The sequence below is a fragment of the Kribbella kalugense genome, from assembly GCF_004365875.1.
In the GTDB taxonomy this organism is placed as follows: domain Bacteria; phylum Actinomycetota; class Actinomycetes; order Propionibacteriales; family Kribbellaceae; genus Kribbella; species Kribbella kalugense.
Window position 1 is genome coordinate 140120 of the sequence record NZ_SODF01000003.1, and the last position, 56397, is coordinate 196516.

The 56397-nt window shown below is 67.8% G+C and carries 56 protein-coding genes (2 of these 56 only partly in view); 19 read left to right on the plus strand and 37 right to left on the minus strand.

Translation table 11 applies throughout. From position 1 onward, the window contains the following. Positions 1-381 carry the beginning of a helix-turn-helix transcriptional regulator gene (locus tag EV650_RS31965; RefSeq protein WP_134122897.1) on the minus strand. 471 nt of this gene lie to the left of the window's left edge, so 381 of the gene's 852 nt are visible here — the first part of the coding sequence; it begins with the start codon at positions 379-381; its stop codon lies beyond the left edge, outside the window. Between the two features lie 101 nt (positions 382-482). Here EV650_RS31965 and EV650_RS31970 point away from each other — a divergent pair, with 101 nt between their 5' ends. Continuing rightward, positions 483-1928 carry an MFS transporter gene (locus EV650_RS31970; protein WP_134122898.1) on the plus strand — a complete coding sequence of 482 codons (1446 nt, stop codon included), beginning with the start codon at positions 483-485 and terminating at the stop codon, positions 1926-1928. Here EV650_RS31970 and EV650_RS31975 read toward each other — a convergent pair. The 3 genes from EV650_RS31975 to EV650_RS31985 are packed head-to-tail and all read right to left on the minus strand — an operon-like array spanning position 1891 to position 4385. Continuing rightward, complete coding sequence (locus tag EV650_RS31975) at positions 1891-2652, minus strand: pentapeptide repeat-containing protein (RefSeq protein WP_134122899.1); 762 nt, start codon at positions 2650-2652, stop codon at positions 1891-1893. The two genes, EV650_RS31970 and EV650_RS31975, sit on opposite strands and share 38 nt — an antisense overlap. After that, positions 2636-3757: a peptide chain release factor 2 gene (prfB, locus tag EV650_RS31980; RefSeq protein ID WP_134122900.1), complete on the minus strand. Its 1122-nt coding sequence runs from the start codon at positions 3755-3757 to the stop codon at positions 2636-2638. The genes EV650_RS31975 and prfB overlap by 17 nt, the downstream gene beginning before the upstream one ends. A gap of 16 nt (positions 3758-3773) precedes the next feature. Further along, entirely contained in the window at positions 3774-4385 is a 612-nt protein-coding gene (locus EV650_RS31985; RefSeq protein ID WP_134122901.1) for a TetR family transcriptional regulator, read from the minus strand. Positions 4386-4455: 70 nt separating this feature from the next. Here EV650_RS31985 and EV650_RS31990 point away from each other — a divergent pair, with 70 nt between their 5' ends. Then, positions 4456-5256, plus strand: coding sequence for an SDR family oxidoreductase (locus EV650_RS31990; RefSeq protein ID WP_134122902.1), 801 nt, complete (start codon positions 4456-4458; stop codon positions 5254-5256). Here EV650_RS31990 and EV650_RS31995 read toward each other — a convergent pair. The 7 genes from EV650_RS31995 to EV650_RS32025 are packed head-to-tail and all read right to left on the minus strand — an operon-like array spanning position 5249 to position 9793. Next, on the minus strand, positions 5249-5680 hold the full coding sequence (locus EV650_RS31995; protein WP_238174613.1) for a Tad domain-containing protein: 432 nt from the start codon (positions 5678-5680) through the stop codon (positions 5249-5251). The two genes, EV650_RS31990 and EV650_RS31995, sit on opposite strands and share 8 nt — an antisense overlap. Then, positions 5677-6126 (minus strand): hypothetical protein, encoded by a 450-nt coding sequence (locus EV650_RS32000; protein WP_134122903.1) that lies wholly within the window; start codon positions 6124-6126, stop codon positions 5677-5679. Before EV650_RS32000 ends, EV650_RS31995 begins: the two co-directional genes overlap by 4 nt. Further along, positions 6123-6509 carry a TadE family protein gene (locus tag EV650_RS32005; protein ID WP_134122904.1) on the minus strand — a complete coding sequence of 129 codons (387 nt, stop codon included), beginning with the start codon at positions 6507-6509 and terminating at the stop codon, positions 6123-6125. The genes EV650_RS32000 and EV650_RS32005 overlap by 4 nt, the downstream gene beginning before the upstream one ends. Further along, entirely contained in the window at positions 6509-6706 is a 198-nt protein-coding gene (locus tag EV650_RS32010) for a hypothetical protein (RefSeq protein WP_134122905.1), read from the minus strand. Before EV650_RS32010 ends, EV650_RS32005 begins: the two co-directional genes overlap by 1 nt. Positions 6707-6720: 14 nt before the next feature. Next, positions 6721-7659 carry a type II secretion system F family protein gene (locus EV650_RS32015; RefSeq protein WP_134122906.1) on the minus strand — a complete coding sequence of 313 codons (939 nt, stop codon included), beginning with the start codon at positions 7657-7659 and terminating at the stop codon, positions 6721-6723. After that, entirely contained in the window at positions 7656-8516 is an 861-nt protein-coding gene (locus EV650_RS32020) for a type II secretion system F family protein (RefSeq protein ID WP_134122907.1), read from the minus strand. Before EV650_RS32020 ends, EV650_RS32015 begins: the two co-directional genes overlap by 4 nt. Beyond that, positions 8516-9793, minus strand: coding sequence for a TadA family conjugal transfer-associated ATPase (locus EV650_RS32025; RefSeq protein ID WP_134122908.1), 1278 nt, complete (start codon positions 9791-9793; stop codon positions 8516-8518). Before EV650_RS32025 ends, EV650_RS32020 begins: the two co-directional genes overlap by 1 nt. A 243-nt stretch (positions 9794-10036) precedes the next feature. Between EV650_RS32025 and EV650_RS32030 the strand changes: the two genes are divergently transcribed. Further along, on the plus strand, positions 10037-10543 hold the full coding sequence (locus EV650_RS32030; RefSeq protein ID WP_369409971.1) for a SigE family RNA polymerase sigma factor: 507 nt from the start codon (positions 10037-10039) through the stop codon (positions 10541-10543). Between the two features lie 16 nt (positions 10544-10559). Continuing rightward, on the plus strand, positions 10560-11297 hold the full coding sequence (locus tag EV650_RS32035; RefSeq protein WP_134122909.1) for a hypothetical protein: 738 nt from the start codon (positions 10560-10562) through the stop codon (positions 11295-11297). On the opposite strand, the gene EV650_RS32040 is transcribed toward EV650_RS32035, so the two are convergent. Continuing rightward, a complete protein-coding gene (locus EV650_RS32040; RefSeq protein WP_134122910.1) occupies positions 11294-12037 on the minus strand; it encodes a GntR family transcriptional regulator in 744 nt (247 codons plus the stop codon). The two genes, EV650_RS32035 and EV650_RS32040, sit on opposite strands and share 4 nt — an antisense overlap. Positions 12038-12090: 53 nt before the next feature. Continuing rightward, complete coding sequence (locus tag EV650_RS32045; RefSeq protein ID WP_134122911.1) at positions 12091-12810, minus strand: helix-turn-helix domain-containing protein; 720 nt, start codon at positions 12808-12810, stop codon at positions 12091-12093. 56 nt (positions 12811-12866) lie between these two features. Here EV650_RS32045 and EV650_RS32050 point away from each other — a divergent pair, with 56 nt between their 5' ends. The 3 genes from EV650_RS32050 (at position 12867) to EV650_RS32060 (ending at position 16925) form a co-directional block, all read left to right on the plus strand. Next, positions 12867-14369, plus strand: coding sequence for an FAD-dependent oxidoreductase (locus EV650_RS32050; RefSeq protein ID WP_134122912.1), 1503 nt, complete (start codon positions 12867-12869; stop codon positions 14367-14369). A gap of 246 nt (positions 14370-14615) precedes the next feature. Then, entirely contained in the window at positions 14616-15752 is a 1137-nt protein-coding gene (locus EV650_RS32055; protein WP_134122913.1) for a phytanoyl-CoA dioxygenase family protein, read from the plus strand. Positions 15753-15923: 171 nt separating this feature from the next. Then, entirely contained in the window at positions 15924-16925 is a 1002-nt protein-coding gene (locus EV650_RS32060; RefSeq protein ID WP_134122914.1) for a Gfo/Idh/MocA family protein, read from the plus strand. A gap of 3 nt (positions 16926-16928) precedes the next feature. On the opposite strand, the gene EV650_RS32065 is transcribed toward EV650_RS32060, so the two are convergent. The 13 genes from EV650_RS32065 to EV650_RS32125 all read right to left on the minus strand — a co-directional run bounded on the left by EV650_RS32065 (position 16929) and on the right by EV650_RS32125 (position 32672). Next, the gene (locus tag EV650_RS32065) at positions 16929-18074 is read right to left on the minus strand and encodes a phosphotransferase (protein WP_134122915.1); all 1146 of its coding nucleotides are present in this window, start codon (positions 18072-18074) and stop codon (positions 16929-16931) included. Between the two features lie 455 nt (positions 18075-18529). After that, entirely contained in the window at positions 18530-20032 is a 1503-nt protein-coding gene (locus EV650_RS32070; RefSeq protein WP_134122916.1) for a CoA-acylating methylmalonate-semialdehyde dehydrogenase, read from the minus strand. A gap of 31 nt (positions 20033-20063) precedes the next feature. Further along, positions 20064-21089: a Gfo/Idh/MocA family protein gene (locus EV650_RS32075; protein ID WP_134122917.1), complete on the minus strand. Its 1026-nt coding sequence runs from the start codon at positions 21087-21089 to the stop codon at positions 20064-20066. Then, positions 21086-21943 (minus strand): ATP-binding cassette domain-containing protein, encoded by an 858-nt coding sequence (locus EV650_RS32080; RefSeq protein WP_134122918.1) that lies wholly within the window; start codon positions 21941-21943, stop codon positions 21086-21088. The genes EV650_RS32075 and EV650_RS32080 overlap by 4 nt, the downstream gene beginning before the upstream one ends. Next, the gene (locus EV650_RS32085) at positions 21940-22986 is read right to left on the minus strand and encodes an ABC transporter permease (protein WP_134122919.1); all 1047 of its coding nucleotides are present in this window, start codon (positions 22984-22986) and stop codon (positions 21940-21942) included. The genes EV650_RS32080 and EV650_RS32085 overlap by 4 nt, the downstream gene beginning before the upstream one ends. 9 nt (positions 22987-22995) lie before the next feature. Next, positions 22996-23991, minus strand: a complete 996-nt coding sequence (locus tag EV650_RS32090; RefSeq protein ID WP_134122920.1) for a sugar ABC transporter substrate-binding protein — start codon at positions 23989-23991, stop codon at positions 22996-22998. Positions 23992-24073: 82 nt separating this feature from the next. Beyond that, the gene (locus EV650_RS32095) at positions 24074-24967 is read right to left on the minus strand and encodes a TIM barrel protein (protein WP_134122921.1); all 894 of its coding nucleotides are present in this window, start codon (positions 24965-24967) and stop codon (positions 24074-24076) included. Further along, on the minus strand, positions 24967-26880 hold the full coding sequence (iolD, locus tag EV650_RS32100; RefSeq protein WP_134122922.1) for a 3D-(3,5/4)-trihydroxycyclohexane-1,2-dione acylhydrolase (decyclizing): 1914 nt from the start codon (positions 26878-26880) through the stop codon (positions 24967-24969). Before iolD ends, EV650_RS32095 begins: the two co-directional genes overlap by 1 nt. Further along, positions 26877-27791, minus strand: coding sequence for a 5-deoxy-glucuronate isomerase (gene iolB / locus EV650_RS32105; protein WP_134122923.1), 915 nt, complete (start codon positions 27789-27791; stop codon positions 26877-26879). The genes iolD and iolB overlap by 4 nt, the downstream gene beginning before the upstream one ends. 66 nt (positions 27792-27857) lie before the next feature. Then, on the minus strand, positions 27858-28736 hold the full coding sequence (locus tag EV650_RS32110; protein ID WP_134122924.1) for a Cgl0159 family (beta/alpha)8-fold protein: 879 nt from the start codon (positions 28734-28736) through the stop codon (positions 27858-27860). Between the two features lie 1079 nt (positions 28737-29815). After that, entirely contained in the window at positions 29816-30757 is a 942-nt protein-coding gene (gene iolC / locus EV650_RS32115) for a 5-dehydro-2-deoxygluconokinase (RefSeq protein WP_134122925.1), read from the minus strand. 34 nt (positions 30758-30791) lie between these two features. Further along, positions 30792-31676, minus strand: coding sequence for a sugar phosphate isomerase/epimerase family protein (locus EV650_RS32120; RefSeq protein ID WP_134122926.1), 885 nt, complete (start codon positions 31674-31676; stop codon positions 30792-30794). Between the two features lie 9 nt (positions 31677-31685). Continuing rightward, positions 31686-32672 (minus strand): Gfo/Idh/MocA family protein, encoded by a 987-nt coding sequence (locus EV650_RS32125; protein WP_134122927.1) that lies wholly within the window; start codon positions 32670-32672, stop codon positions 31686-31688. Positions 32673-32947: 275 nt separating this feature from the next. On the opposite strand from EV650_RS32125, the gene EV650_RS32130 reads away from it, so the two are divergent. Beyond that, positions 32948-33682 (plus strand): GntR family transcriptional regulator, encoded by a 735-nt coding sequence (locus EV650_RS32130; protein ID WP_134122928.1) that lies wholly within the window; start codon positions 32948-32950, stop codon positions 33680-33682. Here the strand turns inward: EV650_RS32130 and EV650_RS32135 are convergent. From EV650_RS32135 to EV650_RS32155, 5 genes are all read right to left on the minus strand, one after another. Beyond that, entirely contained in the window at positions 33679-38541 is a 4863-nt protein-coding gene (locus EV650_RS32135) for an NAD-glutamate dehydrogenase (RefSeq protein WP_134122929.1), read from the minus strand. The two genes, EV650_RS32130 and EV650_RS32135, sit on opposite strands and share 4 nt — an antisense overlap. 115 nt (positions 38542-38656) lie before the next feature. Next, positions 38657-38854, minus strand: coding sequence for a ferredoxin (locus tag EV650_RS32140; RefSeq protein ID WP_134122930.1), 198 nt, complete (start codon positions 38852-38854; stop codon positions 38657-38659). Continuing rightward, positions 38851-40050 carry an NADH-ubiquinone oxidoreductase-F iron-sulfur binding region domain-containing protein gene (locus EV650_RS32145; protein ID WP_134122931.1) on the minus strand — a complete coding sequence of 400 codons (1200 nt, stop codon included), beginning with the start codon at positions 40048-40050 and terminating at the stop codon, positions 38851-38853. Before EV650_RS32145 ends, EV650_RS32140 begins: the two co-directional genes overlap by 4 nt. Then, the gene (locus EV650_RS32150; RefSeq protein ID WP_134122932.1) at positions 40047-40598 is read right to left on the minus strand and encodes a hypothetical protein; all 552 of its coding nucleotides are present in this window, start codon (positions 40596-40598) and stop codon (positions 40047-40049) included. Before EV650_RS32150 ends, EV650_RS32145 begins: the two co-directional genes overlap by 4 nt. Continuing rightward, positions 40598-41506 carry an FAD:protein FMN transferase gene (locus tag EV650_RS32155; RefSeq protein ID WP_134122933.1) on the minus strand — a complete coding sequence of 303 codons (909 nt, stop codon included), beginning with the start codon at positions 41504-41506 and terminating at the stop codon, positions 40598-40600. Before EV650_RS32155 ends, EV650_RS32150 begins: the two co-directional genes overlap by 1 nt. 24 nt (positions 41507-41530) lie before the next feature. Between EV650_RS32155 and EV650_RS32160 the strand changes: the two genes are divergently transcribed. After that, complete coding sequence (locus EV650_RS32160) at positions 41531-41860, plus strand: hypothetical protein (protein WP_134122934.1); 330 nt, start codon at positions 41531-41533, stop codon at positions 41858-41860. A 9-nt stretch (positions 41861-41869) separates the two neighbouring features. On the opposite strand, the gene EV650_RS32165 is transcribed toward EV650_RS32160, so the two are convergent. After that, positions 41870-42361, minus strand: coding sequence for a MarR family winged helix-turn-helix transcriptional regulator (locus tag EV650_RS32165; protein WP_238174614.1), 492 nt, complete (start codon positions 42359-42361; stop codon positions 41870-41872). A 96-nt stretch (positions 42362-42457) separates the two neighbouring features. Between EV650_RS32165 and EV650_RS32170 the strand changes: the two genes are divergently transcribed. Then, positions 42458-43435: an NmrA/HSCARG family protein gene (locus EV650_RS32170; RefSeq protein WP_134122936.1), complete on the plus strand. Its 978-nt coding sequence runs from the start codon at positions 42458-42460 to the stop codon at positions 43433-43435. Here EV650_RS32170 and EV650_RS32175 read toward each other — a convergent pair. Continuing rightward, positions 43416-44375: a phosphotransferase enzyme family protein gene (locus tag EV650_RS32175; protein WP_134122937.1), complete on the minus strand. Its 960-nt coding sequence runs from the start codon at positions 44373-44375 to the stop codon at positions 43416-43418. The genes EV650_RS32170 and EV650_RS32175 overlap by 20 nt on opposite strands. Positions 44376-44437: 62 nt before the next feature. On the opposite strand from EV650_RS32175, the gene EV650_RS32180 reads away from it, so the two are divergent. Further along, positions 44438-45232: a COG4705 family protein gene (locus EV650_RS32180; protein ID WP_134122938.1), complete on the plus strand. Its 795-nt coding sequence runs from the start codon at positions 44438-44440 to the stop codon at positions 45230-45232. Here EV650_RS32180 and EV650_RS32185 read toward each other — a convergent pair. Then, a complete protein-coding gene (locus EV650_RS32185; protein ID WP_134122939.1) occupies positions 45221-45625 on the minus strand; it encodes a VOC family protein in 405 nt (134 codons plus the stop codon). The genes EV650_RS32180 and EV650_RS32185 overlap by 12 nt on opposite strands. 85 nt (positions 45626-45710) lie before the next feature. Between EV650_RS32185 and EV650_RS32190 the strand changes: the two genes are divergently transcribed. The 4 genes from EV650_RS32190 to EV650_RS32205 all read left to right on the plus strand — a co-directional run bounded on the left by EV650_RS32190 (position 45711) and on the right by EV650_RS32205 (position 48483). Then, entirely contained in the window at positions 45711-46694 is a 984-nt protein-coding gene (locus EV650_RS32190; RefSeq protein WP_134122940.1) for a helix-turn-helix transcriptional regulator, read from the plus strand. Between the two features lie 129 nt (positions 46695-46823). Then, complete coding sequence (locus EV650_RS32195; protein ID WP_202875135.1) at positions 46824-47585, plus strand: GAF and ANTAR domain-containing protein; 762 nt, start codon at positions 46824-46826, stop codon at positions 47583-47585. 50 nt (positions 47586-47635) lie between these two features. Then, entirely contained in the window at positions 47636-47962 is a 327-nt protein-coding gene (locus EV650_RS32200; RefSeq protein WP_134122942.1) for an ArsR/SmtB family transcription factor, read from the plus strand. Then, positions 47959-48483 carry an SRPBCC family protein gene (locus tag EV650_RS32205; protein WP_134122943.1) on the plus strand — a complete coding sequence of 175 codons (525 nt, stop codon included), beginning with the start codon at positions 47959-47961 and terminating at the stop codon, positions 48481-48483. The genes EV650_RS32200 and EV650_RS32205 overlap by 4 nt, the downstream gene beginning before the upstream one ends. On the opposite strand, the gene EV650_RS32210 is transcribed toward EV650_RS32205, so the two are convergent. Both EV650_RS32210 and EV650_RS32215 read right to left on the minus strand, forming a co-directional pair. After that, positions 48462-49871: a glycoside hydrolase family protein gene (locus EV650_RS32210; RefSeq protein ID WP_134122944.1), complete on the minus strand. Its 1410-nt coding sequence runs from the start codon at positions 49869-49871 to the stop codon at positions 48462-48464. The two genes, EV650_RS32205 and EV650_RS32210, sit on opposite strands and share 22 nt — an antisense overlap. Next, on the minus strand, positions 49868-50908 hold the full coding sequence (locus EV650_RS32215) for a LacI family DNA-binding transcriptional regulator (protein ID WP_134122945.1): 1041 nt from the start codon (positions 50906-50908) through the stop codon (positions 49868-49870). The genes EV650_RS32210 and EV650_RS32215 overlap by 4 nt, the downstream gene beginning before the upstream one ends. Positions 50909-51067: 159 nt before the next feature. On the opposite strand from EV650_RS32215, the gene EV650_RS32220 reads away from it, so the two are divergent. The 4 genes from EV650_RS32220 to EV650_RS32235 are packed head-to-tail and all read left to right on the plus strand — an operon-like array spanning position 51068 to position 55564. Then, complete coding sequence (locus EV650_RS32220; protein WP_134122946.1) at positions 51068-52477, plus strand: ABC transporter substrate-binding protein; 1410 nt, start codon at positions 51068-51070, stop codon at positions 52475-52477. Further along, the gene (locus tag EV650_RS32225) at positions 52477-53409 is read left to right on the plus strand and encodes a carbohydrate ABC transporter permease (protein WP_238174615.1); all 933 of its coding nucleotides are present in this window, start codon (positions 52477-52479) and stop codon (positions 53407-53409) included. The genes EV650_RS32220 and EV650_RS32225 overlap by 1 nt, the downstream gene beginning before the upstream one ends. Beyond that, on the plus strand, positions 53406-54245 hold the full coding sequence (locus EV650_RS32230) for a carbohydrate ABC transporter permease (RefSeq protein WP_134122947.1): 840 nt from the start codon (positions 53406-53408) through the stop codon (positions 54243-54245). The genes EV650_RS32225 and EV650_RS32230 overlap by 4 nt, the downstream gene beginning before the upstream one ends. Then, a complete protein-coding gene (locus EV650_RS32235) occupies positions 54242-55564 on the plus strand; it encodes a glycoside hydrolase family 32 protein (protein ID WP_134122948.1) in 1323 nt (440 codons plus the stop codon). The genes EV650_RS32230 and EV650_RS32235 overlap by 4 nt, the downstream gene beginning before the upstream one ends. A gap of 54 nt (positions 55565-55618) precedes the next feature. Here the strand turns inward: EV650_RS32235 and EV650_RS32240 are convergent, their stop codons facing one another. Next, positions 55619-56397, minus strand: partial view of a hypothetical protein gene (locus tag EV650_RS32240; protein ID WP_134122949.1) — the 3' portion only. Its footprint extends 187 nt past the window's final position; 779 of the gene's 966 nt are visible here — the last part of the coding sequence; the start codon falls outside the window, past its right edge — the gene reads right to left on this strand; the stop codon is at positions 55619-55621.

Consider the following 56397-nt stretch of genomic DNA (forward strand, 5'->3'; position numbering starts at 1 on the left):
CTGGACCACGTCGAGCGTCTTCTGCACCGACGGAGGCAGCGCCGAGCAGACACCCTGCGTCGGCCCGAGCCGGAGCCCCGCCAGGCTGTACAGGTGGCTGCGCTCCTGCCGGTCGAACCGCAACGCCGTCGCGATCGCATCCAGGACCTGGGCGGACACGTTGATCTCACGACCCTGCTCGAGCCAGGTGTACCAGGTGACGCCGACTCCGGCGAGCAGTGCGACCTCCTCGCGCCGCAGACCCGGCGTACGCCGTCGGCCGCCCGGAGCGAACCCGACCTCGTCCGGCCGGATCCGCTCTCGCCGGCTACGCAGGAACAGCCCGAGCTCCCGCCGCGGCGACGTCGCGGTTCTGTCGGTGGCTGCTGGGACAGTGGTCATGAGACCATCATGGGCGTTGGTGGAGCCGGGTGCCAGGTGCTGCGAGTAATAGGATAACCAGGCTCTCACCACCAGGATCCAGATGCATCCATCCTGGATGCATGACAGACCAGCTCCACGTCGCCACCCCCGGCGTCACCGCCCGGCCGCAGGTCGCCGTGCCGCTGAATCCGGTGGCCCTCACGACTCTGATCTTCGGCGCCTTCCTGCCGATGCTTTCCTTCTTCGTCATCAACGTGGCCCTGCCCGCGATCGGGTCGGACCTCCACGCCACCTCGGGCGAGCTCCAGCTCGTGGTCGGCAGCTACGGCATCGCCGTGGCCACTCTGCTCGTGGTCGGCGGTCGCCTCGGCGACACGTACGGCCGTAAACGCCTGTTCCTGATCGGACTGGTCGGCTTCACGGTGATGTCGCTGATCTGCGCCATCGCCCCGAGCATCGGCGTACTGCTCGTCGCCCGGGTCGTCCAGGGCGCAGCCGGCGCTGCCGTCACGCCGCAGGTGCTGGCAACGATCACCAGCCTGCTCAAAGGCGAGCACCGCGCCCGCGCGATGGCCATATACGGCGTGGCGGGCGGGGCCGCGGCCGCGTTCGGTCAGATCCTCGGCGGCGTATTGGTCGAGGCCAACGTGTTCGGCCTCGGCTGGCGGGCCGTGTTCCTCGTCAACGTGCCGGTCGGCATCCTGGGTGTACTAGCCGCGACCCGGCTGATCCCGGAGACCAAGGCAGACAAGGCGCAGCGCGTTGACCTCGTCGGCGCCGCACTGCTCGCGCTGACTCTGGTGCTGCTGCTCCTGCCACTCACGGAGGGCCGTCCGCTCGGTTGGCCGCTCTGGACGTGGCTCTGCCTCGCAGCAACGATTCCGGCGGTAGCGGTGCTCGGCGTACACCAGCATCGGTCCGAGCGGTCGGGTGCGGCTCCACTGATCCCACCGACCGTGCTGCGACTGAAGGCGATGCGGATCGGGCTCCTGCTCGCAGTGGCGTTCTTCACCACGTTCGGCGGCTTCATGTTCGTGTTCGCGCTAGCCACTCAGGGCGAGGCGCACATGTCCCCGCTGGAAGGCGGTCTGAGTCTGCTGCCGATGGCGGTCGGCTTCCTGATCACGTCGATCTACGGTCCGCGCCTGCAGGTCCGGTACGGCGCCGGCCTGATCGTTCGGGGCTGGATCATCCAGGCAGTCGGGTACGCCGTACTCGCGGTCGTCGCCCTGACCGTCTGGCCCGACGTAAACCCGTGGAAGCTCGCCGTACCGATGCTGATCGCAGGCTTCGGGTCCGGCCTGGTCATGGTGCCGCTGATGGGAGTCGTGCTCGGTCAGGTCCCACCGGCGCAAGCCGGCCTGGGTAGTGGCATCCTGCTCACCAGCCAGCAGACCTGTCTCGCGCTAGGCGCAGCAATCGTCGGTACGGCGTTCCTGTCGCTGGCCGGGACCTCATGGGGCCAGGGCGGCGCACTGGCCGCGGTAGCCCTGGCAATCACAGCGATCTCGCTGCTGATGACCCCGGTCACGCACCAGCTGCGGTCCAGTGGGAAGGGCGTGTAACTGCCGTCGGCAGTTTGGTTGCCTGGTCGCCTCGCGCGGCGTTGACCTGGGACTGGGTGAGGAAGAGCGCACCCGTCAGGTCGGCGCCGCGCAGGTCTGCGTCCCGCAGGTCCGCACCGATCAGGTCCGCCTGCCGCAGGTCGGCACCACGCAGATCCGCACCGATCAGGTAAGCGCCGCGCAGGTTGGCCTTCGCCAAGTCGGCGCCACGGAGGCGAGCTCCGATCAGGTCCGCGCCACGGCGTTCTTTCTTCTTGCTCTGCTTGCCGCGGAGGCGTTGGCTGGTCTTGAGGAGCAGTTCGTTGACCGCTGCCCGCTCGGCGTTCACGTCGACCGTGGTGAGGTCCGGCGTACGACTCACGTCTTCGATGCGGGCGATCGCCGGCCGCGCTGCCTCGTCGTACTCGAGGACCTCGGTGAGGTACCAGAGCAGCTCGTGCAGCTGGCGGAGTACTGGCAGCGCCGCGAACATCTCAGCGGACGACTGCCCTCTCCTGGTGATCTCCTGCCCGGCACCGAAGCAGTCGTAGACCGTGCATCCCTGAAAACCCTTGCTGCGCAGGTCTTTGTGGATGCTGCAGCGGAAGTCGTCGCTGAGATTCGGGCACGGCTCGCCCGCGGGCTTGTCCAGCGCGAAGTCCGCCGACTTGTTGAAGGTCAGCGCAATGCAGCAGAGGCCGACGCAACTAGTGCAGTCGGCCCGAAGCTCAGTTTTGTTCGGCAACCGTGTGGCCGGTCCGGCGCCAGCGGATGCCGGCCTCGATGAACTCGTCGATCTCGCCGTCGAAGACACCCGAGGTGTTGCCGGACTCGAACTGCGTCCGCAGGTCCTTCACCATCTGGTACGGGTGCAGGACATACGACCGCATCTGGTCGCCCCACGAGCCCTGCACGTCGCCGCGCAGCGCGTCGATCTGGGCCCGCTCCTCGGCCTTCTTCAAGGCGAGCAGCTTGGCCTTCAGGATGACCATCGCGGAGGCCTTGTTCTGCAGCTGCGACTTCTCGTTCTGGCAGGAGACCACGGTGCGGGTCGGGATGTGCGTGATCCGGACCGCGGAGTCGGTGGTGTTGACGCTCTGACCACCCGGACCGGACGAGCGGTACACGTCGATCCGCAGTTCCTCTTCCGGCACGTCGATCTCGTCGGTCTGCTCGAGCACCGGGACCACCTCGACCGCGGCGAACGAGGTCTGCCGGCGACCCTGGTTGTCGAACGGCGAGATCCGCACCAGCCGGTGCGTGCCGGACTCCACACTCAGCGTCCCGTACGCGTACGGCGCCTTGACTCCGAACGTCGTCGACTTCAGCCCGGCCTCCTCGGCGTACGACGTGTCGTAGACCTCGGTCGGATAGCCGTGCCGCTCCGCCCAGCGCAGGTACATCCGCTGCAGCATCTCGGCGAAGTCCGCGGCATCCACACCGCCCGCACCGGACCGGATCGTCACCAGCGCTTCGCGTTCGTCGTACTCGCCGGACAGCAGCGTGCGGACCTCGAGGGACTGGATCGCCTTGGTCAGCGGGCCGAGATCCTTCTCCGCCTCGGCCATGCTGTCGGCGTCGTTCTCCTCGCGGCCCAGCTCGATCAATGTGCCGAGGTCCTCGAGCCGGCTGCGCAGCGCGGTCACCCGGTCCACGTCGGACTGCAGGCTGGACAGCCGCGACGTCACCTTCTGCGCGTTCGCCTGGTCGTCCCACAGGTCGGGCGCGGCAACCACCTCGCCGAGCTCATCGATCTCCTTGCGCAGGGCAGGGAGATCCAGCACCTTCTCGATCGAGGTCAACGTCACGTCGAGCTGCTTCAGCTCCGCGTCAAAATCCAGTCCAGCCACAACCAAGCAGCGTACCTCAGGCGAGACCACGACGAAGAACGGCGAAAACCTCAGCGACCGCCTTCTCCAGCTCGACCTGCGCCTGTGCGACCTCCTGCGGCGACGCCTGGTCGGACAGGATGCCCATCAACTGTTCCTCCAGCACGTTCTGCGCGGCCGCATACAGAGCCGCGATCAGCCTGTTTCGCAGGTGATCCGGCGATCGTTCATCGAGAGCCTCGGTGAGCAAGATCTCCAGCTCGGAGGCGGCCAACCGACGACGAGCTAGCAGAGCCGGACTGTCCTCGATCGTCCGGACGAACTGCTTCCAGGTGGCCAGGTGCCCGACGTCGAACCGGCCCCGAGTCCCCGCGAGGTACTGCGCCTCCAGCACGTCGATCGGATCCGCATCCGCCGGCGCCTCCCCGATCGCCTGCGCCGGACCTCGCCACCACCCCGACTCGTCGAAGAACAGATCCTCCTTGGCCGGGAAGTGATTGAACACCGTCTGTACGGCGACATCGGCCGCGGCGGCCACCTCCGCGACGGTCACCGCGTCGAACCCGCGCTCGAAGAACAGCGTGGTGGCCACGTCCGAGATGGCCTGCCGCGTCTGCTGCTTCTTGCGTTCCCGCCGCCCGAGCTCCATTGCACCGAGGGTAGTGCATCTGCTTTACTGATTCCAATCATGTAGTCACTACAACTTTGGAGCTTCTCACATGACGATTCTCGTCACCGGCGGTCGCGGCGCGATCGCCCGCGCCGTCACCGCCGGCCTGATCGCGGCCGGCCAGGACGTCCGCGTCGCCAGCCGCGAACCCTCTGACCTCCCGTCCGCGGTCAGCTACGACGCGGCCGACCCTGCCCCCGCCCTCCGCGACATCAGCCAGGTCTTCTTGTACTCCGACCCGCACTCGGCGCCTGCCTTCGCGGCCGCTGCCCAGGCCGCCGGGGTAAAGCAGGTCGTCCTGCTGTCCTCGCTGTCATCCCTCGACGGTTCCGAGGATCCGCACGCGAAGACCGAGCAGGTGATCGCCAACGGTTCGTACGCGACCACGCGGCTGCAGCCCGGCGCGTTCATGAGCAACGCGCGGTACTGGGCGCACCAGGTCCGCGCGACCGGCCAGATCCGGCTGCCGTACCTCGACGCCGAGGAAGCGCCGATCCACTCGTTGGACATCGCCGACGCCGCCCTCCGCATCCTCCTCGACGGCCCGGGCAGCGGCCACGACGGACGTGGCTACCCGCTCACCGGACCGGAGTCGATGACGCGGCGGCACCAGATCGCGCTCATCACCGAGGTGACCGGCGTACCAGTCGAGGCCGTCGAGCTCACGCCCGACGAGGCCCGCGGCGAGATGCGCATGCGCGACGAAGGCCAGCGCGAAACCCTGCTCGCCTACTGGGCCTCACGAGTCGGCATCCCGCACCCGATCGAGCCCGGCGTAGAACTCCTCACCAACCACACCGCCCGCACCTGGACCACCTGGCTCACCGACAACCCAGGCCTCTTCACCTGATCGGAACGATGGCGGCGGACTCGGAGGATACGTCGGCTGAGCCGGGGAAGCCTGGGGGTTGGAAGGGGAGGTCCGCGGTGGAGGTGAGGCGGACGGTGACCGTCGTACCCTCGACGTCCACGGACCAGTCGAGTCCGTCGAATCTGTTGCTTGCAGCAACTTCATTGAGGTAGTCGGCGGTCAGCCGGGCGGCCTGGTCCGGGTCGATCGCCGCGTTGCCGCCGGCACCGGGCTGGGCGTAGACGGCGGCTAGTCCGTTGGCCGCGGCAAGGACCGCACCGTCCGCGGTCGCGTCCAGGTCCCGCCGGACCAGGAAGACCTTCGAGATGTCGGTCACCACCACGATCATCAACAGGATAATCACGGTGAAGCCGATGATGAGGACGGTCATCTGGCCGTCCTCGCCGCGTCTGCGCCGGCTCATCCCGAGCCCTTGGCCTGGCGGTAGTCGCCGAACGCCTCGGTGTGCGAGGCGCTGATGTGGATCGCCGGCGGTTCGCCGCCGAGCGCGTCCGGGATGAGCGGGAGCCGGACCTCGGTGTCGAGCGTGACGGTGACCGTCGACCCCGGCTGCAGACAGGCCGGGTCGCAACTGATCTTGAGGTCGTCGGAGCCGAGGTCGATGCCCTGGTCCTTCATCGCCAGCTTCGCGGCGTCGAACGCGCGGGCTCGCGCCTCGTCCTCGGACACCCCGTCCGGCACGATGATGAACGCGCGGCCGGCAGCCCGGGTCGCCGCGGTCGCGCCGTACGACGCCCGCTGTACGTCGAAGACGCCGAGCATCATGTAGACCAGCGGGACCATCAGCAGGATCGCCAGCCAGGAGAACTCGACGACCGCACTCCCGCGCTCGTCCCGCCGGCGGCTCACTCGCCCGTCTCCTTCACTGCGTGCCCTTGGACGCTGAACGAGATGCCTGGACCCCACAGCCCGAGCGGCGGCATGTGTCCCTGGACGGTGACCTCGACGCCGGGCTGTCCGTCGATGTCGGTCTCGTCCGCCGACACCGAGTCGATCAGCTGGTCCCGCACCACGCCGCTGATCAACTCCCGGGTGCGCGCCTCACCGTCGGCCGGCTCCCGGTTGAGCACGGCCGCGTAGTGCGCACCCTCGGAGGCCGCGGCGGTCACGGTGTTGCGCACGTACAGGAACAGGCCGACCTGGAGGATGCCGAGGAACAGCGGGACCAGGATCGTCGAGACCAGGACGAAGTCGACGACCGCCGATCCCCGCTCGCCGCGGGCTTTCCGCATTACTTGTTGGCGACCGACGACAAGGCATTCCTGAGCATGGTGGCGAGTTGGTCACCGGCGAGTGTCCAGATCGCGACGACCAGACCGGCCGTCATCACCGTGATCAGCACCCAGCCGGGTACGTCGCCGCGCTCCTTCCGCGCCGGGCGTGGCCTCAGCAGCAACGCCACGAACAGTCTCGTCAGGTGTAGGGACATGACCTCTCCTCGATTCATCCGGCGATCAGCCGGATTCCGACAGCGCCTGGGTAGAAGGCGAAGGCGATGGTCACCGGGAGGACCAGAAAGATCACCGGCACCATCATGGCTACTTCGCGGCGCGCACCGGACTCGATCAGCTCGCGGCGCCCCGCTTCCCGGATGTCGCCGGCCTGCGCCCGCAGTACGTCGGCCAGCGGGGTGCCGCGCTCCAGCGCCACCGCCAACCCGTCCGCGAACCGCGACAGCGCCAGCAACCCGGTGCGGTCCGCGAGCGCGTCGAGCGCGCGGACCAGTGTCTCCCCCGCCCTGGTCTCTGCCAGGACCCGTTTCAGTTCGTCGGCCAGGTCGCCCCGGCACGATCGCGTCACCCGGTCGAGGGCGGCCGCCGGACCCTCTCCGGCCGCGACCGACAGCGCCAGCAACTCGGCCACGGTCGGCAGCTCGGCGAGCAGTCGCCGCTCACGCCGCCGTACCTGTGTGGTCAGGAAGGTGTCGCGACCGAGGACTCCGACGACCCCGAGGACCAGGCAGAAGACCAACATCGCCACCGGGTTGCCGACGCCGAACGCGACGGCGACGATCGAGATCACCAGACCACCGCCGAAGGCCAGCGTCCCCCAAAGCAGCTGCTCGATCCGGAACTCCTCCACGGTCCGCTCGATCCCGGCCCGCTGCATCCGTCGCCGGATCGTGCCCGCCCCGCCGAGGATCCGCTCCAGCCGTCGCGCCGCCGAACGCAGCGACGGGCCGAACAGCCGCAGGATCGCGTAGAACGGCGACCGCGAGTCCACTACCCCGACGAAGACGTCCGGCGCCCCGAGATCCTGCAGGTACGGCGAGATCCGCTCGTCCACCGAGGGTTTGCGCAGGAACGGCAGCCGCAGTACGGCGAGCAGCAGGCCGGCGCCGAGCAGCGCGCCGAGGGAACCACCGATCAGCATCGGGCTCATCGCAGCACCCGCTCCGGCTCGGGCAACCGGCCGATCCGCAGCATCACCCGGTACGCGATCACGCAGATGACCGCACCCAGGCCGATGATCACCGCGCCGACCGGAGTGTTGTACCGCTGGATCACGTCGCCCTGGAAGGACAGCAACGCCAGCACCAGCCACGGCGCTGCGACCGCGACCCGGGCCCCGTTGACCGACCACGACTGCCGCGACTCGAGCTCGGACCGGGTCCGCGCATCGTCGCGCAAAAACGTCGACAGCGACCGAAGCAGCCGGCCAAGGTCGCCACCACCCACCTCACGCGCGATCCGCAGCGCCTCGACCACCCTGTCGCCGACCGGATCCGCCAGCCGTGCCTTCAACCGGTCCAGCGATTCGGCGAACCGGCCCGTCGACGCGTAGTCCGCACCGAACCGCCGGAACGGCTCCCGCAGCTGCACCGGCCCGCGCTCACCCACCTGAGCCAATGCCTCGGACAACGACAGGCCGGCGCGGACCGCCGACGCGACGTTGTCCACCACGTCCGGCCACAACTCGCGGAACTCGCCCAGCCGCCGACGAGCCCTGGACCGCACCAACGCGATCGGCATCCAGCCCGCCATCAACCCGAACACCGCGCCGACCGGCAATGCGCGGGAAACCAGGAACATCAGCAGGAACCCGGCCACGCCGGTGATCAAACAGGCACCGATGAACGCACCCGGCGTCAGGCCCTCGATGCCCGCACTCGCGAGCAACTCGCGGCTCTTCGCCCGCAGCCACCCCTCCTTGTCGGGACCGGCCTCGGCCGGCGCAACGAACGCCGCGATGATCAGCAGCAGCCCGACACCGAAGAACAGCCCGATCAGAAGTCCCATCAGCCCGCGACCCCCGGCAACTCGGTCAGCAGCCCGGCCAGGTTGTACCCCGCCTGCTGGAACCGCTCCGGGTGCGGCAACTGGCCCTCGGCCCGGCGCAGATACCCGTCGTACGTCGCGAAGATCGTCTCGGTCTCGATCGTCTGCTCCTCGAGCCGCCCGGTCACCGCCACGATCTCCCGCACCCGCCGTCGCCCGTCGGCCGCGATCCCGAGGTGTACGACGACGTCGACGCAGCCGGCCACCGTCGGCAGCACGAACCTTGAGCCGATGTTCTCGCCGGCCAGCAGCGGCAGCGTGCACATCTTGGTCAACGCCTCGCGGGCCGAGTTCGCATGGATCGTGCACATGCCGGGGAGGCCGCTGTTCAGCGCGAGCAGGAGGTCGAGGCACTCCTCGCCGCGGACCTCGCCGACGATCAGCCGGGACGGCCGCATCCGCAGCGACTCCTTGACCAGGTCCCGCAGCCGCACCTCGCCCGTACCCTCGAGACCGGCCTGCCGGGTCTGCATCGACACCCAGTCGGGGATCGGCAGCTTGATCTCGAAGACCTCCTCGCAGCTGATCACCCGCTCGCTGCCGGGGATCGAACCGGCCAGCGCGTTCAGCATCGTGGTCTTGCCGGCCTGCGTGCCGCCGGAGACCAGGACATTGAGGCCGACGGCGACGGATGCCTCGAGCACCGCGGCCGCGTGCGGTGTCAGCGAACCCAGCTGGACCAGGTCGCTGATCCGGGTCGCCCGGACGGTGAACTTGCGGATGTTGATCGCGGCGTACCGCTGGGTGATGCCGCCGAGGACGATGTGCACCCGGCTCCCGTCCGGCAGCCGGGCGTCGGTGAACGGCTGCGACACGTCGATCCGGCGGCCGGTGGTCTTGAGCATCCGCTCGACCAGGTCGCTGACCTCTTCCTCGGTCAGCACGGTCGTGGTCAGCTCGTGCCGGCCCTCGCGGGCGATGAACACCCGGCTCGGCTCGTTGATCCAGATCTCCTCGACGGACGGGTCGTCCAGGTAGCGCTGCAGCGGCCCGAAGCCCGCGACCCGGTCGTGCACCTCCCGGCTGACCGCCTCGAGGTCGCCGATCGGCGGGACCACGCCGGACAGGCTGCGCTCGTCGTACTCACGGACGACGAGCGCGACGATCGCGTTCACCGCGCCGGGGTCGCGCAGCGGGTCGATGCCTTCGCGGCGCACCACGTCGCGCACCTGGGCGTCGATCAGCTCGATGGCACCGTCCCAGCCGGATCGGTGCGCGTCGAGCCTGTCCGCTGTCATCGATCTCCCCGTGTGTGTCCCGTCTGGCGACCACGCGGTCACCATGCGCGACCATCCTTTCAACCCTGGGGCACCCGGCGCCACTCGCATCCGGGGCCCTGTGGACAACCGTGACACGCCAATGGCTCACTCACCGTATCCATCGCCTCACGAACAGGTCCAGGAAATTGCAGGTTGTTGCAATTCGTAGGTAACAGAACCCGGACTCGTGGCGTCGAACCGGTTGTAAGTGACCTCGGGAGGGTGGCTTTGACACGGTCGACGCAGGACTTCGAGGAGTTCGCCAAGGCGCGGACCCCGCAGTTGTACCGGTCAGCATGGCTGCTGGCCGGTGAGCACCACCTGGCCGAGGACCTGGTCCAGGAGACGCTGGCCAAGCTGTACCGGGCCTGGCGGCGAGTGGAGCAGGTCGACAACCCGGCGGCGTACGCCCAGACCGTGCTGGCGCGGACGTACATCTCCCAGCGGCGACGCAGGAGCTCGACCGAGCGGCCGGTGGAGCGGACGCCCGACCGCGCGGACCAGGTGGGCGACCACGAACTGCGCCTGTCCTTGCTGCAGGCAATGGCCGAGCTGTCCCCACTGGACCGCGCAGTGCTGGTACTGCGGTACTTCGAGGACCGCAGTACCGAGCAGGTCGCGCAGGACCTCGGTAAGAACACCGGTGCGATCAGGACACGCACATCACGGGCTCTGGTCCGCCTACGGGCGGTCCTGGGCGACGAAGCCGTCCACCTGACCGCACATTGATCTGGGAGCAACGCAAATGACCGACCTTCACGACAGCCTCCCCGACCTGATGCGGCGGGCCACCGAGGACCTCGAGCCGGCCACCCCCGAGCTGGTTGCCCGGGGCATCAGTCGCGGCAAGGTATTGCGCCGTCGCCGGACCGCCCTGGCCAGTCTGTCCGGCGCAGCCGCAGTACTAGCCACCGTCTGCATCATCGTCGGCAGCACACAGTTCCTCCAGCATGGCGCCGCGCCGACTGTCGCTCCCGCCGGCCCACCGACCTCGCGACCAGCGAAGAAACATCCCGTGACTCCCGCGGAGTCGTTGGCCACGCTCGCCCAGCTGCTGCCTTCCGGCCTGCGTGCGACGGAGCCGACCTCGTCCGGCGGCAACGGATCGAACATGAACGACGCCACGATCCGGCTCGACGACGGCAAGGGATCCTCACTGCTCACCCTGAGCGTCTCGACCGGCGACCCGATCACCGACTGCAACCCGTTCCCGCCAGGCTCCTGCACAGTCCAGCCCAACCGGTCCGTGTACGTCGTCCGCGACAACAAACCGCTCTACACCGACCAGCCGAACCCCGGTGGGCTCAGGCAGACCGCAGTCGAGCTCTTCCATCCGGACGGCACCCAGATCAGCCTGACCAGCTACAACGCGCCGAAGGACAAAGGTGTCGAGCACAGCAGACCACGTCCGCTGTTGACGGTCGCGCAGCTGACGCAGATCGCCTACAGCAAGCAGTGGGCGTACCCACCGCGGGCCTCTTAGCGGTGAACCAGCGTGTGCTCGAAGGAGTAGCGGCTGGCTCGGTACAGGTGGGAGCCGTACTCGACCGGCTGACCATGGTCGTCGTACGTGATGCGGGTGGTCGCGAGAAGCGGTGAACCGGGCTCCTCCGACAGGAGCCGGGCCTGCTCGGCTGTGGCGGGGATGGCGGAGATCGTCTGGTGCGCCACCTTCAGCCGAACGCCCTCGGCCCGGAGCAGCTGGTAGAGACCACGCTCGGCCAGTGTGGCCGGGTCGGTCTCCAGGAGGTCGGGCGGGAGCCAGTTCCGCAGCAGGGCGAGTGGCTCGCCGTCTGCCCGTCTGAGTCGCTCCAGCCTGAGCACCCGGTCGCCCTGCTCGCACTGCAAGGCTGTGGCGACTTCAGCGGTCGCGGGCGAGATCCCGAAGCGCAGCACCTCGGTTTCCGGCTTACGGTGCGCTGCGGTCAGGTCGTCGTACAGGCTGGTCAGCTCGAGGGAACGGCGTACCTGGCCGGAGTTCCCGACCACCTGGGTGCCGACGCCGCGTTTGCGGACCAGCAGGCCCTGGTCGACCAGGCGGGCGATCGCTTGCCGCACCGTTGGCCGGCTGAGCCCGTACGCCTCGGCCAGGTCGACCTCGTTGCTGAGCCGCGACCCGACCGGCAGTTCACCGCCCTGGATGGCCGCTTCGAGCTGCTGCGCCAACTGCACGTGCAACGGCGTACGGCTGTTCCGATCGACCTGGACCTGGACGGTACTCATGGGCACATCCTGAACGCTGGACCAGCTTCCGTCGACCCACCACCCGGATTTGATCAGACCTGACTGGTCCTGCGGTACTGCGACGGCGAACTGCCTGTCTGTGAAGTGAACACCCGACTGAGGTAGAAGGCGCTGCGGTAGCCGGTCTGCTCGGCAATCGCTTGCACCGTGGCATCGGTACTGCTGAGCAGGTCACGCGCCTTCTGCAGCCGCAGGGTTCGCAGGTAGGCGACCGGAGTGACGCCGTGCGCAGCCCGGAACCGCCGGGACAGCTGTGAGGGGCTGATCCCCACCAGGGCCGCCACCCCTGCAAGCGAGAGATCCGGCTCGGCGTAGTTCTCCAGCAGGTACGACGTCGCGCTGCGAACCACCTGGTCCACTGGGGCCTCGGTGCGGTCGCGTAGCAGCATCAGGACGAGGTCGGCGACGACATGTGCAGCAGTAGAGCTGTCGAGCATGGCGAGGTTGCCGCGGAGACGGTCGACGTCACGTACCCGGGTGCAGCCGGTCGGCGGTTCGAGCTCGGTGGTGAAGCGGGCGTGGAAGAACGCGGTCGACGTCCGCATCCGGCGTCGGAGCGTGCCGCCGGGCGGGCAGACGACGATGTCGCCGAACCTCGCCACGCCACGCGCGTCCCCGACCTCGAAGTCGAACGAACCTGTGACCGGCAGCAGCAGACACCAGTCGTCGTAGCTGTCGAAGCTCAGGCTGAACTGGGGCCGGCGGGGCGCCAGGAGGTAACCGGTCAGGCCGATCATGGCAAGAAAGTACATGCAGCTGCTCAGAACCGCTATTTTCTTGGCGAGCTCTCTGTTCCAGAGTGCATGCCATGATCGATGTCTGTGTCTACGGCGGTACGGCGGCTGGTTGCGTCGCCGCGATCACCGCACACCAAGAGGGTGCTTCGGTCGTCCTGATCGAACCCGGCCGCTGGCTCGGCGGCATGCTGAGCGCGGGCATCAAGCCCGCGCAGGACGCCCCGATCCGGACCGCTGCCGGCGGCCTGACCCGGGATGCCATCTTCACCTTCGGCGACAACCCGTACGACGTCTTGCAGGCCTTCCGCGGCTGGATTGCCGCCGCGGGGATCGAGGTCGTCCTCGAACGGCGCGTGCGTTCGGTGACCCGATCTGGCAACCGCATCACGGCGATCCAGCTGGAGACCTCGCAGCCGGACGAGTGGGGTGTGCCGTTGCCGGCGTCGGAGTCCGTGGCCGACCGCTTCGTGGAGGCGTCTGTCTTCATCGACGCGTCGTATGAGGGCGACCTGATGGCGCTGGCCGGCGTCCCGTACCGCACCGGACGCGAGTCCCAGGAGGCGTTCGGAGAGGACCTCGCCGGTGTCCGCCCGGTGACCAATTGGGCGCCGATCGACCCGTACGACAGCACGGGCAGACTGCTGCCACTCGTCGAGGAGGATCACGGTCTGCCCGTCGGTGCGGCCGACGACTACACGCAGGCCTACAACTACCGCTTCTACGTGACAACAGACCCTGCGCACCGTGCGGAACTCACACCGCCCGCCGACTACTCCCCTGCCGACTACGAGCTGGTACGGCGCTACCTGTCGCACGCTTCAGACCTACACGACATCTTTCCGGGCTGGCTCAATTCTGGCGAGTACAACTACCAGCGTGATTCGCTGGTCACCAACGCTCCGCTCGGACTCAGCCGCGAGTACCAGGAGGGCAGCTGGGACTGTCGCTCGCGCATCTGGCGCCAGCATCTCGATTACCTCCGTGGACTGCACTACTTCCTCTCCACCGACCCCGACGTACCTGAGGCGTTCCGGGCGGAGACAGCGGCGTACGGCTTGGACGCCAGCGCTTTCCCTGAGACGGGTGGCTGGCCGCCACAGCTGTACGTCCGCGCGGCCAGGCGGCTCGTCGGCGACTACACCATCACCCAGGCCGACGTAGCGAACCAGGCTGTCGTGACTGACAGCATCGGCCTCGCCCTGTTCGGCGTGGACATCTATCCAGTACGCCGAATCGCCTGTCGGAATGACTCGGGTCAGCTGGGTGTCGCCACTGAGGGTGACATGTTCATCGGCGGCCACCTCGGCACCGGTCAGCCCTACCCGGTCCCCTACCGAGCGATCACGCCGCAGCAGAACGACTGCGGGAACCTCCTGGTCCCGGTGTGCCTCTCCGCCACCCACATCGGGTACGCCGCCACCCGGATGGAGCCCGTGTTCTGCGTACTGGCCGAGTCCGCCGCTGTGGCCGCCGTACAGGCGCTCCGAGGACAGACCGACGTACAGGACGTAAATGTCGAGAAACTGCAGGCTCGGCTCCTCGAACGCGGACAGGTACTCAGCTGGGCAGATTGAACGGGGTGATCGGCTGCAGGTTGCTCATGGCAGGGCGCACAGGCCCGGCCGATCACCCCGGCCCGGCCGTTCAGCACCTGGTCGACCGTCGTCTCACTCAGTCCGGCCTAGACCGCGATGTCGCGGACCCGATGCTCGCGGGCCATCGGTGCCTCCCGGGAATGACGGGTTTTTGGTGGATTCAGGGGATTCCGAACCCTTCACCGAGCCACCAATCTAGAACCATCGATCGAGAGGAGCCATCCCATGTGGTTGAACCCCGCCGACGCCCGACTCGACGACTTGCTGACCGTGCTCAAGGACCAGACCGATCCCGCCGACTACCCGCACGCCGCGACCGTCGAACAGCAGGTCCCGGTGTACGACGCCGCCCGGATCCGGACCGCGGAGCCGCGGGCGGTCCAGACCGAGATCGTCCGGGCGTTCGCTAACGGCCCGGGGATCGTCGTCCTGAAAGGTGCCTTTAGCAACGACGTGGTCGACTCCACGACGGCCGAGTTCAACCTGCTGATCGACGAGCAGCGCCGGTCCGGCGTCGTGGCCGGCGACCACTTCGCGAAGCCGGGCGCGAACGACCGGGTCTGGAACGCGCTCGAGAAGCTGGCGGTCAGTGCGCCTGAGGTATTCACGGCGTACTACGCGAACGACCTGCTCGCGTCGGTGTCGGCTGCCTGGCTCGGTCCGGCGTACCAGATCACCTCGCAGGTGAACGTGGTGAACCCGGGAGGCGAGGGGCAGACGGTGCACCGCGACTACCACCTGGGATTCCAGTCGGACGAGGTGGCAGCGCAGTACCCGGAGCATGTGCATCGGCTGTCGTCCGTGCTGACCTTGCAGGGCGCGGTCGCGCACTGTGACATGCCGGTGGAGTCGGGACCGACGCTGTATCTGCCGCACTCGCAGAAGTACGGCCTGGGATACCTGGCGTACCGGCGGCCCGAGTTCCAGGCGCATTTCGTCGACAACCACGTGCAACTGCCGCTGGAGAAGGGCGACGCGGTCTTCTTCAACCCGGCGCTGTTCCACGCTGCCGGGAGCAACCGTTCGGCGGACATCAAGCGGATGGCGAACCTGCTGCAGATCTCTTCCGCCTTCGGCCGGGCGATGGAGAGCATCGACCGGGCGCGGATGATCGAGGCGGTCTATCCCGAGTTGCTCGCCTTGACCGATCCGTTGGCGGCGGAGAACGTCATCGCGGCGACGGCCGAGGGCTACGCGTTTCCGACCAACCTCGATCGCGACCAGCCGATCGGCGGGCTCGCGCCGCAGTCCCAGGCCGACGTACTGCGCTCTGCCGTCACGGAGCGTTGGCACCCGGACAAGTTGCGGCAAGCACTCGACGACCACGCCGGCCGGCGTCAGACGCACGATAGAAACGCGTGAACGTTCGGTGAACCACGTCCGGATCACGGGCAGGTGGTGTCGGATGGCGGTGATCGTCAGGCAGGATGGCGCGTTCGCAGTCCGGACGAAGGGCTACCCTTACCGGCGGAACACGCCCCTTGGACGAACCGCCGTGCGCCGCCCGTTCGGCCGACAATCGAAGGAGAAGGCATGGAACCGCTGCGGATCGGCATCCTCGGTGCCGCCCGGATCGCCGGCCGGGCCATCGTCGAGCCGGCCAAGCTGACCGGTGCCAGGCTGGTCGCGGTCGCCGCGCGCGACGCCGACCGGGCCGAGGCCTTCGCCGCCGAGCACGGGGTCGAACGGGTCCATGCGACGTACCAGGACCTGCTGGACGATCCGGAGATCGAAGCGATCTACAACCCGCTGGCCAACGGCCTGCACGGGCCGTGGAACCTGCGGGCGATTGCAGCGGGCAAGCACGTGCTGACCGAGAAGCCGTCGGCCAGCAACGCCACCGAGGCCACGCAGGTGCGCGACGCCGTCAGCTCGTCCGGACTGGTGTTCATGGAGGCGTTCCACTACGCCTACCACCCGGTGATGCGCCGGCTGCAGGAGCTGATCGCCAAGGGTGAGCTGGGCGACCTCCAGCACGTCGAGGCGACGATGGTCATGCCTCCGCCGCCGGAGAACGACCCGCGCTGGTCGCTGCCGCTCGCCGGCGGGGCCGTGATGGACGTCGGCTGTTACGCGCTGCACGCGCAGCGAATGTTCGCGCCGTACGCCGGCGGTGCGCCGAAGCTGATCAGCGCCCGGGCCGGCGAGCGCAAGCGGCTGCCCGGCGTGGACGAGTGGCTGAACGCCGACCTGGAGTTCCCGAAGGGCGCGACCGGCACGGTGCGGACCAGCATGGCCGCCGACAACGTCGAGTTCAGCCTCAAGGTCGTCGGCAGCCGTGGCGAGGCCTTCGCACCGTTCTACGTGCTTCCGCAGAACGACGACCGGGTGATCGTGACGACCAAGGAGGACACCTGGGTCGAGCACCTCGGCACCAGGACGTCGTACACGTATCAGCTGGAGGCCTTCACCGGGGCGGTGCGCAACGGCGCCCCGGTGATCACCGACGCCGACGACGCCCTGGCCACGATGGAGCTGATCGACGCCTGTTATCTGGCCGCCGGCATGGCTCCACGCCCGGTGACAGCCGTCTGAGCGCTACCAGCTCAGGAGTAGTTGCTCGAGGCCACTGCGGGTCATCGGCCGGTCCAGAACGCCGACTGCTTCCCGCTCGGCGAAGGCTGCGTGGTCGGAGTCCTGCGGATCGATCGCCTCGCAGATCGCGTTGTACGCCCAGTTGAGCCAGGCGGTGATCGCCACACTGAACGACGACAGCTCCAGGGCCGGCCAATCGCCGTACCCCTCACGGAAGGCCGCCAGCGCCTTCGGGTTGACCGTCGGCCGCATCACCCACTGCGTCAGCGCCGACCCCAGTTCGAGCGCGGGCGTCATCGAGCCGGTGAAGTCCCACTCCATCACGATCAGCTCGTCGTCACGCCCCAGCCGGACATGCGTCGGGATCAGATTGCTGTTGCAGAGGATCAGCTCGCCCGGGTCGACCTCGGTCTCGATCGTCTGCAGATCGAGCCACAGCGGCAGAACCGCCTCCAGCCGATCGGCCCACGGCTTGCCCGCGACCCGGGACCGTTCGAGCAGCTTGTCCCACTCGGACTCGGGCCGCCGCCAGACGATGTACGGATTCATCGGCGCCTCACTGGGGATCGCCAGCGCATGCAGCTTCCCGTACGCCGCACCCGCCCGCCGGGCCACCGCCGCGGAGACAGGCAGCGCCGGCGACGGACCCACCTCGAGCCATTCGTGGACGCGCCAGTTCTCACCCTGCACGCCCTCGACCAGCTGTCCCCGCGGACTCCGTACGGCGACCGGCGCGGCCACCCCGGTCGCCACAGCAGCGTCCCGCAGTCGCGCACCGAGCTCGGCCTGCTCGTTCGTGATCCAGTCGTACACGGTGATCGCCAGCCAGCGACCGCGGTCGGTGGTGACATCCCAGCAGCGCCCCATGGCCGTGAACGAAACAGGTTTGGGCGGGGCGATCACCGTGCCCAGACCGAAGGCTTCCGCCAGTGCTTGGGCCAGCCCGTCGGGTGCGGCGGGCGTCGTGGAGACCCGGCGTTCGACTTCGGCCTTCAGCGCGGGCCAGTCGCGGATGCCGTACTGCTCGGCCAGCGCCCGCTGGGCGTCCGCCAGCGAGGTGTCCGGCTTGGATTCGCGCAGTACCGCCAGGAGATCCTTGGCTTCCTTGCGCAGGTAGTCGATGCTCGGGCGATCCGGCAGCAGTTTCACAACGCGTCCTCTCGTACCCGGACTCGCACGGGTCTCAAGAGAGCGTCACCAACCGCACTCGGCTCAAGGATTTGAGGTGGCTTCCAGCCTTCCGGCGAGTCTCGACGCGCCCTCACACGCACTCGTGACGGTACCCAACCCCGCGGTGGGGGTCAACGGGCAGCACCGGCCCCTCGGCCCCGGAGGATTCGGGACCGAGGAGTTTCGCGGGGCCGACTAGCCGAACTCTCTGCTACTTCCGCGCTTGTTTCGTGGGCGGAATGATCGCGCTGTCGCTCGGATTGGCTTTCGGCTGTTTGGGTTGCTTGGGTTTGCGGACTTCACGTCCACCTTTGTTCTTCGACATGACAAACTCCGGAGCTTCGAGGATCGCGGACAGGCCAGCGGCCTTCGTACGCCGCGGTACTCCTCATGCCCCGGGGGTTGCCTTCGACGCTACACCCAAGCGCGCGCTTTCAGTCGTGCGTCGGGAAGCCCAGATTGATGCCGCCGTGGGACGGATCGAGCCAGCGTGAGGTGACGACCTTGCCGCGGGTGAAGAAGTGCACGCCCTCGGTGCCGTGCGCATGGGTGTCACCGAACAGCGAGTTCTTCCAGCCGCCGAACGAGTAGTACGCCATCGGCACCGGGATCGGGACGTTGATCCCGACCATGCCGACCTCCACCTCGTTCTGGAACCGCCTCGCGGCGCCACCGTCGTTCGTGAAGATCGCTGTGCCGTTCCCGTACGGGTTGGCGTTGACTATGGCGAGGGCAGCGTCGTACGACGGTGTGCGCAGCACCGAGAGCACCGGGCCGAAGATCTCGTCGGTGTAGATCGACATCTCCGGAGCGACCTTGTCGAACAGCGTCGGACCGAGCCAGAACCCGTCGGCCGCACCGTCGAAGTCGCCCTCGCGCCCGTCGACGACGAGCTCGGCGCCTTCCTCGACACCCGCGGCGACGTACCCGGCGACCTTGTCGCGGTGCTGGCCGGTGACCAGCGGACCCATGTCGCAGCCGCGCGTCCCGTCGCCGGTCTTCAGCTTCGCCATCCGGTCCTTGATCTTGCTGATCAGCTCGTCCGCGATCGGCTCGACCGCGACCAGCGCCGAGATCGCCATGCACCGCTCACCCGCCGACCCGAACCCGGCGTTCACGGCAGCATCGGCGGCCAGGTCGAGGTCCGCGTCGGGCAGCACGATCATATGGTTCTTCGCGCCGCCGAGCGCCTGCACCCGCTTGCCGTTCTTCGTGCCGTTCTCGTAGACGTACTTGGCGATCGGCGTCGATCCGACGAACGACACCGACTTGATGTCCGGGTGCTCGAGCAACCGGTCGACCGCCTCCTTGTCGCCGTGGACGACGTTCACCACACCGTCCGGCAGGCCGGCCTCCTTCCACAGCTCGGCCATCGCGTTCGCCGCCGACGGATCCTTCTCGGACGGCTTGATCACCACACTGTTGCCACAGGCAACCGCGATCGGGACGAACCACATCGGCACCATGGCCGGGAAGTTGAACGGCGAGATCACCGCGCAGACCCCGAGCGGCTGACGGATCGAGTACACGTCGACCTTGGTCGAGACGCCCTCGCTGTACCCGCCCTTCATCAGGTGCGGGATCCCGCAGGCGAACTCGATCACCTCGAGGCCGCGGGTCACCTCACCGAGCGCGTCCGACAGCACCTTGCCGTGCTCCGCGGTGATGATCGCCGCGATCCGCTCCTTGTCCCGGTTCACCAGCTCGCGGTACGCGAACAGGACCTGGGCACGCTTGGTCAGCGACGTCTGCCCCCAGGTCTTCGACGTCTCGTGAGCGACCTTGACGACCTCGTCGACGGTCGCCGCCGAGGCCAGATCCAGCTCACCGCTGACCTGACCGGTCGCGGGGTTGTAGACCTCGCTGGTCCGCTCGGCGACGCCGGTCCAGTAGCCGCCACCGACGAGGTGGGTGATCCGCTTGCTCTCAGTACTCACGATGTTTCCTCACTGCCGGGGTGAATCGTTCTCATCCAAGGACCTTGCCGCGGTCGGCCAGGGCGACGTCCACGGGCCTGCCTGTGGTCAGCGACTCGATGCCTGCCTCGCAGACGGCCGCCGCCGCGTAGCCGTCCCAGGCGCTCGGCCCGTCGATCTCGCCGCGTGCTGTCGCGTCGACCCAGCGCTGCACCTCAATGTCGTACGCCTGCTCGAACCGGACCCGGAAGTCGGCCGGCATCGCGCCGCCCCACTGTCCACCGGCGCGGGTGAACACACCGGACCCGAGCCCGATCGTCGCACTGCCTCGCTCGGCGACAGCCTCACACCTGACCTCGTACCCGACCTGGAAGTTCACGAACACCTCCACGTCGGCCATCGCCCCGTTGGCCAGCTCGAACACCGCGAGCTGCGGATCGCGTACGCCGTCGCGCACCAGGCTGCTCGATGTCGGCGTGTGCACGGTGATCCGGGTGATCTCCTCACCGAACAACCACCGAGCGATGTCGACCTCGTGCACCATCGAGTCCCGGACGATCATCTCGCTCCGGAACGTCGGCGGGACCGACTTGTTCCGATGCACGTTGTGCAGCAGCAACGTCCGCCCGAGCTCACCGGAGTCGAGCAGCTCCTTCAAAGCGGCGTACTCCGGATCGAAGCGGCGCATGAATCCGACCTGGATCAGCTGCCGTCCGAGCTTGTGCTCGGCCTCCACCACTCGCAGCGCAGACTCGGCGTCCATCGTCAGCGGCTTCTCGCACAGCACCGGCTTGCCATGATCGATGCACGCAAACAACTGCTCGGCATGCGCGAATCCGGGCGAGGCGAGAATCACCGCGTCGATGTCATCAGCTGCGATCAGATCCAGCGAATCCTCAACGACCCGGACACTCTGCGTCGGACCCGCCGAGAGCCTCTTGGCGAGCTCCTCGGCGCGCGGCTGATCGGCGTCGGAGACCGCGACCAAGCGCGCTCCCGCGGTCTTGCGCACCACCCGGTCGGCATGGTCGGCGCCCATCACCCCGACGCCGACGACCCCGACCCGCAGCTCGGTCATGTCCTGTCCTCCTCAACTGCAGTGTCCACGACCACCTCGGCGTCGATATCGCGGAGCTCGTGACTGAGTGCCTCCAGCTCGGATCCGCCGGCCATCTCCGTGGTCAACTGCTCCAACGTGATCTCCGACCGGTGCGTGTCGAGCGCTACCCGACCGAGCTTCAGTACGACGAAATGATTCCCGACCAGGTACGCGTGGTGCGGGTTGTGGGTGATAAAGATGACCCCGATACCGGCGTCCCGGGCCTTTACGACGTACTTCAGCACCACGCCGGACTGGTTCACCCCGAGCGCCGCGGTCGGCTCGTCGAGGATCAGCACCTTCGCCCCGAAGTGGATCGCCCGCGCGATCGCCACGCACTGGCGCTGACCGCCCGACAGCTTCCCGACCGGCTGCTCGAGATTCGGGATCGAGATCCCCATCTTCGCCAGTTCCTCCTGCGCGATCCGCTTCATCGTCGCCGAGTCCAGCTGCCGGAACGGTCCCTTCGTCAGCTCGTTGCCGAGGAAGAAGTTCCGCCAGACCGACATCAGCGGCGCGAGCGCGAGGTCCTGGTAGACGGTCGCGATCCCGCTGTCCAGCGACTCGCGCGGCGAGGAGAAGTGCCGCTCCTCGCCGTTCACCGACATCCGGCCCGAGGTGTAGTCGTGCAGGCCGGCGATGATCTTGATCAGCGTCGACTTGCCCGCGCCGTTGTCGCCGAGCACGCAGGTGATCTCGCCCTGCCGGACCGACAGCGACACCCCGCGGATCGCATGGATGCTGCCGTAGCTCTTGCCGATCTCCTCCAGCATCACGATCGGCGTGTTCGGGCTGGCCGACGCCTCGTCGGCGAACGACTTCGTGGTGGTCATCGTGCCTCCGCCTGCCGCCGGACGACCAGGTTGACGATGGTTGCCAGCAGCAACATCACACCCAGGAACGTCTTGAACCAGTCCGCGTTCCAGCCGGCGTACACCACACCGAGCTGGACCATGCCGAAGATCAGCGCACCGACCGCCCCGCCGACGACGGACCCGTAGCCGCCGGTGAGCAGGCAGCCGCCGACGACGGCCGCGATGATGAAGAGGAACTCCTTGCCGACACCTTCGCCGGACTGCACCACGCCGTTCTGCACGAACAGCAGCTGCATACCGGCGAACCAGGCGAAGAACCCGACCGCCATGAACAGCCCGATCTTCACCTTCTTCACCGGTACGCCGACCGCCCGCGCGGCTGCCGCGTCACCGCCGACCGCGAAGATCCAGTTGCCGATCTGCGTCCGCAGCAGCACCCAGGCGGCGATCGCGACGAACACGATCCACCAGACGACGATGATCTTGATCGTCACGCCACCCAGCTTGAACTCCGACGCGAACACAGCCTTCGCCGAGCTGAACCCGTCCATGTCGCTGATCGAGTTCGACGCGACCGCGCCGGAGGTCAGCCGGGTGACCGCGATGTTGAGGCCTTGCAGGATGAAGAAGGTGCCCAGGGTCACCAGGAAGCTGGGCAGTCCGGTCCGCATCAACAGCCAGCCGTTGAACGCGCCGATGGCCAGCGAGAGCGCCAGGGCGACGATCAGTCCGACCCAGACGTTCAGGCTGAGCTGGTAGGCGAAGATGCCGGCGGTCAGACCGGACGTCGTCACCGCGACGCCGGCCGACAGGTCGAACTCGCCACCGATCATCAGCAGCGAGACGGGCACCGCCATCACACCGATCAGCGCGGCCTGGTAGAGGATCGTGCCGGTGTTGTTGATATCGCGGAACGGCGGCGCGGCGATCAGGAAGAACACCAGGATCACGGCCGCGCCGACGAGCGATCCGATCTCCGGCCGGCTGAGCAGCCGGGCGCCGATGGATCGGCTGGAGACGCGGTCGTCCGCCGAGGCCGGTGAGGTGATGGTCGATGCCATGGCGCTACCTCAGCGCGTCCCGGCTTCGGCGTACTTCAGCACCGCCGCGATGTTGGACTTGTCGATGAACGCCGGCCCGGTCAGCGTCGCCTCGCCACCACCGATGGTGTCGCCGTTGTTCTTGTAGAGCCAGATTGCGTCGACCGCGAGGTAGCCCTGCAGGTACGGCTGCTGGTCCACGGCGAACTGCACGGTGCCGTCCTGGACCGCCTTGGCCATCTCCTTGCTCATGTCGAAGCTGCCGATCTTCGCCGACGAACCGGCGTCCTTCGCCGCCTGCACCGCGGTCAGCGCGATACCCGCGTTCAGCGCGACGACATAGTCGGCAGTCTTGTCCTGCTGCAGCTTGGAGGTCAGCGTCGCCTGCGTCCCCGGCTGGTCGGTCCCGTTGACGTTCACGTTCTCGGTGCTCGGCAGCTTGTCCTTGATGCCCTGGCAGCGGGCCTCGAGGCTGACGTTGCCCTGCTCGTGGATGACGCAGATGACCTTCTTGGCGCCGAGCTGCTTGAGCTTCTCACCGGTCGCCTGGCCGGCGATCCGCTCGTCCTGGCCGAAGTACCCGATCGCGCCGGTGGACTTCCACTGGTCGAGACCGCCGTTCAGGACGGTCACCGGAATGCCGGCCGCGACCGCCTTCTTGACGTTCGGGATCACCGCGTCGGGCTTGTTCAGCGTGACGGCGATGCCGTCGACCTTGGAGTCGATCGCGGTCTGCACCAGGTTCGCCTGGGCCGCACCGTCCGGGTCGGCGGAGTACTGCAGCTCGATGTTGTCCTTCTTCGCCGCCGCCTCGGCTCCGCGCCGGACGATGTCCCAGAACGTGTCGCCGGGACCCGAGTGGGTGATCAGCGCCACCTTCATACGTGGGGTGTCGGCGACGTTGCCGCCGCTGCCGGAGGAGCTCTGCTCCGTCTGCTTGCCCCCGGACGAACTGCAGGCCGCCAGTGCCGCGGCGAGCGCGACCGCGGCCACCGCGGCTACCGCCTTCTTCTGCCACCGAACCATGACTTCCAACCAGCCTTTCGGACATACCGCGGCGACTCCGCGGACTTGCGTGGGACCAGAGAGTTTCACACTCCACTGGCCTTCATCTCGATGCGCCACCCCCAGCGGCCGTCAGATATGCCAGCGTCCGCTCCGCGATCGGCAGCGGTACGTCGGGCCGGCACGGGTACATGTCCTGCTCGACGATCCCGAACACGTCCAGGTCGAGCGCAGCCAACGCGTCCAGGACCGGCGGAAGCTCAGGTATGCCGTTGGGCGGCTCGCACATCACGCCCCGCCGGACCGCCTCGTCGACGCTCAGGCCCTCGGCCTCGACCTCCGCCAGGACCTTCGGATCCACTTGCTTGAGGTGAACGTAGCCGATCCGGTCCGGGTACTTCTGGATGAGCTCGAGGTTGTCGCCACCGCAGTAGCTGATGTGACCCGTGTCCAAGCACAGGTTCACGTGTGCGCCGTCGGTCTCCTCGAGGAAGCGCTCGACGGTGTCCTGCGTGTCGACATGTCCATCCGCATGCGGGTGGTACTGCGTCTGCAGCCCGAACTCCTCCGCCAGCCGGCGCCCGAGCTCGGTCACCGCCTGCCCGTGCCGCGCCTGACCCTCGTGGTCCAATCGCTCCTCGACGAGCTCGCCGTTGTCACCGCGCCACATCGACGGCATGACGACGAGGTGTTTGGCACCCATGGCCGCTGTCAGCTCGGCCGTCCGGGCGACGTCACGCCAGGTCGACTCCCAACCGTCCGGGCGGTGCAACTGCTCGAACGTCGTACCGGCGGTCATCGTGAGACCGCGCTGGTCCAGCTCGTCCTTCAACCTGACCGGATCGGTCGGCAGGTAGCCGTACGGTCCGAGCTCGATCCGGGTGTATCCGGCCGCGGCGACCTCGTCGAGGAACCGGGTCCACGGGGTCTGCTGCGGATCATCGGCGTACCAGACTCCCCAGGAGTCCGGCGCCGTACCGATGTTGATCTTGCCCATCAGCTGTCTCCCTCGGAGGGAGTCAGATACGGACGCTGAGCCTTCTTGTTCTCCTCGTACGTCGCTGCTGCGGACTGGGTCGATTGCAGCTCGGACACCTCGCTGACCGGGACGTCCCACCAGGAATCGCTGTCAGGCCCACCGATCAACGGGTCGGTGGTGACGTGGATCGCGATCGGCCCGGTCGCCGCCTTCGCGGTGCCGATCGCCTTCTCCAGCTCGGCGCGGCTGTGCACGTCGATCACCTCGAGGCCGAAGCTGCGAACGTTCGCGGCCAGATCGACGGGCAGGTAGTCGCCGTCGAGCCGTCCGTCGCCCGTGCGCTTGCGGTACGCCGTGCCGAACCGTTGGGAGCCGAGCGACTCCGAGAGTGCGCCGATCGACGCGAAGCCGTGGTTCTGCACGAGAACCACGATGATCTTGAGGTTCTCCTGGACCGCGGTGGCAAGTTCGCTGGACATCATCAGGTACGACCCGTCGCCGACCATGACGAACACGTCGCGGTCCGGTGCGCCGAGGCGGACGCCGAGGCCGCCGGCGATCTCGTATCCCATGCAGGAGAAGCCATATTCGACGTGGTATCCCTTCGGATCGCGCGTGCGCCACAGTTTGTGGAGCTCACCCGGCATCGAGCCGGCCGCACAAACAACCACATCAGACGCCGCCGACAATTCGTTGACGGCACCGATCACCTCGCCCTGCGTCAGCAGGCCTTCGGCGAGTTTCGCGGTCACCTCGGCGGAGGGCCGGAAAACTGCGTCCACAGTTCCGTTCCAGTTCCTTGCGAGTTCCGTGGCTCGGGCTGTGTACTTGGCGTCCACGGACCAGTCACCGAGCGCGGATGCCAACGAAACAAGGGCTTCCCGCGCATCGGCAACGAGAGGAAGGCCGGCATGTTTACCACCGTCGAAGCGCGCCACGTTGATGTTGAGGAACCGGACCCGCGGGTTCTGGAAGGCGGTCCGCGAGGCCGTTGTGAAGTCGCTGTAGCGGGTGCCGATCCCGATCACCAGGTCGGCTTCGCGGGCCAGGGCGTTGGCTGCCGTGGTCCCGGTCGAGCCGACTGCGCCAACCGACTGCGGGTGGTCATAGCGGAGCGATCCCTTACCTGCTTGGGTTTCCGACACCGGGATGCCAGTGCGCTCGGCAAACTCACGCAGCGCCTCCTCGGCGCCGGAGTAGTGCACGCCCCCGCCGGCGACGATCAACGGTCGCTGCGCGGACCGTAGGAGAGCTGCCGCCTTGTCGACAATTGATGCCTCGGGCAAGGGTCGCGCGACGTACCAGGTGCGCTCTGCGAAGAGCTCGTCCGGCCAGTCGTAGGCCTCTGCCTGGACGTCCTGGGGCAGGGCCAGCGTCACCGCGCCGGTCTCGACCGGATCCGTCAGCACTCGCATGGCGTTCATGAGTGCCGAGGGCAACTGTTCCGGCCGCCAGACGCGATCGAAGTACTTCGACACCGGTCGGAAGGCGTCGTTGACCGAGACGTCGCCAGCGCCGAAGCTCTCCAGCTCCTGCAGCACGGGGGTCGACACCCGGGTCGCGAACACATCCGAAGGGAGGATCAGTACCGGTAGGCGATTGATCGTCGCGAGGGCGGCGCCCGTGACCATGTTGGTCGAGCCTGGGCCGACGCTTGCCGTGCAGGCGTAGGTCTGGAGCCGGTCACGGGTGCGCGCGAAGGCGGACGCGGTGTGCACCATGGCCTGCTCGTTGCGGGACAGGATGTACGGCAGCGCCTTGGGATCCTCGAGCTCGGACTGCAGCAACGCCTGACCGACGCCGGCCACGTTGCCGTGCCCGAAGATGCCGAGACAACCGGCGATCAACCGCTGCCGGACCCCGTCCCGCTCCGAGTACTGGACGCTCAGGAATCGCACCAGGGCCTGGGCGACCGTGAGACGCACCGTCATGACTCATCTCCTCCGAAAGACTCAGCAGCTTCCCCGAAAGGCAGGCGAGGATCGATATGTTGGGAGTTCCACAACTCACGGACCCAGGCATGCTGTGGGTCGTCGGTGATCAGCCACTGGCGTTCGGTGCCGGGACCGGCCATCACGTTGAGGTAGTACATGTCGTAGCCGGGCGGCGCCATCGCCGGACCGTGCCACCCGTGCGGGACCAGCACCACATCGCCACTGCGGACCTCGGCCAGCACGTCGATCGGACGCTCTTCGGTGCCGTAGACCCGCTGGTAGCCGATCGGATCGTTGCCCTTGACACCTTCCGGTACGTCGTCGGACAGCTGCAGCTCGAAGTAGTAGATCTCCTCGAGCTCGCTCTCCTTACCCGGCCGGTGCTCGTCGTGCTTGTGCGGCGGGTACGACGACCAGTTGCCGGCCGGCGTGATCACCTCGCAGGCGATGATCGAGTCGGCGTCGAGGACTCCCGGCGTACCGAAGTTGCGGACCTGGCGAGAGGCGACGCCGGCGCCGCGCAGCTCGGTCTCCACCTCCTCGACCCCGATCCGCCGGAACGGGTGGTCGGTGACCGCCTTCGCATTGGGGAAGGCGATCCGTGCCCCACCGGCGCTGACCACCGCGAAGGTCGTGTTGCGGGGTACGTAGGCGAGGTCCGTCGCGCCTGCGAAGACATCGGCCCGCCCACCGAGCGGGACCGACTCACCGTCGATGATCACCTCGGCCGAACCACTCAACGGAAGGACGATGTACTCGCAATCGCCGGTGTCGATCTCGACGGACTGGCCTGGACGCAAGGTCCGCACCATCAGGCCGCTGTGATGCCAGCCCGGGTCTCCCGGCCGTACCACGAACTCGAACCCGTCGCGCGCCGCAGTCCCCGCCGGCCGAACCCACTCACTCATCCCGACCTCGCTCCACTAGAACCCGATGCTCAACCACCTGCACACCCGCCGAACCCAACCGGCCGGTCATTCCGCGCCGCCGTGGACGAGATAGGCGGCGTGGTCGACCGCTGCCCCTACGTCCCCGTCCGGCGGGAACAACAGCGCCCGCCCGACCACGAGTCCGCGGACCGAGGGCAGGTCGAGCGCCTTACCCCACGAGGCGTACGTCGCTTCCGGCGCGACCGTCGGATCACCGCCGAGCAGGAGCGTCGGGAGAGTTGTTGCCTCCATCACCCGATCGAGCTCGTCCACCACCGGCAGCTTGAGCCACGTGTAGGCACTCGTCGCGCCGAGACCGGAGGCGATCTGGATGGACTTGATCACCGAGTCGGGGTCGAGCAGGTTGGTGACCCGCCCGTCCTCGCCGCGCGTCGACCAGAACGGCTCCACCATCGCCATCAGCTTGTGCTCGGCAAGCCCGGTCACTGCCGCAGCGCTGCTCTCCAACGTGGCCACGGTTCCCGCGTCTCCGAGATCGATCCGGGTCAGGATCTTCCCGCCGTCGAGCCGCCGCACCGCGAGCTCGTCTGCGGTCCGGTAGGCCGTAAACCGATCATCGAGTTCGAACGCCGCACCCTGCAGACCGCCCCGGTTCATGGAGCCGATGACGACCTTGCCCTCCAGCGCTCCCAGCAGCAGCAGGTCCTCCAGCACGTCCGGGGTAGCGAGCACCCCGTCCACACCGGGCCGCTGCAACGCGATCATCAACCGAGCAATCAGATCGGCCCGACTACCCATGGCCATCCGATCCCCGCGCACTCCGAGCGCCCCCCGAGCCGGATGATCAGCAGCCACAATCAAAAGCCGCCCGTCATTCCCCACCAAAGCCCGAGTCCGCCGCCGCAACCACCCCTCAGCCACCCGCTCCGGATGCCGAACCCGAACCTCAGTCAACTCCGCCAACCGCCCCCCAAACTCCCCCCACCGACTAACCCGCTGAGCGGCGGCCCCCACAGCCCCAGCCGACCCCTCAACAGATCCGCCCGCCCCAGAGCCTCCATCCAGCACCGGAACGCGCCCCTGATCTGACGGGCTCGCCGCTGCACTCTTTTCCTGCCCCGCCGGCACCGAGCCACTGACCTGCTGCTCCCCAGGCACCGGCGTACCTGCCTGGTGCTCCCTGGGAACCGCCGCACCTGCTTGCTGCTCCGCAGAGACCGGGCCGCTTGCGCGCTGCTCCGCAGGTACCGGCGCGCTTGCTTCGTGGTCCGCAGGAACTGCAGGCCTGCCGGTTTGCTCGACGGGGAGTTCGAGGCCTGCGATCACCGTCGTCTGCCCATCAGGACCGGCGGGAACCGAGTCGGCAACCGACTCCTGCGAATCACCCATCACAACAGTCGCGTCCTCAGGCCCGGGTACACCCGGACGACGTACGGCAACCGTCGGATCGTTCACCCCCGAGTACCCACCACCCACGTCCGGATCATCCGAACGGCGCGAGCCCCGATCATCCGGAGCCGCGTACGCCGCGACCGTCGGGTCGTCGGGAGCGGCGTAGGCCGTGGCACGCGCGTCGTTCGGGCCCTGTGCTGGATACGTGGCTGCGTTCGGGACGGGGTTCTGGTGTGCGAAGACCGTGGGATCGTCGGGGCCCGTTGGAGCAGCGTGATGGGCGGGCGGCTGGGCACTCGCACCAGCGCGCTGGCCTGACGACGGAGCGGGGTACTGGCCCGACGCCGGGGTGTTCGGGCGCGCGTGCTGATCCAGCGCAGGGCCGGGACGCTGGCTCGACGCCGAGGCCGGGTGCTGGCCGGGTGCTGGGGCGGGCGAACGTGGCGGGGTTGCGCGGTTGGCTATGACCGTTGGGTCGTTGGGACCGGGCGTCAGGATCGTGGCGTCGTTGGGGGCTGGGGTTATGACGGTGGTGTCCTGGGATGGGGTGTGGGTTGTGGGGTCTTCTTCGGGGGAGGCGGGGTGGCGTGGGGGGCGTTGGATGGGGATGGGGCGGGCGTCTTCGGAGTATGGGTCTTGGTCTCGGGTGGTCATGCTTCGCCTCCCAGTTGGGAGAAGACTTCTTCGGTCGTGGGCATGGCGGTGGAGCATTCGAGGCGGGAGGCGACGATCGCCCCGGCCGTGTTGGCGAAGCGGATGATCTTCTCGAGTGGCCAACCGGACAACAGTCCGTGACACAAAGCCCCGCCGAAACCGTCGCCGGCGCCTAAGCCGTTGACCACCTCGACCGGGAACGGCGGTACCTCGACACGCTCGTCCCGAGTGCGAGCGAGCGTGCCGCGCGGGCCTTGCTTCACGACCGCCAACTCCAACCCGCGATCCAGAAGCGCCTGCGCCGCCTTGTCGGGATCGGTCTCGCCGACGGCGACCTCGCACTCCTCACGGTTGCCGACGGCAACCGTGCAGTACTCCAGGGCCCGCGACACCTGCTCGTGCGCCTCGCTCGGGTCCGCCCAGAACATCGGGCGGTAGTCCAGGTCCAGTACCGTGATCGGCTTCCGGCCCCGGGTTTCCCAGGCGGCGAAGTGCGCCGAGCGGGACGGCTCGGCGGAGAGACCGGTCACCGTGGACCAGTAGATCCGCGCGTCCCGGATCGCGTCGAGGTCGAGTTCCGACGGGTTGATGACCAGGTCGGGCGCCTTCGGGAAGCGGTAGAAGTACAGCGGGAAGTTGTCCGGCGGGAAGATCTCGCAGAACGTGATCGGCGTCGGCAGTCCGTCGACCGGCGTCACGAACCGGTCGTCGACGCCGAGTTCGAGCAGCGTGCGGTGGATGAACGTGCCGAACGGATCGTTCCCCGTCCGGCTGATCACCGCCGTCTTCCGCCCGTGCCGCGCTGCCGCCACCGCCACGTTCGTCGCGCTCCCACCGAGGAACTTCCCGAACGAGGTGACATCCTCCAGATGCGTTCCGAGCTGAAGCGGGTACAGGTCGACCCCGATCCGCCCGATCGTCAGTACGTCGTCCACCATCAGACCATCCCATCCGCGCGGGTCGGAGCAAACGTCATCGCACGGCCGTCACGATCGACTGCAGGTGCGCGATGCTGGCACGTACGTCGGCCACCGGCCCCTCGTCGGTGGGCCGGGACTGGAGGATGGTGTCCTGTTCGAGGACGTACCAGCCGGTGTAGCCGGAGCTCTCCAGCGTGCCGATGATCGTCGTGATGTCGATGTCCCCGTCGCCCAGCGGGCGATACATACCTTGCCGTACGGCGTCCGTGTAGGTGACCTCACCGGACTGGACTCGAGCCGCCCATGAGGCGTCCACGTCCTTCAAATGGGTGTGGCGGATGCGGTCCGTGTGATTCACGGCGAGCGCAACCGGATCGACCCCGCCGATCAACAGATGGCCGGTGTCCAGCGCCAAGCCGATCGACGAACCGCTCAGGACGCGGTCGACATCGCCCGCATTCTCGACCATCGTGCCGACATGCGGGTGAATCGTCGCCAGGACTCCACGATCGGCCGCCAGCGCAGACAGCTTGTCGAGGTTGGCGAGCAACGTGGCCCAACCAGACGAGTCCAGCACCGGCCGGTCGTCGTACCCATCCCGACCGGTCGCGGCAGCGAGGACCAGCGTGCCGGCGCCGGCGGCCACAAACCCTTCGAGTGCGGCAGCAACCTCAGGCGAAGGGTCGTACGACGGATCGTGCAGGACGACCGGTACGAATCCGCCGACCGCCCGAAGACCCACGTCTGCAAGGGTTTTCGCCTTGTCTGAAGGATCGTCCGGGAGGAACCCGTCCGGCCCGAACTCGGTCGCGGCCAGTCCGACCGCACGCATCTCGGCGAGGACGGTCTCGACGTCGTACTGCCATCCCCAGCCCGGAACCTCGGACACACCCCACGAGATCGGCGCACCGGCGATCCGGCCAGAAAACTCAGTCATCAAATCCCCTCAGAGCGTGACGATGCGGTTCTCGTGCCGGGACAGTTCGCAGGCGTCGGCGATCCGGAACGCGGCCAGCGCATCCCGGACCGTGCACGGCACTTCGCGACGCCCGGCGACGACCTCGGTGAAGGCGGTCAGCTCGGCGACGTACGCCGGCTGGAAGCGATCCATGAACGTCATATGCGGCTTCCCGTCCGGGAAACTGACGCCCGGTTCGGCGGATCTAAGCGCGGTGTGGGAGTCGAGCCCGACGGCGATCGAGCCGAGGCTGCCGTGCAGTTCCATCCGTACGTCGTGACCCGCGCCGTTGTACCGCGTCCCGCTCACCGCGACGAACGTGCTGTCATCCAGCGTGAGCAGAGCCGCCGCCGAGTCCACGTCGCCGTACTCACCGAAGAACGCCTCGCCCCGGTTCGCCCCGGTTGCGTAGACGCTGACGACCTCGCGACCGGTCACGTACCGGATGATGTCGAAGTCGTGCACGGTGCAGTCCCGGAAGAATCCGCCGCTCTGCGGGATGTACTCACGGTGTGGCGGGAAGGCATCGTTCGTGTTGGACCGGATGTGGTGGACGAACCCCAGCTCACCCGACTCCACCGCCGCCCGCGCAGCCTGGTAGCCGACGTCGAACCGCCGCTGGAAACCGATGTGTACCGGGACGGAAGACGCCTCGACCAACGCGACCACCTGCGAGGTCTCCGCCAGGTCCAGCGCCACCGGCTTCTCGCAGAACGTTGGTACGCCGGCCGCGACGCCCGCCGCAATCAGCTCCGCATGCGCCGACGTCGCCGCCGCGATCACGAACCCGTCCACGCCGCTGCCGAGCAACCGCTCGACGTCCGGCGCGAACTCGAGGCCCAGCTCCTTCGCGACCGCCTCGGCCCGGGCGGGGTCCGCGTCGGCGACGACCACCTGATCCACCGCCGGCAAATTCTTGAGCGTCGCGGCGTGGAACGCCCCGATCCGCCCGACCCCGACCAACCCGATCCGCATCCGCGCAGCCTCTCTCGAAGTACAGGCGCGCCACGACCCGGCGACGCGCTGGTTGCCGTCAGCTTTCCGGGCGCGTACCGGGGGTGTCAATACTTTGTTAACACATTCTCACGTCGGGACATACTGACACCACAGTTGTAGCATCCGCTCATGAATGCGGTGCTTTTGGCCGGGCCTCCGGCGCCGGCGTGGTCATGGGGCTGTAACTCCCGGCCTTCCCTCGTCGCTCCGGTCGCTTCGCTCCCTGCGTTCCTCAGTCCAGGCCGGGAGGCCCCATGACCCTGCCCATCCAGCTTGATCGGTCCAGCCCGGTTCCGCTGTACCACCAGCTGGCCGAGCAGCTGACCGCCGCGATCACCGACGGCCGGTTGCGGCCGGGTGATGCGTTCGAGAATGAGATCGGGATGTCCGACCGGCTCAGCCTGTCCCGCCCGACCGTACGGCGGGCGATCTCCGAGCTGGTCAACCAGGGTCTGCTGGTCCGCCGCCGCGGCATCGGCACCACGGTTGCGAACCAGATGGTGCACCGCAAGGCCGAGTTGACCAGCCTGTACGACGACCTCGCCCGAGAGGGTCGTACCCCGCGGACCGAGGTGCTGTCCCTCGACTGCGAGGCGCACGACGACCGCGCCGCCGCCGTCCTCGAACTCCCGCCCAGCACGCCGCTCGTCGCGATCGTCCGGCTCCGCTACGCCAACGATCTCCCGCTCGCGATCATGCGCAACTGGTTGCCCCCGGCCCTCAACGACCTCACCCTCGAGCAACTCACGAGCGACGGCCTGTACGCCGTACTCCGGGCTCGCGGTATCCGCCCGACGGTCGCCCGCCAGCGCATCGGCGCCCGCAACGCGACCGCCGAGGAACGCCGAACCCTGCACATGTCCAAGGCCGAACCCCTCATCACCATGACCCGCTCGGCGTACGCCGCCGACGGCTCACCGGTCGAGTACGGCAACCACTGCTACCGAGCTGACCAGTACTCCGTCGACGTCGTCGTCTCCGAACGCTAGGCCTGGTTGACGATCAGGGTGCGGACGAGGCGAAGTCCCACTGAGAGCTGAGCGAGTTCGGGGCCTTCGGTTTCGACGATCTCCTCCAGCATCGAGGCTGCCCGGGACAGGGCTACTGCGTTCTGGTCCTGCCAGGTGATGACTCGGTCTTCGGGCTCGGCCGACGCGTCGGTGGTGGCAAGCACCTGGTGGGTGAGGCGGGCGTGGACGGCGTGCAGGTCGTCGCGGAGCGCGGCGCGGGCCATCGTCTGCCACCGGTCGGTGCGCGGCAGGGCGATGATCCGCTCCAGGAAGCGGCCGAGTTGCAGCCGCTCACCGAGCGCGAAGTGGACCTTGGCGACCTCGAGGATGTCGATGTCGTCGCGGGACGCGGTCTCGACGATGCCGAGGCCGGCGTACGCCGGAGGCAGTACGGCGATCCGAGTAGCGAAATCGTCCGAAACCCCCTTCTGCACAAGGCTTTCCCGGCGCTGCTCGAACAGGGCCAGCTCGCGACCCCGCAGTACCTCAGGCAGCGCGTTGGTCAGCTTCGCGATCCCCGGACCGAAGAACTCGATGAGCTCCTCGATGTCGACCGGAGGCCGTCGGTTGCTGACCAGCCAGCGGGTCGCGCGCTCGACCAGCGTCCGGGTCTCCAGCCGCATGTGGGTCTGGGTCTCGGCGTCGACGATGTTGTCCAGGTCAGCGTTGCGGGCCAGCAGTTCGGGCTGCGAGAAGATCCGCGAGGCGGCCAGGTTCGCCCGGACCACATCCTCGACGGTCCCGCCGGTCTCCAGCGAGAGCCGGTGGTACGCCGTGATGCCGGACGTGTTCACGAACTCGTTGACCACCTGCGTCGTGATGATCTCGCGGCGCAGCTGGTGGCTCTGGATCTGGTCACCGAACCGCTCCTGGATCGCCTTCGGGAAGTAGCTGGCCAGCTTGTGCTTCAGGAACGGGTCGTCCGGAAGCGAGGTCTTCAGCAGCTCCGCTTCCATCACGATCTTGCTGTAGGCAATCAATACCGACAGCTCCGGCGAGGTCAGCCCACGCCCCTCCGCCTTACGCCGCTTGAACTCCGTGACGCTCGGCAGGAACTCCAGCTCGCGGTCGAGCAGTCCTTGCCTCTCCAGCCGCCGCACCCAGTCCTGGTGGACGTGCATGAGCGCCGCCGCTTGCGCGCTCGCGTTGGCGAGGGCGATGTTCTGCCGGTAGTTGCTCTTCAGCACCAGCGCGCCGACCTCGTCGGTCATCGACGCGATGATGTCGTTGCGCTGCTTCTCGGTCAGATCGCCGTCAGCAACCACCTTGTCCAGCAGGATCTTGATGTTCACCTCGTGGTCGGAGGTGTCCACGCCGGCCACGTTGTCGATGAAGTCGGTGTTGATCCGGCCGCCGGCTTGGGCGTACTCGATCCGGCCCAGCTGGGTGAAGCCGAGGTTGCCGCCCTCACCGACCGCGCGGGCCCGCAGCTCGGAGCCGTTGATCCGGATCGGGTCGTTGGCCTTGTCGCCGACGTCGGCGTTGGACTCGCCGGCCGACTTCACGTAGGTGCCGATGCCGCCGTTCCAGAACAGGTCGACCGGCGCCTTCAGGATCGCGTTCATCAGCTCGGCCGGCGTCAGCGTCGCCGGGCTGCCCTCGATCCCGAGCGCTTCGCGAACCTCGGTGGAGATCGGGATCGCCTTGTCGGTCCGCGGGAAGATGCCGCCACCGGCCGAGATCAGCTCCCGGTTGTAGTCCGCCCAGGACGACCGCGGCAGCTCGAACAGCCGCCGCCGCTCGGGGAACGACGTGGCCGCGTCCGGGGTCGGGTCGAGGAAGATGTGCCGGTGGTCGAAGGCCGCAACCAGGCGGATGTGCTCCGACAGCAGCATCCCGTTGCCGAACACGTCACCGGACATGTCGCCGACACCGACGACGGTGAAGTCCTCGTTCTGGCAGTCGTGGCCCATTTCGCGGAAGTGCCGCTTGACCGACTCCCAGGCGCCGCGGGCGGTGATGCCCATCACCTTGTGGTCGTAGCCGACCGAGCCGCCGGACGCGAACGCGTCACCCAGCCAGAAGCCGTAGTCCTTCGCGACTCCGTTCGCGATGTCCGAGAACGTCGCCGTACCCTTGTCCGCGGCAACGACCAGGTAGGCGTCGTCACCGTCGTACCGCACCACGTCGCGAGGCGGAACGATGTCACCGGCAACGATATTGTCGGTGATGTCCAGCAGCCCGGAAATAAAGGTCTTGTACGACGCGATGCCCTCGGCCAGCCAGGCGTCCCGGTCGACCGAAGGATCCGGCAGCTGCTTGGCGTAGAACCCACCTTTCGCACCGACCGGCACGATCACCGAGTTCTTCACCATCTGCGCCTTGACCAGGCCGAGCACCTCGGTCCGGAAATCCTCCCGCCGGTCGGACCAGCGCAGCCCGCCGCGCGCGACCGCGCCGAACCGCAGGTGCACACCCTCGACCTTCGGCGAGTAGACGAAGATCTCGTACGCCGGCCGCGGCTGCGGCAGGTCCGGGATCGCCTTCGGCTCCAGCTTCAGCGAGAGGTACGAGCGTGGTTGTCCGTCCGCATCCGGCTGGAAGTAGTTCGTCCGCAGCGTCGCCTTCATAACGGTCAGGTACGACCGCAGGATCCGGTCCTCGTCCAGGCTCTGCACAGTGTCCAGCGCGGCCAGGATCTCCTTCTCCAGCTGGTCCGTCCGCATGGTCCGGTCCGGGTCGTCAGCCGGTCCGCGGGCCGGGTCGAAGCTGGCCTCGAAGAGCTGGACGAGCAGCTTCGCGACGTCCACGTGGTTCAGGAAGGTGTTCTGGATGTAGTCCTGGCTGAACGGCGTACCGCCCTGGCGGATGTAACGCTGGTACGCGCGCAGGATCGAGACCTGCCGCCAGCTGAGGCTGCCGCGCAGCACCAGCGCGTTCAGCTTGTCGGACTCGGCCTTGCCCTGCCAGACCGCCTGGAACGTGTCGGAGAACAGCTTGCGCAGCTCCTCGCGCTCCTCGGTGTCCACCGGCGCCTTCAGGCCGAAGTCGTAGATGTAGGCCATCACGCCGTCGTCGCAGCGGATCTCGTACGGCCGCTCGTCGATCACCTCGACACCCATCGCGGTCAGGTGCGGCAGCACCTGCGACAGCGACAGCGCCGACCCGGTCCGGAAGACCTTGAAGCGACGCTCGCCCTCCCACTCCTCGTCGATCGGGCTGTAGAGCGACATCGACAGACCGTTGTCGGCCGGCAGGCTCTCCAGGACACGTACGTCGTTGACCGCGACGCGGGCGTCGAAGTCCTCCTTGTACGCCTCCGGGAACGCGTGCGCGTACCGACGGAACAGCTTGGTCACGGCACCGTCGCCGCCCTGGGCGTGCAGTGCCGCGGTGAAGTCGTCCTCCCAGGCACGGGTCGCCTCGATCACCTGCTGCTCGAGCAGGTCCGCGTCGAACTCCCCGACCGTCTCGCCCTGCTTCATCCGGACCACGAAGTGCACCCTGGCCAGCACGGACTCGGTGACGTAGGCGGCGTACGTGACCGACTCGGCGCCGATCGCGTCCTTCAGGATCTGCTGCATCTTCAGCCGGACCGCAGTGGTGTAGCGGTCGCGCGGCAGGTACACCAGGCAGGACAGGTAGCGGTTGTAGACATCACGCCGTACGAACAGCTTGACCGCACGCCGCTCCTGCAGGTGCAGCACCGACTGCACGATCGGCAGCAGGTCCTCCACCGGGGCCTGCAGCAGCTCGTCGCGCGGGTACGTCTCCAGTACGTCGAGGAGGCCCTTGCCGCTGTGGCTGTTCGGGTCGAAGCCGGTCAGGCGGAACAGCTCCAGCGCCTTGCGCCGCAGCACCGGCACCTGCATGACGCTCTCGGTGTACGCCGTCGACGAGAGCAGACCGATGAACCGGCACTCCCGGATCGCCTCGCCCTTCTCGTCGAACTGCTTGATCCCGACGTAGTCCAGGAAGGTCGACCGGTGCACGGTGGACCGCGAGTTCGCCTTGGTCAGGATCAGCAGCTTCTGCTCCTGGGCCTTCGCGCTCACCTCGGGCGGCAGCTTGCCGGAGCCGGGCTTCGGGTCCGGCCGGAGGATGCCCAGTCCGGTCCCGGGCCGGCCGCGCAGGATGCCCTGCGTGCCCTCCATGGTGAAGTCGTACTCGCGGTATCCCAGGAAGGTGAAGTGCTCGTCGGCCAGCCACTCCAGCAGCTCGCGGGCCTCCTCCACCTCGTTCTCGGAGACCGGCAGACCGGTGGCGTTCAGCCCGGCGGCGATGCTGACCGCCTTCTCGTGCATCTTCGGCCAGTCCTCGACCGCCTCACGGACGTCGTTCAGCACCTTGAGCAGCTCCTGCTCGAGGGCGCGGTGCTCGGCGACGTCCGCGATCCGCTCGATCTCCAGGTGCATCCAGCTCTCGCGGACCAGGTCGTGCCCGTCCGCGGCGGTGCTGTCGTCCAGGACCTCCTGCAGCGTGCCGGCGACGTCACGGCGCACCACGAACTGCGGGTGGATCAGCAGCTGCAGCTCGAGGCCGCGGTCGGTGATCGTCATCGAGGCGCTGTCGACCAGGAACGGCATGTCGTCGACGACGATCTCGACCACGGTCCGCCCGCTCGCGGACCAGCCGTGCTCCTCGAGGGTGGGGGTGAAGACGTGCACCTTCGCCGTACCCTGCGGGCGCGACATCGCGGACTTGTAGTGGTGCCGCGCGGCGCCCAGGCAGTCGTTCGGCTGGCGCTCGGCGACATCCTCGGCGGCGACGTGCCGGTAGTACTGCTCGAGGAACGTCCTCAGCTTGTCCGGGTCGACCAGTTTGTCGTGCCCATGGGTGCCCGCGGCCACCGCCTTGGCGAGCACATCTGCCTTCTGGACGTCCAGCTTGCTCTGCATTCCCCACCGTCTCCACACGTGACTTCGGCGTCGCTCTCGCCGGACCGCACGACGTTGTGCAGTCACTCAGAGATTAGTCCACCTTTGTCACTGGTGTGGTGTCGGGACGGGCCTGTCATCGATTGTTGAGGCGCAGTGCCAGAGCCGGACATGCGAGGACTGCGCGGCGCGCATCCGGTAGCTCACCGGCGGTGATTTCGCGGCCGCGGAGGACCGGGAATCCCCACTCGTCGAGCAGGACGTCGTCGGGCAGCAGACCTGCGCAGAGGCCGTGACCGTCGCACCTGGTCCAGTCGATCTCGAGCTTGTTCATCGGGCCCCTCCAAGGAGTCCCAGGACCGGTCGGCCGCACCCGCGACCTGACAGGTGCCGCTGTACGTCGTCGTCGAACACCTCGAGCGCCGACGTGAGGAATCTCGCAGTCCCGTCCGGGTGCGCGCAGGCTCCCCGCCCCGGGACCAGACCGAGGTGCCGATGGGCGTCGTGCCAGCCCTGCGGATCGCCGACCGTCAGCCTGGCGAAGTCGTCGACGAGGGCCGCCAGGCCGAAGACACACGGCCCGCACTGCCCGGCCGACTGACTGGACAGCCACTGGGCGACACGAGTGACCTCACCGAGCGGACAGGTGGCGGGCCCGAGCGCCAGGATAATGCCGGCCGACACCTCTGGCCGCTGGAGCGTCACTCCGTCCGTCTGCTCGAGCCAGCGACCGTGGTACCCACCGAGCAGGACAGGCCCCGGCTCAGCACCGGCGTACTGCAGGACGGTGTCCAGAGGTACGCCGGTCGGCGCCTCGATCACACCGGGCCACTGCACTGCTCCGTCGACCGTCAGTAGCTGTGTGCCGGGCTCACTGATCAGTCCGGTGCTGCTGAACCCGCGGGATCCGAGCCTCGCGAGTACTGCGAGCTGCGCGAACGTCTCCACGTTCGAAAGGAACGTCGGCCGCCGGTGGTACCCCTTCCGCGTCGGCAGCACCCTCCGACCGGGTGGTACGGCGAGACCGCCCTCCAGCGCGCTCAGTACGGCACGGGCCTCCCCCGCGACGAACCGACCTGGAGTCTCACGAACCTCGACCGCCAGCCCGTCGTCACGCTCCATCAGCGCTTCCCGGACCGACAGAGCAGCCGCCGGGTCGTGTACGGCGATCAGCACGTGAGGCGCACCCAGTGCGTGCGCCAGGCCGACCGCACCATCCAGAACGAGATGTGGCGACTGGGTGAGGAGCAGGCGGTCCTTCCGGCTGACCGGCTCACTCTCGGAGCCGTTGACCACTACGGCCTCCACACCGCGAGCCGGCAGGTCCTGCAGCTTCAGTGCGACCGGGAAGGCCGCCCCGCCACGTCCTCTGAGTCCTACTGCTTCAGACAGGTTGGTGTAGTCCGCACGGGTCAGCTGCGGCTGATCTCCGTGAGTCAAGAGGTGGCGCTGGAGGTCCAGGCGGCCCTGGTCGAGTCCGGCGAGGACTCTGGCCTCACCGATGACCCTGATCTCTTCGACAGTAATCACTGAGCCCTCCAGGCACGGGTGAGTTTCGGGGTCGCATTGAGGCGATACGCGGCCGCAGTGGCGACTGCGGCCAGACAGCCGATGGTGATGCCGAGCATCCACGGCGTACTGCGATCAGTGCCGGCGAGCAGCGCATGCCCGATGGACAGCAGCCAGCCGACCGACGCGGCGATGTGGAGCTTGCGCCAGTACTTCGTGAAGGAGGCAGACGCGGCCAACCGACCACGGGACGCTCCGACGAGGGACGCCAGTACCAGGCCGTAGAAGGCCAGGACACCGACAGCCACCGCGAACGGTCGGTAGCCAGAGCCGAACGGCCAGACCAGAACGGCCGGACTGATGTTCACGTAGGCGTCGGTGATCACTGCGACCACGTGGGTTGCCAAGAGAACCAGCCCGGTCACTGCGGCCGAGCGGTGCACGTACTGCAGCCAGAACCGTCGCTCTGGTCGACGCAGGCCAGGCATGACCATGCCCAGCGCGGCCGACAGCGTGAACATGATCATCGCGACCACGCCGGCTGCACGGGCGAGGTACCACAGCGTCATCAGGCAGCCCTGCTCGCTGCGGGCCAGCCCGACAACTCGGTGATGTCGCCGTCGGCGCCGATCAACCGGGCCGGGTGACTGGCCAGCTTCAGTCGACCCAGTGCCGCCTCGCCAGTGGCGACGAGTGCAGTGCTGAACGTATTCGCCCGTACGGCGGTTGGCGCCCAGACGGACGCGGTCCGGTACGGGCCTGCGGCCGGTAGTCCGGTGCGTGGGTCGATGACGTGGTGGCCGTAGCCGGTCGGGGTCTGCCAACGCCGTACCGTCCGGGTCGACGTGGTCAGGCCGCCGTGGGCCAGCGTGACGAGGACGCCCTGGTCACCGGCGCGCTCGGCGACGGTGACGACCCACGGCTTCTTCGGCGTACCCGCTGCCCGCAGATCGCCGCCGATCTCGACCAGGACGGCACAGCCGTAGCGCTTGCTGATCACGTTGGCGGCCCGGTCCGCGGTCCAGGCCTTGGCGGTGGCACCTAGGTCGAGGGCGCAGTCCGTGGGTACGCCGAGCAGCGCGAGCTTCCGGTTGAGGCGGACCTCCTGCCAGCCCGCGATCGGCCCCGGTTCGTCGGGAGGTTGCGGGAAGCGGCGTCGTACCGCCTCGATGTCGGCGTCGTACCCGGCCGCGATCACAGCTGGGCCGACGGTCGGGTCGACCGCGCCGCCACTCATCTGTGCTGCGACCAGACTGACGTCGACCAGGTCGACGAGCAGGCGCGACACCGGTACGAGCGCACCGGCCCGGCTGTTCACGACCGACAGCTCCGAGTCCGGGCGGAACCGACTCGCCGCCTTGTCGACGCGGTCCATCAGAGCCTTGAGCTCACCGCACGCCGCACCCAGTACGGCGGGGTCGTCGACGGTCAGGCGGACCGTGCAACTCCACGCGGTCCAGGTCCGGGAGGCGGTCATGAGCCGTTGCTCCCACCTTGCGAGGTGGAGCCCGAGCTGGACGAGCCCAGCCCGCTCGAGCTGTCGTCCGAGCTGGAACCGCTGGAGCTGGAGTTCGAGTCGTCGGAGCTGCTCGAGGTTGCCGTCGTACCGGAGCTGCTGGAGTGCTTCGACGAGACGACCGCGACCGAGATCCCGGTTGCCCCGACCCCGAGGACGGCGGTGGCTATGGCTGCCGCGGACGCCCGGTGCAACCAGCGTCGGCGGGTGGAAGCTGCATCTGAGGTGACCATGCGCCAAGACTCGCCGCAGGCTCCTCAGCCGCACTCCAAGAGAAGATCAAGCCACCGTCAAGTTCTCCTGAAAGCTGTCTGAGAGCTTCCCTCAGGATGTACCGCGAACCTCAGGCGGGCAGTCGGTGTCGCAGTGCTTGCCGATGGTCGCGACGATCTCGTCCGAGACCTCGCCGAGCACCGCCAGCCGCTCCGGACCGAACACGTCCACGAAGAACTCCCGGACCCGGGCCGCATGCGCCGGCGCACATTCCTTGATCGCGGCCAGGCCCTGCTCAGTGATGGCGATCTCCGGGTAGCGGGACTCGCAGGCCTCCTTGCGGATCAAGCCGCGCTTCTCCATCCGGGTCAGGTGGTGCGACAGCCGGCTCTTCTCCCACTGGGTCGACCGGCTCAGCTCGAACGCCCGCATCCGGCCGGACTCCGACTCGGACAGGTTGACCAGGATCTCGAAGTCCGACTTGGACAGGCCGAACTCTCGCTGGAGGTGGCGCTCGAGGTGCGTCTCCAGCGTCCGGTTCATCAGCAGATAGCTCCGCCACGCCTTCTGCTCGTCGTCGTCGAGCCACGGTTCCTTGGTCACGAACCCCATCCTACCCGCCTGGGTTGACACATCAACCAGACGCGCTACGATCGGTCAGGTTGACACATCAACTCAACTCATCGGGAGTGCACGGATATGACTGACAAGAAGCTGATCGCCGTCGTCGGTGCGACCGGATCGCAGGGCGGCGGGCTGGTCCGCGCGATCCTCGCGGACAAGTCCGGCGAGTACGCCGTCCGGGCGCTGACCCGGAACCCGGACTCCGGCTCGTCGAAGGAACTCGCCGCGGCCGGCGCCGAGGTGGTCGCGGCCGACCTCGACGACGAGGCGAGCGTGCGGGCTGCGTTCGACGGCGCGTACGGCGCTTTCGTGGTGACGAACTACTGGGCCGCGCTGACACCCGACGAAGAGGCCGCCCGGACCCGCGCCGAGATGGAGCTCGCCCAGGCCGAGAACGCCGCCCGCGCCGCTCGTGACGCCGGCGTCAAGCACCTGGTCTGGTCGACACTCGAGGACACCCGGCCGTTCTTCGACGGACGCGACGACGTACCGGATCTGGACGACGGCCGCTACAAGGTCCCGCATTTCGACGCCAAGGGCGAGGCGGACGAGCTGTTCACGAAGTACGGCGTACCCACGACGTTCCTGCGGACCACGTTCTACTTCGATGCCTTCCTCAACGGCATGCCGCCGACCCGGAACGCCGACGGCAAGCTGACGATCACCCTGCCGATGGGCGACCGTCGACTGTCCGGCGTCGCCTCGGAGGACATCGGCCGGAGCGCCTTCGCGATCCTCAAGCGGCCCGACCTAATCGGCGAAACCGTCAGCATCGCCGGCGACCACCTCACTGGCAAGGAGTACGCCGCCGCCCTGAGCGACACTCTCGGCGAAGAGGTCGTCTACCACGCCCCCACCTGGGAAGAGTTCCGCACCTACCCCTTCCCCATGGCCATCGAAATGTCCAACATGTTCCAGTTCTACGCCGAGAACCACGACCGGTTTACCGGGGAGCGTGACATCGAGAAGGTTCGTGAGCTGAACCCTGAGCTCGAGTCGTTTGCGACGTGGGTCGAGAAGCACCGTGAAGAGCTCAAGGCTGCACAGAGCTGAGGAGGGTTTGGGCTTGGGCTTCGGTGGTTTGGCGGAGGGCTTTTAGGTTGGGGGGTGCGGTGTCTGGGGCGCGGCAGGTGCGGAAGGTCAGGTCTATTAGGCGGCGGGTGAAGAGTAGGGCGGGGAGGCGGGCGCGTTCCTCGTCGGTCAAGGTGACTACTCGGGTGTAGCCCTTCAGGAACGGGGTCGCGGCCCAGCCTGACTTCAGAACGAGCGTCATCGACGGCAGTCGTGGGCCGCGGCCGGCGGAGGTCCAGTCGACCAGGACCGGGCCGTCCGCGGTGAAGATGACGTTCTTCGGGACGGGATCGGGGTGGACGAAGCCCTCGGGCAGCCCGTCTCCACCATCGGCGGACGACAGGGCAGTCCGGAGGGCATCGACCGCTGGGCTCGCCTCGACAGACTCGAGCCAGTCGGCGGCAGCCCGGAGTTCGTCGGCCAGCGTTCCCTCGGCGAAGTGGTGCAGGGCGCCTGCGGGCCGGTCGCCGTCGGCCGGCCCCGGCAGGGCGCCTGCGGGGCGGTCAGTGACGGCCGGCCCGGGGAGGCCGTGTAGTCGGCCGATCATCGCGCCGAGGCGGACGATCGGGTACGGCGGGCGCTTCGCCTTCGGGGTCTGCTTGATGAATTCGGTGACCAGCACGGCCTGGCCGGCGTGCCTGGTCAGCGGCCCGTCGCCGTACGGACGCTCCGCCGGGAAGCCGAGCTCGGCGAGATACCGCAGTACGGCGAGATCACCCTCGGCGGCGGCGTACGAACGGTCTGCGGAGAACAGCCGCGCGACCAGCGGCGTTCCCTTGTCGCTTCGGTCGACCCTGAACACACCGACGTCGAGCTGCGTCACCTTCGCGATGGCGATCCCGTAGGTCGTCTCGAGGTGTGCGGGCAGGGTGTCGATGCTCTCGCGCTGGTACATCCGGCGAAGGACCGCGTCGAACCCCACTTTCCCAACTCTACAAGCGCACTCAGGGGGCTATCAGGTTGGCGGTACTAGCCTGCGAGCCCATGCGAACTCGCGTGTTCTCGGCCCCGAAGGTCCCCGCGGTCTTTCTTTTGTTCTGGGTGGTCAAGTTGCTGACCACCGGGATCGGCGAGACGGGCTCGGACTTCCTCGGCACCGTCAGCATCCCGCTGGCCGCCGTCATCGGGGTCGGCTTCTTCTCCGTCGCTCTCTACCTGCAACTCAAGTCCGACACGTACCACCCGGTGCGCTACTGGGCCGCAGTCCTCAGCGTCGCCGTCTTCGGCACGATGATCGCCGACGGACCACACGTCGCGCTCGGTACGCCGTACTGGTTCGACTCCATCGTGTACTTCGTGCTGCTGTGCGGCCTGCTGATCTGGTGGCGGCGCAGCGAGGGCACCATTTCGGTGCACTCGATCACGACCGCCCGCCGCGAGCGGTTCTACTGGGGCGTCGTGCTGATGACCTTCGGCCTCGGTACGGCGGTCGGCGACGCGACCGCGATCGACTTCGGTCTCGGCTTCACCTGGTCGATCCTGCTCTTCGCCGTGCTCATCGTCGTACCGCTCGGGCTGCGGAAGCTCGGCCTCAACGTCACGGTCGCCTTCTGGGCGTCGTACGTGCTGACCCGACCGCTCGGCGCCTCGGTCGCCGACTGGCTCGGCAAGGGCACCCACGACGGCGGCGTCGGCTGGGGCACCGGTCCGGTCACCGCGATCGGGCTGCTTCTCTTCGTGGCGCTCGTCGCCTACCTGACCATGACCCACAGCGACGTCGACCACGCGGCCGTCCACGCCCGTGACTCGGCTGCCCACGAACCCGACCTAGTCCCCTAGACCTACCCGGAGAGCGGCCTCTGTGGTGACCGGGGTGAACAGGTTGACCAGGTTGCCGTCCGGGTCGCGGAGCACGATCGACCGGTTGCCCCAGGGCATCGTGGTTGGTTCCTGGACAAACTCCAGATCGCGCAGCCGGTCGAACTCGGCATCGACGTCCGGCACCAGGAACTCCAAGAACACCGTGTGATTGTCGGCCGCGCGGACCACCTCCGCGCCGTACAACTGGTCCGTCAGCCGGCTGCTGGAGATCGCGAGCGTGCCCGCGGTTGTCCGCAGCTCGGCGAACACCGGGACGGGCCGGCTTGCAGTCAGACCGGTGACGTGTTCGTAGAAGGCGGTCAGCCGATCGACGTCGTCGGTGACGATACGGACCGAGGCGAAGCTGGTCATGAGGGGTTCTCCAACTCTCAGGATGCGATGTCGTTCCGAGGCTAGAACCAATACCGGACAGGACCCGCCCGGTATTCTCGAGATCATGACGAGACCGACGTCACGGGTGCTCGCGCTGCTCGAGTTGCTCCAGAGCGGCGGCACCCGTCGCGTCGCGGACCTCGCCGATCGGATCGGCGTCGACGAGCGGACCATCCGGCGGTACGCCGAACACCTGGCCGACCTGGACATTCCGATTCGTTCAGTCCGTGGCCGGTACGGCGGCTACCGGCTCGCACCGGGCTTCCGGATGCCGCCGCTGATGCTCACCGACGACGAAGCTGTCGCGGTGGCGATCGGGCTCGTTGTCGGCCGGCGGGCCGGATTGGTACCGGAGTCAACCGCGTCGGACAGCGCGCTGTCGAAACTCCGCCGCGTACTCCCCGCCCGGTTGGCCGACCGGCTCGGCGCCTTGCTCTCAACCTCGTCGTTCACCGCTCCACCGCGATCCGGCCCGCCCACCGACACCGGCGTACTGCTCACAATCGCCGAGGCCGCGCGGGACCGACGGGCGGTCGAGATCGACTACACCGACCGCCGCGGACAGCGCAGTACGCGCACGATCGCGCCGTACGGCGTGGTTGGGCACGCCGGCCATTGGTACGTCGCGACTGATGACCGCACCTTCCGGCTAGACCGGATCATCTCCGCATCGTTGCTTACGGCAACCACAGAGAAGGCCCCGGGCGATGATCCGGCTCGTGCCGTGCTGGAGTCGCTCGCGACGGCGCCGTGGGCACACACAGTGTCGGTGCGGGTGCTTGGCACGGTGGACGACATACAGCGTCGGCTCCCGCTCGGCCTGGCTGTGGTCACTCCACTCGGAAGCGAGGTCCGGGTCGAGCTCCGGGCTGAGCGGCTCGACTGGGTGCCCGCACTGCTAGCTGGTCTGGACCGGCCGTTCGTGATCGAGGAGCCCGCCGAACTGCGCGGGAAGGTGGCCGACCTGGCAAATCGGCTCGCCAGCTGGGCCGAACATGGGGCCGGCCCCCAAGGCCGGCCCCACGGAACGCCGCGGCTGCGGGGCTGAACCGCCGCGTTCTCAGATCCGGCACGCCTGCAGACAGCCGGTCACTGTCTCATTCCGGTGCCCATTGCGAATGAGCCCAATCGCCCCGCGAACCTACTGTTTTCGCCGACATGCGCGACGATGGGCAGCATGGAACAGCAGGTACTGGAGTTGGCGCAGGAGTTGGCCGAGATCGGCCGCCTGGTCGACGACGACGATGTGGTCACGACCCTCGACCGGTTCGTCACGCGGGTGGTACTCAGCGTGCCCGAGTGTGAAGAGGCCGCGATCACGGCGCTTACGCAGGACACGCCCGAAATCCTCGCTCGGCACCACAAGACCGCGGATCAGGTCGCCGAACCGTCGCGGGCCGCCCTGGCCGCACAACTGACCGCGTCCGGCGGCCCGCTCCACGATTCCCTGCTGTACGGCGAGCCGCGGCGGATCGGCGACCTGGCCGCGGACCACCGCTGGCCGGAATTCGGCGCTGCCGCGATCAACGCCGGCTACCGCAGTTGCGTGTTTCTCCCGCTTCCGGCCGGAAGTATCGCGGCGGCGTTCAGCCTGTTCTCCGTCAAACCGGACGCGTTCAGCAGTTCGTCGTACGACCTCGTGCTGCTCTTCGCGCTGCATGCAGGCGTCGCCTTCGACAACGTGACGCTCTACGAGAACAGCACGAAGCTGATCGAGCACCTCCAGGCCGCGCTGCACACCCGAACGACCATCGGACAGGCCCAAGGCGTCCTGATGCACCGGTACGGGGTCACCTCCGACGTCGCGTTCGACGTCCTCAAGCGCGCGTCACAGGACCAGAACGTGAAGCTCAGGACCGTGTCCCTGAACGTCGTCGAAGCCCAGAACACCGGCAACCTCGCAGAGGTCCTGAAGAAATACGGCCTGGCCCTCGGCTGAGCCGCTTATGTACCTTGACGGTTACGTACCCAGATGGGTACATTGCTCGCATGGAAGCTGTGTTGCGCGCATTGGCCGACGAGAGCCGGCGTACGGTCCTCGAGGCCTTGGCCGACGGAGAAGCGACCGCAGGTGAGCTGGTGGCTCTGCTGCCGATTGCCCGGCCGGGCGTGTCCCGGCACTTGCGGGTACTGCGTGAGGCCGGGCTGGTCGACGTTCGCCAGGAGGCGCAGCGGCGCATCTACAGCATCCGCCCGCAACCTCTCGCCGAGGTCCATCAATGGCTCGAGCGATACCAGACCTTGTGGGAGCAGCGGCTGGACGCCCTGCACACCGAGGTCGCCCGAGGAAAGCACGAACGGAGGCAGACGAAATGACCGGTACCAGCGTCCTGGGCACACTAGGGTCCGCGGACGGCGCAGGCGTCGTACGCATCGAGGACCGCTACGACACCGACATCGACGACTTGTGGTCCGCCCTCATCGATCCGCGCCGGCTGGCCCGCTGGTACGGCGAGATCGAGGGTGACCTGCGTCGCGGCGGGCAGTTCACCGTGTGTCTCGAAGCCGCCGACTTGCACGCGGTCGGGCAGGTGGACGTGTGCGAACCGCCGCGACGGCTGCAGGTGACGACCAGGGAGACCGACGAGTCGGCGCAGAACGGTGGCGCGCGGCCCTTCGACCAGCTCACCGAGGCCACTCTGACCGCCGACGGCGGCCAGACGGTCCTGGTCCTAGAGATCCGCGGCCTGCCCTTGGGCAAGCTCGCGGCCTACGGGGCCGGCTGGCAGATCCACGCCGAAAACCTGGCTGCCTACCTCGCCGGCGGCAAGCCCGGCGACACCGCGGCACGGTGGGCCGAACTCGCTCCTGCCTATCAGCAGCTGGCAGTCGACTGAGTTAGCTCGACGAGGTTGAGGCTTCCGTCCGTGACGAAGAGGCCGAGGTGGCCGTCGCCTTGGTCGTAGCGGCGGAAGGTCAGAGCGACGCGATTGTCGACGACCACCTGGCCGGTGGTGCCGTTCAGGAGGACCTGGATGACGTGCCGACCAGGTGGCAGCGGGCAGGGCCGTTCTAGCTCCACGACGTGCGGTACGTCGCCTTCGACCTGCCACTGCGCCGGACCGGTGCGTCCACGCGGCCAGCTGTCGAGGACGACGCGGTCGCGTTGAGGCTCAAGCCTCAGGACGGTTGCTTCCTCGCCGTTGGCGGTTGCGTGGAGCAACAATCCGAAGGCCTGCGTGCCGGCGTCGACGTCAACCGTCAGAGAGATCAGGCATCGTTCGGGCACGGGGTCTCCGAGCCAAGCGGCGTACCGATCGAGCGCTCCCTGCCCCGGCTCGGCCGCCGCGCCGTCGACCGGTGACAGCTTCACCTGCTGTACGTCGGAATACGCCGCGCGAACCTCCGCCGGCAGGGCGAAGGCGAGCGTCCCGTCGCCCTCCTGATGCGCCTCGAGTACGGCGAGATCGCCGGCCCACTGCCACGGCCCGTCGTCGGAATCCCCTTGTTTCGTTGGGATCCAGCCGATGAAGAACCGCCGCCCGTCGTGCTCGACGGACTTGGCCGCATAGAACGCGCGACCGTCGACGGTGTCGCGACCGGGCGCGAGCCACGGCCCGTCCGGATGCCGCGCGACCCGGTAGCGCGTCTGGAACGCATCGCTGAACTCCGAATACACGAGATACCACCAGTCGCCCCACTGAAACACGTCGGGACACTCCTGGGTAATGAACCGGTGCGGTTCCCACAGCGGCTCCGCGATCGTCCACTTCTCCAGGTCGGTCGACGTCAACCTCGCGACGACACCACATCGACGATCCGGCCCATCGGCGTACCGCGCCGCGAGGACCAGCTGCCACGGCTCACCGGGAGCAGTGCGATAGACGAACGGGTCTCGCCAGTCCTGCGGCACATAGCCGGCAGCCGCGCCGAAGGTGAGCTCAGGCCTCTTGGTCCATCGAGTCGGATCACCGTCGCTGACAGCGTGACAGACCACCTGGAACGAGCCAGCCGCGTCCCCGCGGCGCGGATTGTGGCCGGTGTAGAACAGGTGCAGCTGAGAGCCGTCAGCAATCACGCACCCCGTGTAGCAGTCGAAGTCGACCGCATCCCGATCACCGGCAGGCAGTACGACGCCATGGTCGGTGTACTGCACGAAGTCGGTGGTCGACACCAAAGCCCACGGCATACCGGTCGGATCGTCCGATCGCTCGTCGAGCAAGTAGAACAACCAGATCCGGCCGTCATAGCTGAACGGGATGACGTCGCCGACATACCCGCTCATGGACGTCGCGGCGGGTCGCCGACCGAGTCACGCTCGATCAGCTCGCAGTCGACGATCACCCGTTCGGGCGCGCCGTCGGGCTCGGCCAGCACCAGTTCGCCGGCCCGGCGGCCCAGCATCAGGTGCGGCAACGCCGCGGTCGTCAAACCTGGACGGACCTGGTCCGCGACATCGGGCTGATCGTCGAAGCCGACGATGCTGACGTCCTGCGGGCAGGTCAATCCCATGGCCTGCAGGGAAAGAAGAGCCCCGATCGCCATCCGGTCGTTCCCGCAGACGAGTGCGGTCGATCCGTGCTCGGTCACCACCTCGGTCGCCAGGTCGTAACCCGATCCGATCTGGTAGTTGCCGTACCGATGCACGAGGCTCGCCGGACGCAGACCGGCGGCCCGGGCGGCGTCGTCGAACCCGCGCCGGCGTTCCTTGCAGGCGTAGTCGTTCCGCGGGCCGCCCAGGAAGGCCACCTCGCGATGTCCGCGCTCGAACACGGACGCGGCGGCGGCCCGGCCACCGGCGTACTCGTCGGCCAGCAGGACCGTGTCGGCACTGCCCTCCTCCGGCCAGCAGTTGACGAAGATCGTCCGGATCCCGTCGAGCCTCGGACTCCGGTGCAGCGGCTTGGGCGACAGCGACGCATACACGATCGCGGCGACTCCCTGCCCGACCAGGCTCGCCACTGCAGCGTCGCCCTGCTCGGGATCGTCGGTCGTGTCGACGACCATGCACACGTAGCCGGCCGGTTGGACGACCTGCTGCAGGCCGAGCACGATCAGACCTGCGTACGGCTGGGAGACGATCCCGCTGGTCACGACGCCGACGGTGAAGGACCGGTTCGACCGCAGCGACTGGGCCGCGCGGTTCGGCACGAACTCGAGCTCGGCCGCGGCCTCGAGCACGCGGCGCCTGGTCTCCTCGGCCACCGCGACGTCGCGGCGGTCGTTCAGCACGAACGAGACCGTCGGCTGGGAGACGCCGGCGCGGCGAGCGACGTCGGTCATCGTGACCCGTTTCGGCCGGCCGACTGGTTGCTTGGCCATGGTCCCCCTTCACCGTTCGCGGCCTCGGTGCCGCGGCAAATTTTCTATCACACAGCGGCCCAATACGTATTGCGCCCTACCGTACACCGCTGCTACCGTCCCGGGTCAATACGTATTGGGTGGCACGCCGGGCCGCCCGAACGGTGAAGGAGGAACCCCATGACAGGCATCCATTCCCCCGGTGGCTCGATCGCCCGCCGCACCGTGCTGAAGGCCGGAGCGGCCGGCGGACTCGGGCTGGCGGGGCTGGCCGACCTGGCCGCCTGCGGCAACAGCAGCGGCGGCTCGTCGTCGAAGTCACTCAAGATGCTGTACTTCGGAGAGCAGGCGGCGGCGACCCAGTTGCAGAACCGGTTGCAGCCGCAGATCTCCAAGCTCGACGCAAACATCAAGTTCGAGATCACGGCCATCAACGGCACCGACTGGAACGACTTCCTCGCCAAGGTGCTCACCCAGGTCGCGGCCGGCACCCCGCCGGACATCATCAGCGTCGCCACCGAGGGCCTGCAGCTGATGGCGTCCAAGGAGCTCGCGGTCCCGCTCGACGACTACGTCACCAAGGACCTGGCCGCGCTGAAGGAGTACTTCGCCGACATCCACCCGGCACTGATCGAGTCGATGATGTACCAGGGTCATCTCTGGGAGCTGCCGGACAGCTTCAACGCCGGGAACATGTTCTACAGCACCGAGCTCTTCCAGCGCGCCGGCGTCGTACCGCCGAGCGAAGGCTGGACTCTCGACGACTTCGAGTCGGCGGCGACCAAGATCGCCAAGTTCAAGGGCATCAACGCGTTCGGCTGGGTGGTCCGTCTCTGGGGCAGCTGGACGTCGTTCATGTACGCCAACAACGCGAACCTGCTCGAGGAGGGCAAGTACGACGGCGGCGACTGGCTGTGGAACAAGGCGTACGCCGGTGACGCGGCTGCCGCCGGCCGTAAGGGCGGCTGGAAGTGGGGCGCACCGACCGCCAACTCCGAAGGCACCGTCGAGGCCCTGAACTACATGATCGAGCTGACCAAGAAGGGCCTGTCGCCGTCGCCCGACGTCGGCGGTGGCGGCACGCTGCAGGGGCTGTTCGCGTCGAACCGGATCGGCATGTCGATCGGTGGCGGCTTCTGGGCCGGCGGCCTGACCAACGCCGGGATGAAGAACGGCAGCTTCGACGTCACGATGTTCCCGAAGTGGAAGAGCCAGCGGCACCTGTTCGGCGCCGGCGGGTACGCCATCTTCAAGTCGTCGAAGAAAAAGGACCTGGCCTGGGAGGTCCTGAAGCTGCTGGTGAAGCCGGAGACGTTCGACCTGGTCTTCCCCGGCAACGTGACCACGCCCGGCCGCAAGTCCCTGGTGACGGCCGAGCGGTACGCCAAGACCGGCCCGAAGCACTGGTCGGTCTTCTACGAGACGCTGACCAAGCACCCGGACACCGCTCCGATCCCGGCCCCGCCGTACTACAACGCGCTCGCGACCGCGCTGAACCAGCGCACCACTCAGGCGATCTCCTCCGGTAACGCGAAGGCCGCTCTGGACGGGCTGCAGGCGGATCTCGAGAAAGCCGCGGGGGCGAGCTGATGTCCGCCGTCGCCGCGGATGTACCGAAGGCGGTCGCGCAGCGCCGAAGCCACCCGACCGCGCACGGGGAAGCGCGGTTCGGGTTCGCGATGATCGCCCTGTCGGTGCTGTTCGTCGCGGTCTTCACCGCGATCCCCATCATCGCCTCGCTCGGGCTGTCGTTCTTCTCCTGGGACGTGATCTCGACCCCGCAGTACGTCGGGTTGAAGAACTACCAGCAGCTGTTCAACGACGGTCCAGTGCTCAAGTCGTTCGGCGTCACGCTCGGGATGGCGCTCGCGATCGTCGTACTGCAGCTGACCGTCGGTCTCGCGCTCGCGGTCCTGGTCAACCAGCGCAAGCTGGTGTGGGTGCGGACGCTGTTCCGGACCGCGTTCTACCTGCCGCTGCTGGCGTCGACGGCGGCCGTGTCGATCTTCATGGGCTACCTGTTCGACTACAAGTTCGGCGTCGTGAACTACTACCTCGGTCTGCTCGGCATCCCGAACGTACCGTGGCTGACCAGCGGTTTCGGTGCGGCCGCGACGATCGTGCTGATCGCGGTCTGGCAGCAGCTGGGGTTCACGTTCGTGCTGTTCGTCGCCTCGTTGATGTCGGTCCCCACCGATGTGCTCGAGGCCGCGCAGATCGACGGGGCCGGGCCGTTGCGGACCCTGTTCCGGGTCAAGATCCCGCTGATCAGCCCGACCATCCTGTTCGCCGCGGTCGTTGCCTTGATCAACGCGATGCAGCTGTTCGACCAGCCGTACATCATGACCAAGGGCGGTCCCGGATCGGCGACCACGACGGTCACGATCACGATGTACCAGAAGGGCTTCCAGAACCTGCAGTTCGGGTACGGCTCGGCGATCGCGATCGTCCTGCTGGCGGCGATCCTGATCATCACCGGGCTGCAGTTCCTCGCGGCACGAAAGCTGGTGTTCTACCAATGATCAACTCGACCGGAACACTCGCCCGGATCGGCCGCATCACCGGCGTCCTGATCCTCGTCCTCGCCGCAATGGTTGCCCTCGGCCCGTTGTTGTGGACGGTCACCACCTCGCTCCGGACGCCGGCCGAGGCGTTCGGAAACCCACCGCAGTGGATCCCGCTGCACCCGGACTTCTCCAACTACAGCGCGGTGTTCGACAAGATCCCGATCGGCCGGTTCTTCTTCAACAGCGTGATCGTGACCGGGCTGATCGTGGTCGGCCAGACGATCACCTGCACGCTGTCCGGCTACGCGTTCGCGATGGTCAGCTTCCCCGGCCGCTCGGTGATCTTCGGGATCTTCCTGGCCACGATGATGGTGCCGCTGCAGACGATCATCATCCCGGTGTTCGTGATCATCCGGTACCTCGGACTGTCGGACAGCCCGTTGTCGCTGGTGGTCTCGGCGCTGGGCAGCGCGTTCGGCACGTTCCTGATGCGCCAGTACTTCATGCAGATGCCCAGGGAGCTGGGAGAGGCGGCCCGGATCGACGGCGCCGGCCACTTCCACACCTTCCTGCTGATCTACGCCAAGATGGCCGGTCCGGCGATCGCCACCCTCGCGATCCTGAACTTCTCCGGCTTCTGGGCGGAGTTCTACCGGCCGCTGATCTTCCTGCAGAACCAGGACAACTTCACCCTGCCGCTGGGCCTCGTCGGCCTGCAGGGAAACCTCGGCACCGGCTCGATCTCGGTGGTGCTGGCCGGCGTCGTACTGGCCATCCTGCCGAGCGTCGTGCTGTTCATCTTCGCCCAGCGGTACTTCATCGCGGGCATCACGGCAGGAGCCTCACGTTGACCCAGACTCAGTCCGCACACCGGTCCGGAACGGCGGCATACCTCCGCCCCGTGTACCACGTCCGGCCGCCGCGCGGATATCTCAACGACCCGAACGGGCCGATCGAGCACGGCCATGGCGTACAGCTGTATTTCCAGTCGCGGCCGACTCTCGACCAGCACGTCCCGGTCGAGTGGGGCCACGCCTCCTCGGCGGACTACGTGCGCTGGACCCTGCATCGGCCGGCGATGGCTCCGCAGCCGGGTGGGCCGGACACCGACGGCTGCTGGTCCGGCAACACCGTGCTCGACGAGGGCCGGATCCGGGCCTTCTACTCGGGGCGGGTCGAGGGGCGCCCGTACCAGTCCGTCCTCACGGCCGTGTCCGACGACGGCGGCGCGTCCTTCGGGCCGCCGCACCAAGTCGTCCCCGACCCGGTCGATCAGGCGATCATGTTCCGCGATCCCTTTGTTTGGAGGGAAAACGGCACCTGGTGGATGGTGGTTGGAGCCGGGTACGCCGATCGCGGTGCGAGCATCGCGTTGTACCGGTCGCCGGACCTGGAGAACTGGACAGCCGCCGGTTCACTGGCGGAACTGCCGCGTGGCCTCGCGGACGGAGAGGACACCGGGGCGGCGTGGGAGTGTCCACAAGTGCTGACCCTCGACGGGCGCCGGATCGCCGTCGTGTCGGCGTGGTCGCCCGAAGGCGGACCTGATCAGGTGCTGTCCTTCGATGTCGACGTACCGCTGGAACCGCGGCGCGTCGATCACGGGACGAACTTCTACGCGGCGTCTGCCTTGCGTGACAGCCGCTTCGGGCCGTTGCTGTTCGGCTGGCTGACCGAAGGCCGCGATCGATCAGGGTGGACCGATTGGGCGGGCGTCATTTCGCTGCCGCGGGTCGTCCGGCTCGGTCCGGAGTCGTCACTCCGCAGCGCGCCGGTCCCGACCGTGGACAGCCTGCGTGTCGGCCCCGGCGTACCCGCTGATGGTGTCTCGACGGGTCCGCAGTGCGAGATTGCCGTATCAGAAGGGCGCGTGGTCATTCACTTCAGTGACCAGGAGCGTCTGGAGATCGAGCTGGACGCCGACTCTCTGACGATCGACCGGAGCCACGCCAGTCTCGATGAGCACGCCCACGGTGGGCGGATGCAGGTGACGGACGCCTTCGATCCGTCGTCGCGTCTGCCGGCGGCTCGGATCTTCCTCGACGGATCGGTGGTCGAGGTCTTCACCAGCGCCGGCCGCGTCCTCAGCACTCGCATCTACCCGACTACCCCGCCCCCATGGCGAGTCGAGGCCCCAGAGAACGCACAGCACTGGGAGCTCGCTCACTGACGCGAACAGCCGGGGACACCGCGAAAACGGTGGCCCCGGCTGACGTGTTCGGTGTTACTCGCCGACCAGCTGGTCGTAGTGGGTGGTGATCGAGACGTGGTCCACGCCGTTGAAGACGGCGGGGATCTTGCCGTACGACGTGATTGCGGTCCCGGCGCCGTTCGCCTTGCTCATCGCGTAGAGCGTGCCGGACTGCGTGTTGTTGTCGATAGCGGCGATCAGCGAACCACCGCGGGTGCCACAGCCCTGGACGACCAGCGACTCGTAGTCGGCCCAGCCGGAGGAGCGGATCAGCTTGAGGACCGGCTTGGCCCCGGCGGCGACCGGGATGTGGACTGACCACAGGGCGCCCGCGTTCGTGGTCATCAGCAGGGTGTCGTACGTCGCGGTCTCACTGATGACCGTCATCGCCTTGAAACCCTTGAAGCCCGGGAGGGGGCCGAGGGCACGGAAGCCGGCACCGACGATCTGGTACCGGTACAGGCTGCCGTTGGTGTTCAGGCCGTACAAGTACGCGTGCGTGGGGCCGGCGACGCTGTAGTTCGAGGTGGCGATGGACTTGAAGCTGGTCCAGCCCGTGCCGACCTTCTTGAAGGTGGACGACCAGGCGCCGGCATCGCCGTTGTCACGCACCAGCGACGTGTGCCGGTACAGGTTCGCCCCCTGCAGCAGCAGGCCGTAGAAGTAGACCTGCGTGCCCGACGCGTTCACGGCGCCGTACCAGGTCGTGTCGGCGCGGGTGCCGACGAACTTGGACGGCGTGTCCGAGTAGGACTCGATGTGGCGGCCCGGAACGCTGTCGATCTCCTGCACGGTGCCCGCGGCCGTGGGGA

Coding starts and splice junctions, on each gene's coding strand:
- EV650_RS31970 (WP_134122898.1), top strand. CDS start 483: ATGACAGACCAGCTCCACGTCGCCACCCCCGGCGTCACCGCCCGGCCG.
- EV650_RS31985 (WP_134122901.1), bottom strand. CDS start 4,385: ATGGAGCTCGGGCGGCGGGAACGCAAGAAGCAGCAGACGCGGCAGGCC.
- EV650_RS31990 (WP_134122902.1), top strand. CDS start 4,456: ATGACGATTCTCGTCACCGGCGGTCGCGGCGCGATCGCCCGCGCCGTC.
- EV650_RS31995 (WP_238174613.1), bottom strand. CDS start 5,680: ATGAGCCGGCGCAGACGCGGCGAGGACGGCCAGATGACCGTCCTCATC.
- EV650_RS32005 (WP_134122904.1), bottom strand. CDS start 6,509: ATGCGGAAAGCCCGCGGCGAGCGGGGATCGGCGGTCGTCGACTTCGTC.
- EV650_RS32010 (WP_134122905.1), bottom strand. CDS start 6,706: ATGTCCCTACACCTGACGAGACTGTTCGTGGCGTTGCTGCTGAGGCCA.
- EV650_RS32015 (WP_134122906.1), bottom strand. CDS start 7,659: ATGAGCCCGATGCTGATCGGTGGTTCCCTCGGCGCGCTGCTCGGCGCC.
- EV650_RS32020 (WP_134122907.1), bottom strand. CDS start 8,516: ATGGGACTTCTGATCGGGCTGTTCTTCGGTGTCGGGCTGCTGCTGATC.
- EV650_RS32025 (WP_134122908.1), bottom strand. CDS start 9,793: ATGACAGCGGACAGGCTCGACGCGCACCGATCCGGCTGGGACGGTGCC.
- EV650_RS32035 (WP_134122909.1), top strand. CDS start 10,560: ATGACCGACCTTCACGACAGCCTCCCCGACCTGATGCGGCGGGCCACC.
- EV650_RS32040 (WP_134122910.1), bottom strand. CDS start 12,037: ATGAGTACCGTCCAGGTCCAGGTCGATCGGAACAGCCGTACGCCGTTG.
- EV650_RS32045 (WP_134122911.1), bottom strand. CDS start 12,810: ATGTACTTTCTTGCCATGATCGGCCTGACCGGTTACCTCCTGGCGCCC.
- EV650_RS32050 (WP_134122912.1), top strand. CDS start 12,867: ATGATCGATGTCTGTGTCTACGGCGGTACGGCGGCTGGTTGCGTCGCC.
- EV650_RS32055 (WP_134122913.1), top strand. CDS start 14,616: ATGTGGTTGAACCCCGCCGACGCCCGACTCGACGACTTGCTGACCGTG.
- EV650_RS32060 (WP_134122914.1), top strand. CDS start 15,924: ATGGAACCGCTGCGGATCGGCATCCTCGGTGCCGCCCGGATCGCCGGC.
- EV650_RS32075 (WP_134122917.1), bottom strand. CDS start 21,089: ATGACCGAGCTGCGGGTCGGGGTCGTCGGCGTCGGGGTGATGGGCGCC.
- EV650_RS32080 (WP_134122918.1), bottom strand. CDS start 21,943: ATGACCACCACGAAGTCGTTCGCCGACGAGGCGTCGGCCAGCCCGAAC.
- EV650_RS32085 (WP_134122919.1), bottom strand. CDS start 22,986: ATGGCATCGACCATCACCTCACCGGCCTCGGCGGACGACCGCGTCTCC.
- EV650_RS32090 (WP_134122920.1), bottom strand. CDS start 23,991: ATGGTTCGGTGGCAGAAGAAGGCGGTAGCCGCGGTGGCCGCGGTCGCG.
- EV650_RS32095 (WP_134122921.1), bottom strand. CDS start 24,967: ATGGGCAAGATCAACATCGGTACGGCGCCGGACTCCTGGGGAGTCTGG.
- iolD (WP_134122922.1), bottom strand. CDS start 26,880: ATGACGGTGCGTCTCACGGTCGCCCAGGCCCTGGTGCGATTCCTGAGC.
- iolB (WP_134122923.1), bottom strand. CDS start 27,791: ATGAGTGAGTGGGTTCGGCCGGCGGGGACTGCGGCGCGCGACGGGTTC.
- iolC (WP_134122925.1), bottom strand. CDS start 30,757: ATGGTGGACGACGTACTGACGATCGGGCGGATCGGGGTCGACCTGTAC.
- EV650_RS32120 (WP_134122926.1), bottom strand. CDS start 31,676: ATGACTGAGTTTTCTGGCCGGATCGCCGGTGCGCCGATCTCGTGGGGT.
- EV650_RS32125 (WP_134122927.1), bottom strand. CDS start 32,672: ATGCGGATCGGGTTGGTCGGGGTCGGGCGGATCGGGGCGTTCCACGCC.
- EV650_RS32130 (WP_134122928.1), top strand. CDS start 32,948: ATGACCCTGCCCATCCAGCTTGATCGGTCCAGCCCGGTTCCGCTGTAC.
- EV650_RS32135 (WP_134122929.1), bottom strand. CDS start 38,541: ATGCAGAGCAAGCTGGACGTCCAGAAGGCAGATGTGCTCGCCAAGGCG.
- EV650_RS32140 (WP_134122930.1), bottom strand. CDS start 38,854: ATGAACAAGCTCGAGATCGACTGGACCAGGTGCGACGGTCACGGCCTC.
- EV650_RS32150 (WP_134122932.1), bottom strand. CDS start 40,598: ATGACGCTGTGGTACCTCGCCCGTGCAGCCGGCGTGGTCGCGATGATC.
- EV650_RS32155 (WP_134122933.1), bottom strand. CDS start 41,506: ATGACCGCCTCCCGGACCTGGACCGCGTGGAGTTGCACGGTCCGCCTG.
- EV650_RS32170 (WP_134122936.1), top strand. CDS start 42,458: ATGACTGACAAGAAGCTGATCGCCGTCGTCGGTGCGACCGGATCGCAG.
- EV650_RS32180 (WP_134122938.1), top strand. CDS start 44,438: ATGCGAACTCGCGTGTTCTCGGCCCCGAAGGTCCCCGCGGTCTTTCTT.
- EV650_RS32185 (WP_134122939.1), bottom strand. CDS start 45,625: ATGACCAGCTTCGCCTCGGTCCGTATCGTCACCGACGACGTCGATCGG.
- EV650_RS32190 (WP_134122940.1), top strand. CDS start 45,711: ATGACGAGACCGACGTCACGGGTGCTCGCGCTGCTCGAGTTGCTCCAG.
- EV650_RS32195 (WP_202875135.1), top strand. CDS start 46,824: ATGGAACAGCAGGTACTGGAGTTGGCGCAGGAGTTGGCCGAGATCGGC.
- EV650_RS32200 (WP_134122942.1), top strand. CDS start 47,636: ATGGAAGCTGTGTTGCGCGCATTGGCCGACGAGAGCCGGCGTACGGTC.
- EV650_RS32205 (WP_134122943.1), top strand. CDS start 47,959: ATGACCGGTACCAGCGTCCTGGGCACACTAGGGTCCGCGGACGGCGCA.
- EV650_RS32210 (WP_134122944.1), bottom strand. CDS start 49,871: ATGAGCGGGTATGTCGGCGACGTCATCCCGTTCAGCTATGACGGCCGG.
- EV650_RS32215 (WP_134122945.1), bottom strand. CDS start 50,908: ATGGCCAAGCAACCAGTCGGCCGGCCGAAACGGGTCACGATGACCGAC.
- EV650_RS32220 (WP_134122946.1), top strand. CDS start 51,068: ATGACAGGCATCCATTCCCCCGGTGGCTCGATCGCCCGCCGCACCGTG.
- EV650_RS32225 (WP_238174615.1), top strand. CDS start 52,477: ATGTCCGCCGTCGCCGCGGATGTACCGAAGGCGGTCGCGCAGCGCCGA.
- EV650_RS32230 (WP_134122947.1), top strand. CDS start 53,406: ATGATCAACTCGACCGGAACACTCGCCCGGATCGGCCGCATCACCGGC.